The organism is Serratia sp. ME47 (assembly GCF_903970925.1).
In the GTDB taxonomy this organism is placed as follows: Bacteria; Pseudomonadota; Gammaproteobacteria; order Enterobacterales; family Enterobacteriaceae; genus Serratia; species Serratia ureilytica.
The window spans coordinates 1-45,896 of record NZ_CAJCKE010000032.1 but is presented as its reverse complement, the minus strand read 5'-3'; the positions used below and the strand labels follow the sequence as shown (position 1 = coordinate 45,896).

The window sequence follows — 45,896 nt, the reverse complement described above, 5'->3', positions numbered from 1 at the left end:
AAAGCAAAAAGCCCGCTTAAGTTTCCTTAAGCGGGCTTCTCTAAATATGGCTCCTCTGACTGGACTCGAACCAGTGACATACGGATTAACAGTCCGCCGTTCTACCGACTGAACTACAGAGGAATCGTTGGAACGGGGCGAATAATAGCGGGGCATCCGGGGTTTGTCAAAGCGCTAAACTGCAAAAAAAGCGCGTTTGCTGAGGGAATGAGCACCTTGCGCTGTTTTTCGGCATTTTCCATCGCTATGCGTTGATTTTTGCATCCCAAATCGTTTTGACGCCGCTTGCACACGCCTTTGCACGGCGATGGTGCAGGGCCGTTCTCCCACCCATACTTCCACTCGCGCTAACCGTATTGGCCAGACCCTGGTTAACGCCGCCACACGCCGCGCCGCAACTGATATGTAGGATGAATAAGCAAACAATATGTATTCGTCGTCACAATGGCTGGTTTTTTGCTTACCCATTTTTGGGGAATGCGACTGCGCTCTCAAGAAAATTATTTTCCCCGTCTACACATAAAGTGACTGATCCGCGCCCCAGGGCGTTTCGCTACAACAGTGCTGAGGAAGATAACAATGTCATCGAAATTGATAAAAAGTCCGCTCGCTGCTTTGCTCATCGGTTGTTTAGGTACGGCGTTTTCCGCGCAGGCCGATATCGTCATCGGCGTCGCCGGGCCGTTCTCCGGGCCGAACGCCACCTATGGCGATCAGTATTGGCGCGGGGCTTCGCAGGCGGCGGCGGACATCAACGCCGCCGGCGGGATCAAAGGGGAAAAAATCAAACTGGTGCAGGGGGATGACGCCTGCGAACCGAAACAGGCGGTCGCGGTCGCCAACCGGCTGGTGGATCAGGACAAGGTGTCGGCGGTGGTCGGCCACTTCTGTTCCTCATCCACCATGCCCGCCTCCGAGGTGTATGACGAGGCCGGCATCATCGCCATTACTCCCGGTTCCACCAACCCGCAGATCACCGAGCGCGGCATGAAGACCATGTTCCGCATGTGCGGGCGCGACGATCAGCAGGGCGTCATCGCCACCAACTACATGCTGGATACCCTGAAGGCCAAACGCATCGCGGTGATCCACGATAAAGACACCTACGGCCAGGGGCTGGCGGACGCCGCCAAGGCGGCAATGAACAAGCGCGGGGTTAAAGAGGTGCTGTATGAGGGGCTGTCGCGCGGCGAGAAAGACTTCAACGCCCTGGTGACCAAGATCGCCTCGGTCAAGCCGGACGTGGTCTACTTCGGCGGTTGCCATCCCGAAGCCGGGCCGCTGGTGCGCCAGATGCGCGAGCAGGGCGTGACCGCCAAGTTCTTCTCCGGCGACTGCGTGGTGACCGAAGAGCTGGTGACCGCCGCCGGCGGGCCGCAGTACACCAACGGCGTGCTGATGACCTTCGGCAACGATCCGCGCCAGATCGCGGAAGGCAAGGCAGTGATCGCCAAGTTCCGCGCCAGCGGCTTTGAGCCGGAAGGGTACACCCTTTACTCCTACGCTTCGATCCAGGCGATCGCCGCCGCCTTCAACGCCACCGGCGGCAAAGACAGCGCCAAGGCCGCCGAATGGCTGAAGTCGCACGATGTTGACACCGTGATGGGTAAAAAAGCCTGGGATCAGAAGGGCGATCTGAAGGTCTCGGATTACGTGGTCTATCAATGGGATGACAAGGGCAAATATCACCAACTGTAAACGGCCGAACATTGAGGGTGTGACCCTATGACCGACGGGCCGCCGCCTTGGCGCGCCCGTTCCGCGACTACCTTTGGGCCGCGTCGGACTGCGTTGGCGGCCTTACCAGGCGAGACTGCTCATTATGGATGTATTCTTTCTGCAACAGCTGATCAACGGCCTGACCCTCGGCGCGGTGTATGGCCTGATCGCCATCGGCTACACCATGGTTTACGGCATCATCGGCATGATCAACTTCGCCCACGGCGAGGTGTACATGATCTCCGCCTACCTGTGCGCCATCGGTCTGGCGCTGCTGTCGTTCTTCGGGCTGCAATCGTTCCCGCTGCTGATCCTCGGCACGCTGGTATTCACCATCGTCATCACCGGGGTGTACGGCTGGGTGATCGAGCGTATCGCCTACAGGCCGCTGCGCAACTCCACCCGCCTGGCGCCGCTGATCTCCGCCATCGGCATGTCGTTAATCCTGCAAAACTATGCGCAGATAAGCCAGGGGCCGCGCCAGCAGGGCATCCCGACGCTGCTGAGCGGCGTGTTCCGCCTGGAATTCGACGGCGGCGTGGTGCAGATCACTTATACCAAGGTGTTCATTCTGGTGGCGTCGCTGCTCGGCATGGCGATCCTCACCTACATCATTCAGCGCACCCGGCTGGGGCGCATCTGCCGCGCCACCCAGCAGGATCGCAAAATGGCCTCGATTCTCGGCATCAATACCGATCGGGTGATCTCGCTGGTGTTCGTGATCGGCGCCGCCATGGCCGGGCTGGCCGGGGTACTGATCACCATGAACTATGGCACCTTCGATTTTTACGTCGGCTTTATCATCGGCATCAAGGCCTTCACCGCCGCGGTGTTGGGCGGCATCGGCTCGCTGCCGGGCGCGATGCTGGGCGGGCTGCTGCTCGGCGTGGCGGAGGCGCAGTTCGCCGGCATGGTGAATTCGGATTACAAGGACGTGTTCTCCTTCGGGTTGCTGGTGGCGATCCTGATCTTCCGCCCGCAGGGCCTGCTCGGCAGGCCGCTGGTCGCCAAGGTTTAAGGAGAACGCCATGTCGCAATCCGCAATCAACGGCGGGCTGAACGTCAAACGCAGCCTGCTGGATGCCGTTTTGGCCGGGCTGATCGCCCTGATCGTGTTCGGGCCGATCGTCGGCATCGTGCTGAACGGCTACAGCTTTAACTTCGAGCCGCACCGGCTGGTGTGGATCATCGTCGCGGTGATGGCCGGGCGGCTGCTGCTGAGCCTGTTCCTGCAAACCGCGCCGGGCCGCAAGGTGCTGGCGCGCTTCGACGGCGGCAACGACGGCGTGTACGTGCGTCCGCTGGGGTATAAATCCAATCTGCGCTGGTTCCTGCCGCTGATGGCGGCGATCGCGCTGCTGTTCCCGTTCGTCGCCACCAAATACCTGCTGACGGTGGCGATCCTCGGCCTGATCTACGTGCTGCTCGGACTGGGGCTGAACATTGTGGTCGGGTTGGCGGGGCTGCTCGATCTGGGGTACGTGGCGTTTTACGCCATCGGCGCCTACGGGCTGGCGTTGGGCTACCAGTATCTCGGGCTCGGTTTTTGGGCGATGCTGCCGCTCGGGGCGCTGATGGCGGCGTTGGCGGGCGCGCTGCTGGGCTTTCCGGTGCTGCGGATGCACGGCGACTATCTTGCCATCGTCACGCTCGGGTTCGGCGAGATCATCCGGCTGGTGCTGAACAACTGGATGTCGCTCACCGGCGGGCCGAACGGCATTTCGGTGCCGGCGCCGACGGTGTTCGGCCTGGAGTTCGGCCGGCGCGCTAAAGACGGCGGGGTGCCGATCCACGAGTTTCTCGGCATCGATTACAATCCCAATCTCAAGTTCATCTTCATCTACGCGATGCTGTTTTTGGTGGTGCTGCTGGTGCTGTACATCAAGCACCGGCTGACGCGCATGCCGATCGGCCGCGCCTGGGAGGCGCTGCGCGAGGACGAGATCGCCTGCCGCTCCCTCGGGCTGAACCACGTGCTGGTGAAGCTGTCGGCGTTTATGCTGGGCGCTTCCACCGCCGGGCTGGCGGGGGTGTTTTTCGCCACTTACCAGGGGTTCGTCAACCCGACCTCGTTCACCTTTTTCGAGTCGGCCCTGATTCTGGCGATCGTGGTGTTGGGCGGCATGGGCTCCACCCTCGGCGTGGTGCTGGCGGCCTTTGTGCTGACGGTGGCACCGGAGCTGCTGCGCAGCTTCGCCGAATACCGGGTGCTGCTGTTTGGCGTGCTGATGGTGGCGATGATGATCTGGCGGCCGCGCGGGCTGGTGCGCATCAGCCGCGCCAGCTTTGCGGAACGCAAGGGGGTGGCGCCATGAGCGACGCCATTTTGCGGGTGGAACACCTGATGATGCGCTTTGGCGGCATCAAGGCGCTGAACGACGTCAATCTGGAGGTGGAGCGCGGTTCCATCACCGCCCTGATCGGCCCCAACGGCGCCGGCAAGACCACGGTGTTCAATTGCCTGACCGGTTTCTATCGCGCCACCGGCGGCGCGATCCTGCTCAATACCCACAAGCGGCCGACCGACGTGATCCAGGTGCTGGGGCAGAAGTTCCGCGCCGGCGACTGGATACGCCCGAAGCGGCTCGGTTCACGCCTCTATTACAAGATGTTCGGCGGCACTCACCTGGTCAACCGCGCCGGGCTGGCGCGCACCTTCCAGAATATCCGCCTGTTCCGCGAAATGTCGGTGGTGGAGAACCTGCTGGTGGCGCAGCACATGCAGAGCAACCGCAATCTGATCGCTGGGGTGCTGAATACGCCGGGCTACCGCCGGGCGGAAAGCGCCGCGCTCGATCACGCCTTCTACTGGCTGGAGGTGGTGGATCTGGCGGACTGCGCCAACCGGCTGGCGGGGGAGATGTCCTACGGCCAGCAGCGGCGGCTGGAGATCGCGCGCGCCATGTGCACCGCGCCGGAGATGATCTGCCTCGACGAACCGGCCGCCGGGCTGAACCCGGTGGAGACGGCCGCGCTGAGCCGCATCATCCGCTTCCTGCGCCGGGATCACGGCATCACGGTGCTGCTGATCGAGCATGACATGGGCATGGTAATGGAGATCTCCGATCGGGTGATCGTGCTCGATCACGGCGATGTGATCGCCCGCGGCACGCCGCAGGAGATTCAGCACAACGAGGCGGTGATCGCCGCTTACCTGGGCGCGGACGAAGAGGAGCTGGCGGGATGAGCGAAACGATGTTGGAATTTCGCGAGGTCGATGTGTTTTACGGGCCGATCCAGGCGCTGCGCCAGGTGTCGCTGCAGGTGAACGCCGGGGAGACGGTGGCGCTGATCGGCGCCAACGGCGCGGGCAAGTCCACGCTGTTGATGTCGATCTTCGGTCAGCCGCGTATCGCCGGCGGGCAGATCCTGTTTCGCGGCGAGGACATCAGCCGCCGCTCCACGCACTTTGTTGCCAGCAGCGGCATCGCGCAGGCGCCGGAGGGGCGGCGCATCTTTCCGGACATGAGCGTGGAGGAGAACCTGCTGATGGGCACCATCACCGTCGGCAATCGCTACCTGGAAGAGGATTTGCCGCGCATGTTCGAGCTGTTTCCGCGCCTGAAAGAGCGGCGCAACCAGCGGGCGATGACCATGTCCGGCGGCGAACAGCAGATGCTGGCGATCGCCCGCGCGCTGATGAGCCGGCCGAAGCTGTTGCTGCTGGACGAGCCGAGCCTGGGGCTGGCGCCGATCGTGGTGCGGCAGATCTTCGGGGTGCTGCGCGAACTGACCCGCAGCGGCATGACGCTGTTTCTGGTGGAGCAGAACGCCAACCATGCGCTGAAACTGTCCGATCGCGGCTATGTGATGGTCAACGGCCAGATCCGCCTCACCGGCAGCGGGGAAGAACTGTTGAACGATCCGCAGGTGAGAAAGGCGTATCTGGGCGGCGGCTGACAGCCGCCTGCGGGCAGGGAAGCCCGCGTTCATTTTTCGGCGTCGCGCTCTTGGCCATCGTAGTGCGAGCGGGCTGCCCTGAAGGCGTCGGCGGAGGAGATAATCCACGACCAGAGCGGCAGCATGTTGAGCAGCATTTCTTCCCCGGCCTCGGTGATGGTGTAAACCACGCGGGGCAGTTTTTCCTGATAATCGCAGCGCGATATCAACCCATCCCGCTCGAGATGGCGCAGCGTCCGCGTCAGCATTCTCTGCGTCACGCCCGCTAATTGGCGGCCTAGTTCGCCGTGGCGCAGCGGCCCGTGGGTGCCCAGGAGATGCAATACGCCCAGCGACCAACGGTTGCCCGCATGCGCGAGGATCTCGCGCTTCAACCCTTCATCGTCGTTGCTCAGTTCTTCACAGAACGCCTGCGAAAATTGCAGCAGCGCTTCCCGATCGCTCGTCATAGTCCTCCCCGGTATCACGCGTGTACCTAATTGAACCCGTTTTTGTCAGCTGTCAGGATGACGCAGTGTCAAGACAGGAGGCAAGCATGAAATCCACAAATCCATCCATCAATACCGTGCTCATACTCGGCGCCGGCGAACTGGGGCTGCCGGTACTGCGAGCGATGAGCCGGCAGGCTCGGTTATCTCCATCTTTAAAAATCAGCGTACTGCTCCGGCCGGAGGCCGCCCGCGCCGTGAGCGGCCCGCTCCGGGTGCGGCGGGATGAGCTGGCGCGGCTCGGGATCGCCGTGGTGGAAGGCGATCTGCAGCAAAGCGGGGTGGAGGCGCTGAGCGTGCTGCTGCGTGGCTTTGATGCGGTAATCAACTGCAGCGGCTTCGTTGGCGGGGCGGGCACGCAGATAAAGATCACCCAGGCCGTTTTGCAGGCCGGCGTGGCGCGCTACTTCCCGTGGCAGTTCGGCGTGGACTACGATGTCGTCGGTAAAGGCAGCGGGCAGCCGGTGTGGGATGAACAGCTCGAGGTGCGTCACCTGCTGCGCGCGCAGAGCGCAACGGAGTGGGTGATTGTTTCCACGGGCATTTTCACCAGCTACCTGTTTGACTCGGGTTTTGGCGTGGTGGATGCGGAACGCAAAACCGTGCGCGCGCTGGGCGATTGGCAGTATGCGGTGACGCTGACCACTCCCGAGGACATTGGCCGGCTGACGGCCGCGATTTTTTTCCATCGGCCCGCGTTTCGCAACCAGGTGGTCTATATCGCCGGGGACACGCTGACCTACCGTGAGCTTGCCGATCTTATGCAGGCGCACTGGGGCGTGGAGGTCAACAGAGTCCTGTTGGACAAAGAGAGGCTGCAGGCGGAGGTGCGGAATCATCCGCATGACGTCGGCGCGAAATACCGGTTGGCTTTCGCCCGACCCGACGGCGTGGCCTGGGATAAGGCGAACACCTTCAATGTGCGCCAGGGCATGGCCGTCACTACCGCCGGCCAGTGGCTGGCTTCTCAGGGCGGTTAATCGCCTGTGCGCCGCAGTCAAAACTGGCGCTGCATCCAGCGCACGTTCAGCCGCACCAGCGCGATGATGGCGCTGGAGAGCAGCCGCAGCCCGCCGGGCATGTCGCGGCGGCGAATATCCAGCAGCAGCACGGTGCGCACCTGCGGGCTGTCGTTCCATACCTCGTGCTCGAAGGTATCGTCCCACAGCATGAACTCCCCCTCGTGCAGCCGATATTCGCGGCCGTCCACCTTCAGCACCGCCGCCGGCGCGCCGTCGGTGCGTTTAGGCATGTCCAGCACCAGATAGCCGCGCAGAATGCCGCGGAACGGGCCGCGATGGGGCGGCACCTGTTTGCCGGGCGCCAGGAAGGAGAGCGACGCGGACAGCACGTCCGGCGAGGAGGCGATCAGCGCCGCCAGCGTCGGACAGCGCGCCAGGTTGCGGGGGATGGGCTGGCCATAGGCCTTCATGATGAACATGCGCCAGTCGCGCGCGTCGTTGGCGGAGATGGACGCCTGCTGGCTCATGATCTCGTGGAAGCGCGGGATATTGTGCAGATCGTGGGCGACCGTCAGCGCCTCTTCGCGGATCTGCCGCCATTGGGCGGTAAAGCGTTCGGCGTCGGGGAAGAGGGCCGCGCTGTCAAGCACCGGCTGGCCCTGGATGCGGCGATCGTAAACACTGCGCAGGGCAAGTACGGACCAATCATAAATCGCGGACATCATAATGACCTCGCCTCAGGAAACGCCAAAGGGACACTGCGCGGGTCTTCGGCGCGGCGCGTGGACGGCCGGGGAAGCGCGGCAGGAAAAATTGGTACGCTTCAATAGATTAGCACAGCATTTTGGCAACCGTGCGTCGGTGAGCGTGTCGATGGGCGGTGAAAAAAACCACACAATTAAAATGTGACGCGTATCGCATTTAGCGGGCCGGTTGGTTAAAATATCGCGACTTGCCCGCACCTGTCCGGATTTTTTTTACCATGGAACACGCTCCCGTTTCCCGCTCAACCGCCTGGTTGCGCGTGGTCATCCTCGCCGTCTCGGCCTTTATTTTCAACACCACCGAGTTTATTCCGGTCGGTCTGCTGAGCGATATCGCCGCCAGCTTTTCGATGCAAACCGAACAGGTCGGCTTGATCATTACCATTTACGCCTGGATCGTCGCCGCCGCCTCGCTGGCGTGCATGCTGCTGACCAGCAAGATCGAGCGCCGCAAACTGTTGATCGGCGTGTTCATGCTGTTTATCGCCAGCCACATACTGACCGCCGTGGCCTGGAACTTTACCACGCTGGTTATCTCGCGCGCCGGCGTGGCGCTGGCGCACTCGGTGTTCTGGTCGATCACCGCCTCGCTGGCGATCCGCGTGGCGCCGCCGGGCAAGAAAGCCCAGGCGCTGAGCCTGCTGGCGGGCGGCACCGCGCTAGCGATGGTGCTCGGGTTGCCGCTCGGGCGCGTGGTCGGGCAGTTGCTCGGCTGGCGCATGACCTTTATCGGCATCGCGGTGTGCGCCACCCTGGCGCTGGTGCTGCTGTGGCGCCTGTTGCCGGTGCTGAAAAGCGAGCACTCCGGTTCGCTGGCCAGCGTGCCGCTGCTGTTCAAGCGCCCGGCGCTGGTGGCGCTGTACATGCTGACCATCATTGTGGTGACGGCGCACTTCACCGCCTACAGCTACATCGAGCCGTTTATCCAGACCGTGGCCGGGCTGTCGGAGAACTTCACCACGCTGATGCTGTTGCTGTTCGGCGCCGCCGGCATCGTCGGCAGCCTGCTGTTCAGCCGCTACAGCGAGCGTTTTCCTTCCGGCTTCTTTATCGGCGCCATTACGCTGCTGGCCTTGAGCCTGCTGCTGCTGTTGCCGGCCGCCGGCAGCGAAAGCCATCTGACGGTGCTGTGCATCTTTTGGGGCATGGCGATCATGGCGATCGGCCTGTCGATGCAGGCCAGAGTCTTGAGCCTGGCGCCGGACGCCACCGACGTGGCGATGGCGATCTTCTCCGGCCTGTACAACTTCGGCATCGGCAGCGGCGCGCTGCTGGGCAACCAGGTGAGCCTGCATCTGGGCATGGGCAACATCGGCTTTGTCGCCGCGCCGCTGGCGCTGATCGCCCTCGGCTGGTGCTTGCTGAGCGCCTACCGCAGCGAACGGCTGCAGCACCACCACAGCCGTTAACCTGCCGATTCGGGATGCCGCTGCGGCATCCCGCGCTACATTTTCCTGCTATAAAACAGGCTGCTGCAGCGTTTTATGCTTAACTTTTTTTCATAGTCTGCTAATTAAAAATTTAACTCCGACGCCGCTTCGCTAGCATAGAAAGTCATCAAAAATGTTAATGCGAGGTTAATGGTGAGTGAATCTGTAGCGGCGTCGCCGATCCATGCGCGGGATTTGGCGGCCAGAATCGACGCCTTGCCCGCGTCGGCCGGCCTGTGGCGCTTTATCATTCTGCTGTCGCTGGGCGGCTTTTTCGAACTCTACGATCTGTTCCAGACCGGCTATATCAGCACTGGCCTTATCGCCGACGGCATTTTCCACACCGGTGCGCAGGGCGTTTTCGGCGTGTCGGATCAGGCGGCCTTTGCCTCCGCCACCTTTCTCGGCCTGTTCGTCGGCGCCAGCCTGCTGAGCCCGTACGCCGATCGCTTCGGCCGGCGCGCCACCTTTATGTTCGCCCTGATCTGGTATGGCGCCTTCTCGCTGCTGTTGGCGTTTCAACAGCAGGCGGAATGGGTGATCTTTCTGCGTTTTCTGGTGGGCGTCGGGCTCGGCATCGAGTTGGTGACCATCGATACCTACCTGACGGAGTGGGTGCCCGCGCACTTGCGCACCCGGGCTTTCGCCTTCGCGTTCTTCGTGCAGTTTCTGTCGGTGCCGGCGGTGGCGCTGATGTCCTGGTGGCTGGTGCCGCAGACGATTTGGGGGCTGAGCGGCTGGCGCTATGTGGTGATCGCCGGCGCGCTGGCTTCGCTGGTGATTTGGCTGGTGCGCAAGGGGCTGCCGGAGTCGCCGCGTTGGCTGGTGCAACAGCGGCGCTATGCGCAGGCCCGGCAGGTAATGCGGGACATGGAACAGCGCTGCGGCGTGGCGGCCGCGGACTTCCCGTCGCGCCCGGTGGACGATGCCGAGGGAGCGCCGCTGCGCGGCCGCTTTCGCGACATCTGGGCGCCGCAATATCGCGATCGCACGCTGATGCTGGTAGTGATGAATTTCTTTCAGGCCATCGGCTTCTTCGGCTTCGGCAACTGGCTGCCGGCGCTGCTGTCGGGCAAGGGCGCGTCGGTCACCCACAGCCTGCTGTACGCTTTCTTTATCACGCTGGCCTACCCGCTGGGCTCGCTGCTGTGCAGCTTCTACGCCGACAAGATGGAGAACAAGTGGCAGATCGTGTTGTCCTGCCTGGTGACGGTGATCTTCGGCTCGCTGTTCGCACTGCAGAACAACCCGCTGTGGCTGATCCTGTGCGGTTTCTTCATCACCTGGTCCAACGCCTGGCTGACCTACAGCTACCACTCGTATCAATCCGAGATCTTCCCGACCCATATCCGCGCCCGCGCCGTCGGTTTCTGCTACTCCTTCAGCCGGCTGTCGACGGTGTTCAGCAGCATCATCATCGGCATTATCTTGCAGTACGGCGGTTCGCTGGGGGTGATCGCGTTTATCGTCGCCAGCATGCTGATCGTGATGCTGGTGATCGGGCTATTCGGCCCAAAAACGCGCGGTATCGATCTGGAAAACATCTGACGTTTTGCGCCGGCGGCGACGCCGGCTTCTTCAGCAAAAAAACTCGCGATCATGCGAAAATTATTCCGTTATCACTGCCTTTGCGCCTGCCGTACTGTTAACCCGTCCAAAATCCAATTCGATACCGAGCGGGGAACACGTCATGAGCACTCTTACCGCGCCCGATGGCGCACGCATTTTCTATAAGGATTGGGGCCGCGGCCAGCCGATCCTGTTCTCGCACGGTTGGCCGCTGTCTGCCGACGCCTGGGACAACCAGATGCTGTTTTTCGGCCAGAGCGGATTCCGCGTGATCGCCCACGATCGCCGCGGCCACGGCCGTTCGGAGCAAACCTGGCACGGCAACGACATCAACCAATACGCTGACGATCTGGCCCTGCTGATCGAAACGCTGGATCTGCGCGATCTGATCCTGGTCGGCCATTCCACCGGCGGCGGCGAAGTGGCGCGCTACATCGGCCGTCACGGCAGCGATCGGGTGGCGAAGGTGGTGCTGGTCGGCGCCGTACCGCCGCTGATGCTGCAAACGCCGGTCAACCCTGAGGGTACGCCGATGGCGGCCTTCGACGGCATTCGCAGCGGCGTGGCGGGCAACCGCTCGCAGTTCTTCAAAGATTTGGCGGTGCCGTTCTATGGCCTCCACTGCGACGAGGTGGAGAGCAATGCGGGGCTGATCGACCACTTCTGGCTGATGGGCATGCAGGGCGGCGTGAAAGGGCAGTACGAGTGTGTGCGCGCGTTCTCCGAAGTGGATTACACCGCCGATCTGCTGGCGATCGACAAGCCGACGCTGCTGGTGCACGGCGACGCCGATCAGATCGTGCCGATCGGTGCCTCGGCGCTGAAAGCCGCTAAGCTTATGCAACAGGCGGAGCTGAATGTTTACGCCGGCGGCTCTCACGGTTTGGCGCAGGCCGATCCCGATCGCTTCAACGCCGATCTGCTGGCCTTCATCCAGAATTCGCCGTTTTAAGGGGGCGCGATGAACCTGACTGTTATCGCCGCCCGCTGCGCGCAGCGGCTGCACGCGCCTGCGGTGCGCTGGGTGCTGCTGCTCGCGATCTGCGCCGCCTATATTCAGGGCGGGCTGGTCAAGGCGCTGAACGTTGAGGGCGCCATCGCCGAGATGACCCACTTCGGCCTGCAGCCGGCGGCGCTGTTCGCCGTGCTGGTGACGCTGCTGGAACTGGCGGCGTCGGCGCTGATCCTGAGCGGTTTTTATCGCTGGCTCGGCGCGTTGGCGCTGGCCGGTTTTACCCTGATGGCGACGCTGATGGCCAATCCGTTCTGGCAGTTCGACGGGGCGGAGCGCGGCCAGATGATGAACGGATTTTTTGAACACCTCGGGCTGGCCGGCGCGCTGTTGCTGGTGGCATTTAACGATTTGAAGGAGCGAACGGATGGCTGAACAGACGGAAAACAAGGCGACGGCGGGCGGCTTCGCGCCGCTGAAAATTCCATTATTTGCGGTGCTGTGGGGCGCCACGGTGCTCGGCAACGTCGGCAGTTTTATGCGCGACGTCGCCAGCTCGTGGCTTATCACCGACCTGTCGAGCAACCCTTCGGCGGTGGCGCTGATGCAAACCGCCGCCACGCTGCCGGTGTTCCTGCTGGCCATCCCGGCCGGGGTGCTGTCGGACATTCTCGACCGGCGACGCTTTCTGATCTTCGTGCAAATTCTGCTGGCCTGCGTCAGCGGCAGCCTGTTGCTGCTGTCACAGACCGGCGCGCTGACGGTGGAATACCTGCTGGCGCTGACCTTCGTCGGCGGCATCGGCGCGGCGCTGATGGGGCCGACCTGGCAGGCGATCGTGCCGGAGCTGGTGCCACGCGCCGAGCTGAAAAACGCCGTGGCGCTGAACTCGTTGGGCATCAACATCGCCCGCTCCATCGGCCCGGCGGCCGGCGGTTTGCTGCTGGCCAGCTTCGGCGCCGGCGCGGCCTACGGCGCGGACGTGATGAGCTATGTGCTGGTGATCGCGGCGCTGCTGTGGTGGAAGCGGCCGAAGGTTGAGGACAGCGGCCTGTCGGAACACTTCTTCGGCGCCTTCCGCGCCGGGCTGCGCTATGCCCGTTCCAGCCGCGAGCTGCATGTGGTGTTGCTGCGGGCGGCGGTGTTCTTCGCCTTCTCCAGCTCGGTTTGGGCGCTGCTGCCGCTGGTGGCGCGCCGCATGCTGGGCGGCAGCGCCGGTTTTTACGGCGTCCTGCTGGGGGCGGTGGGCGCCGGGGCGATCCTTGGGGCTATTGTGCTGCCGCGTCTGCGCCAGCGGCTGAACGCCGACGGGCTGGTGTTGCTGGCGGCGGTGCTGACGGCGGCGGTAATGGCGGCCCTGTCGCTGGCGCCGCCGCAGTGGTTGGCGGTGGTGCTGCTGTTGGTGCTGGGCGCCGGCTGGATCATTGCGCTGACCACGCTCAACGGCGCGGCGCAGGGCGTGCTGCCTAACTGGGTGCGCGGCCGCGGCCTGGCCATCTATCTGATGGTGTTCAACGGCGCGATGGCGGCGGGCAGCCTGTTGTGGGGGCTGGTGGCGCAGGAGCTGGGCGTGGCCGCCACGCTGCTGGTCGGCGGCGTCGGCCTGTTGGCGGCGGGGCTGCTGTTCCACCGCCTGCGTCTGCCGACCGGCGAGGCCGATCTGCAGCCGTCGAACCATTGGCCGGAGCCGTTGGTTAACACGCCGGTCGAGAACGATCGCGGCCCGGTGATGATTCAGGTGGAGTACCGCATTCGCGAGCAGGATCGGCCGCAGTTCTTGCGTACGCTGCTGATGCTGGAGCGGGCGCGTCGCCGCGATGGCGCTTACGCCTGGGGCATCACCGAGCACACCGGCGATCCGGAATGCATCATGGAGTGGTTCCTGGTGGAGTCCTGGGCAGAGCATCTGCGGCAGCACCAGCGGGTATCGCACGCCGACGCCGATCTGCAGCAGGAGGCGCTGGGCTTCCATATCGGCCCTGAGAAACCGGTGGTGCATCACTTCCTGTCGCTCGACCGGCGTCAGGTGAAGCATTAACTGCACGGCCAGGTGGTGAGAAGGTGCTATGCTTTTGGTCGGTTCGGCGGCGCGGCCGCCGTAAGACGAATGTAGTCAGCACAGGGAGACATATTGATGACGGCACCTTCTGCTTTTGCCCGCGAGCTTGGGCTGCGCTATCCGATCGTTCAGGGGCCGATGAACGGCGCGTCGCCGCCGGCGCTGGCGGTGGCGGTGAGCAACGCCGGGGCGCTGGGATCGTGCGCGGCGGCGCTGTTTTCCCCGGCGGTGATCCTCGAGCGCGTGCAGCAGATCCGCGCGCAGACCGCCGCGCCGTTCAACATCAACCTGTTTCTGCTCGATGAGCAGCACCCGGATCTCGCCGAGCTCAAGCGCGCCCAGCATCAGCTGCGGCCGTTCCGCGAAGCGCTGGGGCTGAGTGAGCCGCCGATCCCCACCCAATTCGCCGAAAACAACCGCGACCAGATCGCGGCCCTGCTGGAGGCTGCGCCGCCGGTGGTTAGCTTCACCTTCGGCGTGCTGCCGCGCGCGACGGTCACGCAGTTCAAGAAGGCCGGCTCGCGGGTGATCGGCACCGCCACCACGGTGGCGGAAGCCCGCGCCTGGGAAGAGGCGGGCGCCGACTTCGTCTGCGTCTCGGGCGCGGAGGCGGGGGGGCATCGCCCGACCTTCCTCGGCGATATCGAACAGTCCTGCGTCGGCCTGATGGCCCTGTTGCCGCAGGTGGCGGCGGCGGTGAAGATCCCGGCGATCGCCGCAGGCGGCATCATGAACGGGCGCGGCATCGCGGCGGCACAATTGCTGGGCGCGCAGGCGGCGCAGCTGGGCACCGCGTTTCTGTGCAGCCCGGAGTCGGGCATCGCCGAAGCCTGGCGAGCGGCGCTGCGCAACGCCGGCGATGACAGCACGCGCCTGACGCGCGCCTTCAGCGGCCGCCCGGCGCGCGGCATCGTCAATGATTTCATGCGGCAGATGCGCGCGGAGGAGGCGCAGGTCCTGCCTTATCCGGTGCAGAACGCGCTCACCGGCGATATTCGCCAGGCGGCGGCCAAGGCCGGACGCGCGGAGTTTATGTCGCTGTGGGCCGGGCAGGGCGTAGGCCTGGCGCGGCCGATGCCGGCGGCGGAGCTGGTCGCCACGCTGGCGGCGGAGCTGGAAGCGGTGTAAGACAGATGAGGCGCCCTGTTCGGCGCCTTTTTTCTTGGCTTGGCGTTAAAAACTGTAGGTGCCCTGCGCCAGCACGAAGTTCATGTTTTTCAGCCCGGCATGGTGCTGCAGGCTGTTGCTGACGTCGAAGTAGACATAGGCCACCTTGAACTGGAGATCGCTTCTCGGCGTCCAGGTGGTTTCGACCTGGTACTGGTTGCCGATAAAACGCGGGCCCTGCGCGCTGCCTTTCACCGGGCGCATCGGGCCGAGGTAGAAGGCATCCTCGCGGCGTTGCCGCCATAACGCGTCCCAGCTGAAGTCGATGGACAGGGTTTGCCACGGCGTGATCGTGACCGAAGGATGGATGGCGATCAGGTTCGCCGGCGCCACCAGCCCGTTCTCGGTCAGGTAGGGCAGCTTGGGATACATGGCGTTAAAGGTATTGAGCTGTCCGTCGTGACCGTTTTTATCGCCGCTGGCGATGCCAATCTTGCCGCCGAAGCGCGGCCGCCAGCGCCAGCCGTTCGCCGTATAGCCGGCGTGCGCCGACGCCGACCAGGCGCGGATGTCGCGCTGTTCCGCGCTGCCGAACTGCCAGGCGGCCTCATTGTCCCAGTCGAAGCCCTGCGCCGCGCCGAAAATGCGCGCGCCGACGGTGTAGCGCCGCTCTTGCCCGCTGAGCTGCGCGTAGTGGGCGTCGTTATCTTCAAAGCCGAAGGTATAAAGATCGAGCGAGGAAGCCAGCGGCGTCAGCGGCGTGGTGCCGTACAGCCCCCATACCTTTTGGCTGTTGTCGGTATCGTCGTCGAAACTGCCGGTTTTGAGCGTAATGGGGTGGCCGATAAAGGCGTCGAGGCGGTTTTTGTCCTTGACCCAACTGGCGCGGATAGCGTCGAAGGAGCGGCGCACGTTGGGGCCGTCGCGGGTGCCCAGCAGGTGCAGCGAGCCCAGCGCAATCTCCTGGCGTCCGATCCGCAGGGTGCCGAGGCCGTAGGCGGTGGGCAGTTTCATATCCACATAGCCCTGGCCGAGGTAGGCATGATCTTCGTCGGTCGGCTTGCGCCCGAGGTCGCGCGGCGTGGCCAGCGACGATCCCACCTGCACATAGGCGCCGACATAGTCGCCGTAGTCGAGGCGCGCGCCAACCAGCAAGCGCTGCATGAAGGTGTCGTCGCGTCCGCCGTTCAGATCCCGCTGATCCGTCCATTCATAGCGCTCGCGCAGTGAACCGTCGAAAGACAACGTGGCCGCATCGCCCAACGGGATGTTTTTCCAGGGGGAAGCGGCGGGCTCCGCCGCCAGCGCGGGGAGCGTGGAGAACAGCAACAGTGCGGGTAGCGTGCGTTTCATCATGGATATCCGAAGAAAAAAGCGCGCCGCAGCGCGCCTTGGGTTTATTTAGCCGTCTGGTGAATTTCGGCGATATAGCCGCCGGGGAAACTCACCAGCGCCGAGGCGCGGCGTTCCGCCGCCGTCGAACGCCACAGCACCTGCGCGCCGCTGGCCGTCGCTTTGGCCAACGTGGCCGACAGATCGTCGACGCCATAGCCGGTGCGCTCATGGCCGAACGGATAAGGCAGATGCCCGTCGGTGACGAAAATGCGCGTTTTGCCGAAGCGGGAGTCCAGTTCGATCTGGCGGATCTTGCCGTTGCCGTTACGGCCGATCGCCGCATCGCTGACTTGCGCGTCGCTCGCCACCTTGGCGTGCGAGAATGCCCGATAGCTGTTCAGGAAGTCGTCGACGCGATAGGCGGAGAGGTACAGGCGGTTTTCCGGCACGCTCAGCAGCGGCTTGTAGTTGGGCGCTTTGGTGTGCCAATAAAGCTGCATGTTGACGCCGCCGGGCCACTGGATCACCGCGTCGCGGCCAATCGGATCGTCGAAGGGTTCGACCTGCACATCGGCGCCGGCGGCCTTGGCTTGCCGAATGGCGGCGTCCATATCCCTGACCAGAAAACCGTTGCGCTCAGCGCCAAACGGATGCGGGATCGGCGTTTTGAAATCGAACACCGAGAAGCTGCCGGCCGGCGTCAGTATCAGCTGGGAGTAGGTTTCGCTGGGCGTGGGCGTGACGTTGACCAGCACGCGTTCGGTGCTGGTGCCGCCGAAGGTTTTCAGGATGCTGTCGACAAAGGCATCCATCTTGCCGCGTTCGACGTAGACATGGGTGGTGTCATACTGCGGCCCCACGGCGACAGACGCCGTATCGGCCGCCCATGACATCGCCGGGAGCAGCAGCGCAAGGGCCGATATCCTCAGCCGACGAGAAGAAATGCCGATAATATGTTGCATGTTGACCTCCAGGTAGCGGTTATTTTCCTGAGTGAAGCGTAATTTCCCATGAGCTTTCCCGTCGGCTGAAAAATAAAAACGAAAAGCGCAATGCGCGCCGTGAAACATTAACGAAGGGCGAACGTCAGGCGCCCAGGCGAATATCGCGCAGGTGCATAACATCTATTTTTATGGCGTAAAACGATGGGGCGCCTTTGCCGGCCAAACCCGCTGCCGCTAAGGGACGGCGATGATGAGACCCGCCTCGCCGCGTGTTGAGGTGTATCGAGGATAATCCATAACGGTCATCTCCTTGATGGGATATATCGCATTAACGATGTGAGTTTACGCTCTTCATTGCCCTCTAAATATAAATACAGCATTAAAAGAATTGCCGCCCATCAAATTTTTATATGACTTGTTGAGTAAATACGAATAAGCGGGAAAAGAGAATATCGCGGCGCCTGACAGGGCTCGCCGAAGCAGGCCGTTGAGGGGGCTTACGCCAGGTTTGGGCGATCGTCGTAAGGGTTGTTGAGGTTCTTTGCGGGAAGGAACAGCGCGAAGATCAGCATCACATAGGGTGTGAAGCAGAACCAGGTCAGGCACCAACCACCGGAGTAACCCGCATCGTGCAAACGGCGCACATTGGCCGCTAGCATAGGCAGCAAAAACGCTGCAAGCGCGAAAATGGAAATCTCATTCATCTTGCTGGCGATAACAGCGAGATAAAGCAGAAACCAAACGTGCTGGCACAAAAGCAGCATTGAGTAAGGCCCACGGCTTTCGCGGCCTGAGTAGGTGAAGGTCTTTTTGTAACAGTTGAGTAGACTATTCAGGATTCTCGGTTGTTTAGACATTGCGTGCTGATTGTCCTGACTTGTTGACGAGCCATAGCGACGAACAGGTTAAAACCAGAGAAATAAGCGCTGGGCCAGCAAGGTTAAACTGTTCAATAGCAATTGCATCCATCGGGATTTTGTTGAGAGGTTCCAGGAACTTGCTCTTAAGTATCAAGATGACGAGAAGGTAGACGAAGTGGATACCCACCCAAGTGCTATAGATCACGGCATATCGTCTAACGGATTTTGATTTTTTTGTCAGTACGATCTGCGTCAGGATGATGACACCGCACAAAATGAAAATCCCGGCGGCCTTAAACTGGGTAACGACCGTTGCTGCAACGTCAGAAACAAACAATGTTTTCCCGGCAAAGTAGAGCTTTGCCATTGGGAGGTGCAGAAAATAACCAATAAAACCATAAATGACTATCAGACTAATGAACAGCATCGTTTTCTTCATTTTTTTAGCTCCTTGGCGCTGCTCAAGGATAACATCAAATTTTTCATTTCTAGTTCAGTACGAATCATTATCAGATTCTTGGTCGTCTTGTTGTATTTTGCCATTGCAGTAGGGGCTGATTGTCCACCGTTGCTCATAATGAATGAGACGTCTTTCCTGCCATAGAGCTTCATCTCTGGGATAGGATCTTGGCCATAAATGTAAGGTGTGGGTACGTTAATCTTATAGGACTTTCCTAAAAATTCGGGGAGGGGTGCTTTTGCTCCATCCAGAGGTGTTATTCTTGTTTCAAATCCGGCGAACTCCAGTGAATAGAGCGTGCTGCCCCCTTGTTTGTCTCTACTGACCAAGTCGTTGCCCATCAGTATCTTAAATTTTTCCCAAATGCCGAGCTGTGTATAGTCGATCTTTCGCCCCTCCCATAAAACCTCTTGTTCCTTACGCAATTGGTAGACGTAGCGCTGGATTTGTACAGCAGAAGGAGAGAAGTGTCCTATGGACGGGAGTCCATTTTTGCTGAAAATTTGTTCTTTAATGATAAATATTCCTGTTTCTCCGTAAACATTAACATCGTCCATGATTACTCCTATTTTATTGATTTTTAATATTTTTAAATTGTCTTTGTATACATTTAATCGCCTAACCTATCATGGGGTTATAAATTTTATCAATCAGTTAGTCATTTTTATGTGTTGTGTCGTCGGTTTTTACCCTCAAATAAAAAAGCCCGCCGACTTACCGTGGCGGGCTTTGTGCTGTCGCTAAGTTACGCCAGATCGAAACGATCGAGGTTCATCACTTTGTTCCAGGCGGCGACGAAGTCGTGGGCGAACTTCTCTTGCCCGTCGGCGCTGCCGTAGACTTCGGCCAGCGCGCGCAACTGCGCGTGCGAACCGAACACCAGATCGACGCGGGTGCCGGTCCATTTGACCGCGCCGCTGCGGCGATCGCGGCCTTCGAACAGGCCGTCCTCACTCGCCGGATGCCAGGTGGTGCCCATGTCGAGCAGGTTGACGAAGAAGTCGTTGGTCAGCGCCTGCGGGCGATGGGTGAACACGCCGTGCTGCGTGCCGCCGACGTTGGCGCCGAGCACGCGCAGCCCGCCGACCAGCACCGTCATTTCCGGCGCGGTCAGGGTCAACAGCTGTGCCTTGTCGACCAGCAGCGTTTCGGCCGGCACGCGGTATTTGCCCTTCAGGAAGTTGCGGAAACCGTCGGCGAGCGGCTCCATCGCCTCGAAGGAGTCCACGTCGGTCTGTTCCTGCGAAGCGTCCATGCGGCCCGGGGCGAACGGCACCGTCAGGGTGAAACCGGCGTTCTTCGCCGCCTGTTCCACGCCCGCCGCGCCGGCCAGCACGATCAGATCCGCCAGCGAGACGCGCTTGCCGCCGGTCTGCGCATCGTTGAAGGCGCGTTGGATGCTCTCCAGCTTGGCCAGCGTCGCGGCAAGCTGCGCAGGTTGGTTGACCGCCCAGTCCTTTTGCGGCGCCAGGCGAATGCGCGCGCCGTTGGCGCCGCCGCGCTTGTCTGAGCCGCGGAAGCTGGACGCGGAAGCCCAGGCGGTGGAGACCAGCGCCGACACCGACAGGCCAGAAGCCAGCACGGCGTTTTTCAGCGCGGCGACGTCCTGCTCATCGATCAGCGGATGATCGACCGCCGGGATCGGATCTTGCCAAATCAGTTCTTCCTGCGGCACTTCCGGGCCGAGGTAGCGCGCGCGCGGCCCCATGTCGCGGTGGGTCAGCTTGAACCAGGCGCGGGCGAAGGCGTCAGCCAGCTCCTCCGGGTGCTCATAGAAGCGGCGCGAAATCTTCTCGTAGGCCGGATCGAAGCGCAGCGACAGGTCGGTGGTCAGCATGGTTGGGCGGCGTTTTTTGTTGGGATCGAAGGCGTCGGGAATGGTTTCACCGATGTCTTTCGCCACCCACTGGTGCGCGCCGGCCGGGCTTTGGCTCAGCTCCCATTCGTATTCGAACAGGTGGCGGAAGAAGTCGTGGTTCCACTGGGTCGGGGTGGTGGTCCAGGTGACTTCCAGGCCGCTGGTGATGGCGTCTTTGCCGACGCCGGTGCCGAAGGTGCTGTGCCAGCCGAGGCCTTGCTGTTCCAGCCCGGCGGCTTCCGGATCGGCGCCGACGTGAGACGCTGGGCCGGCGCCGTGGGTCTTGCCGAAGGTGTGGCCGCCGGCGATCAGCGCCACGGTTTCTTCGTCGTTCATCGCCATGCGGGCGAAGGTTTCACGGATGTCGCGCGCGGCGGCCACCGGATCGGGATTGCCGTCCGGGCCTTCCGGGTTGACGTAAATCAGGCCCATCTGCACCGCCGCCAGCGGGTTTTCCAGATCGCGGTCGCCCGAGTAGCGGCTGTTCGGCCCGCCGCTCAGTTCCAGCCAGATCTTCTCAGAGCCCCAGTAGACGTCGTCCGGCTCCCAGGTGTCGGCACGGCCGCCGGCGTAGCCGAAGGTTTTGAAGCCCATCGATTCCAGCGCCACGTTGCCGGTCAGGATAATCAGGTCGGCCCAGGAGATGTTGCGGCCGTATTTCTGCTTGATAGGCCACAGCAAACGGCGCGCCTTGTCGAGGCTGACGTTGTCCGGCCAGCTGTTGAGCGGGGCGAAGCGCTGCTGGCCTTCGCCTGCGCCGCCGCGGCCGTCGCCGATGCGGTAGGTGCCGGCGCTGTGCCAGGCCATGCGGATGAACAGGCCGCCGTAGTGGCCGAAGTCCGCCGGCCACCATTCCTGCGAGTCGGTCATCAGGGCGTGCAGATCCTGTTTGACCGCCGCCAGATCGAGGCTGTTGAAGGCATCGGCGTAGTTGAAGTCTTTATCCATCGGATCGGACAGGGGGGAGTGCTGGTGCAGCGGTTTCAGGCTGAGCTGATTAGGCCACCAATCCTGATTGGTGGGGCCGTTCTGCGGTGCGGGCTGCTTGCCGCCCGAAAACGGGCATTTGCTTTCAGTTGTCATAATGCGCTCTCTGCTTCCGTAAAGATGCTCCAGCCGCCGGGCGTGGAGCGGTTAACAAGGCATGTGGGTAAGGCTTGCGTCGGGTGTTGCGCTAAATAACTGAACTCAATCGATTTACGTCACCCCCGCCGCCAACGGGCAAAGGGGGACATAGGGCTAAGCTTAGTCAGCGGCGGCGGAGAGATAAAATAGGAATGAGTGAATATTGTGATAGCTTGCGGCGATTTATGGGTGTGCTATTGATAGTCAACGCGCCGCGTTATCGGCGCCGCAACATGAACGCGAGCACCGCGTCCGCCAGCTTGCCGAACGGCGCGCGCAGCAGGTCGGTAAAGCGCCAGCGGCTCTGGATGAAAACGCCTTTGGCGTGGCTCAGCGCCCGAAATCCTTCGATGCCGTGACAGGCTCCCATGCCGCTAGGGCCGATGCCGCCGAACGGCAGATCGTCCTGGGCGAAGTGCAGCAGGGTGGCGTTGATGCTGACGTTGCCGGAGGCGGTGCGCGCCAGCAGCCGGTCCCGATCCTCGCCCGGCGGGCCGAAGTAGTAGAGCGCGAGCGGGCGGGGCGCGGCGTTGATAACGTCGATCGTTTCATCAAAGGCGGCGTAGGTGCGCACCGGCAGCAGCGGCCCGAAGATCTCTTCTTGCATGATCGCGCTGTCATCGGGGGCGCCGACGATAAGCGTAGGGGCCAGCGTGTTCGGCCGTTCAGACGCCGAGTCCGGGCGGTGGCCGACCGGATAGAGTTGCGCGCCGCGCGCCTGTGCGTCGGCAAGCAGCGCTTGCAAGCGGTGGTAGTGCCTGTCGTTGATGATGGCGCCGTAGTCGTCGCCGGTTGGCCCGTCGGGATAAAAGCTTTTAACCGCCGCGTCATAGAGCGCCATGAAGCTTGCCAGATCGTCCTGATGAACCAGCAGGTAATCGGGCGCGATACAGGTTTGGCCCGCGTTCGACAGCTTGCCGAACGCCACGCTCTTGACGTTTCTGGCGTTAACCGCGCCGCGCGCCATAACGGCAGGGCTTTTGCCGCCCAGTTCGAGCGTTAACGGCACCAGATGTTTGCCGGCCGCCTGCATGACCTGACGGCCGATCGCCGTGCTGCCGGTGAACACCAGATGGTCGAACGCCAGCTCGCTGAATCTGGCCCCGACGTCCGGCCCGCCGGTCACGACGGCGACCTCATCGGCGGGAAACAGCGCCGCCAGCATCGTTTCGATCAGGCGGCTGGTATGCGGCGTGAGCTCCGAAGGTTTCAGCATCACGCGGTTGCCGGCGGCCAGGGCGGTGGCCAGCGGGATGAAGGTCAACGAAAACGGGTAGTTCCACGGCGCCATGATGCCAATCACGCCCTTGGGCTGATATTGCACATAGGCGCGTGCGGCCTGATACGGCAGGGCGACGTGGCGGCGCTCCGGCTTCATGAAGCGTTTCAGGTTGCGTAGCAGGTAATCGATCGCCTGAACGGTGACCAGAATCTCCAGAATGTCGGTTTCGTAAGGCGAACGGTGGCCGAAGTCCGCGCTGACGGCCGCCGCCAGCGCGGCGCGCTGGGCCAGAATGGCGCTCCGCAAGCGGCGCAGGGCGGCCTTGCGCTGTTGCATCGTCGGCGCGCCGTCGCGCAGGAAGGCGTGGCGCTGGGCGGCAAGCCGCGGCTCCATCGTCATGAGGATGTCATCTCCCTGCACTTGAATTCTCCTGATGCCGAGTGAAAGCGGGAATGCGGTTTGCCGAATGGGGTTTGACCTTAAAGTGAACTTTAAACCTATACTCGTTAAACGATCAACGCAAGATCGTCGGCCAACCGGGATGAGGGAGCCAGAGATCCCGGTGCCGTGCGCAGTATAAACCTTCTTTTTTAACCAGAGTGTAAATGGGAGAAACGACATGGGTTATGTAACGACCAGCGATGGCGTCGAGATTTTCTACAAGGATTGGGGCCCAAAAAACGGCAAGGTTATCTACTTCCACCACGGCTGGCCGCTGTCCAGCGATGACTGGGATGCCCAGATGCTGTTCTTCGTGAACAAAGGGTTCCGCGTGGTTGCGCACGATCGCCGCGGCCACGGCCGCTCCAGCCAGGTGTGGGAAGGGCACGACATGGATCACTACGCCGATGATGTCGCCGCGGTGGTAAAACACCTCGGCGTACAGGGCGCCATGCACGTGGGCCACTCGACCGGCGGCGGTGAGGTGGTGCGCTACATCGTGCGCCACGGCGAGGACAAGGTGTCCAAAGCGGTGCTGATCAGCGCAGTGCCGCCGCTGATGGTGAAAACGGACAGTAACCCGCAGGGCACCCCAAAATCGGTATTCGATGATTTCCAGGCGCAGCTGGCCGCCAACCGGGCGCAATTCTATTACGACGTGCCCGCCGGCCCGTTCTACGGCTATAACCGTCCGGGCGCCAAACCGTCGGAGGCCATTATCTGGAACTGGTGGCGACAGGGCATGATGGGCGGCGCCAAGGCGCACTATGACGGCATCGTCGCCTTCTCGCAGACCGATTTCACCGAAGATCTCAAGAAGATTGCCATTCCGGTGCTGGTGATCCACGGCGACGACGACCAGGTGGTGCCTTATCAGGATTCCGGCGCGCTGTCGGCCAAGCTGGTGCAAAACGGCACGCTCCATACCTATAAGGGCGCGCCGCACGGCATACCGACCACCCATGCCGATCAGGTCAACGCCGATCTGCTGGCGTTCGTGAACAGTTAAGCGCGAACAAGCACTTTTGCTCCGCCCTGAGTGGGCGGAGTTTTTTTCATTGCGATGAGGAACGCCAATGCAAACGATCCTGGGCGCCAGTGGCCAGATCGCCCAAGAGCTGGCGCGTGAACTGAAGCGCGCGTACACCGATGATTTAAGATTGGTCAGCCGCAACCCGAGGAAGGTCAACGACAGCGATACGCTGGTCGCGGCCGACCTGCTCGATGCACAGCAGACCCTGGCGGCGGTGAAGGGCAGCGACGTGGTGTATTTCGCCGCCGGCCTGCCGCCGGATTCGGCGCTGTGGGAGCGGCAATTTCCGACCATGCTGCAGAATGCGTTGGACGCCAGCCGTACCGCGGGCGTGCCCTTTGTTTATTTCGACAATACCTATATGTATCCGCAGAACGGCGAGCCGCAGACGGAATCGACGCCGTTCGCGCCTCGGGGGCGCAAGGGACGGGTGCGCGCCCTGATGACCGAGAAGGTGCTCGACGAGATGGAGCGCAAGCAGATCCCCGTGCTGATCGGCCGTGCGCCCGAGTTTTATGGGCCGGGAAAAACGCAGAGCTTCACCAATGCGCTGATCGTCGACAGGCTGAAAGCGGGGGAAAAACCGCGCGTGCCGGTTCGCGACGACAGGCTGCGCACGCTGATCTGGACGCCCGACGCCAGCCGTGGGTTAGCCCGGCTCGGCAATACGCCCGACGCGTTCGGCCAGACGTGGCATCTCCCGTGCTGCGACGAGCGGCTCACCTATGCGCAGTTCGCCGCGTTGGCCTGCGAGGTGTTTGGGAAGGACATTTCATATTCCGTTATCGGCAAATGGGCGTTGATCGCCGCGGGGTTGGTTTCGTCCGGGGCGCGAGAGATGCGCGAGCTGCTGCCGCGCTACGAGCACGATAACCTGTTCGACTCGACCAAGTTCAAACAGCGTTTTCCCGACTTCGCCGTCACGACGTATCGCGCCGGGCTGGAAACGATTTGGCGGGAGTGGAAAAACGCGCAAGCGCCGCGCTGAGGCGTCCGTCGCGCCATGAGCAGGCGCATTCGGCACCCTGTCATCACTCTGCCCTCATGATCCTCTCGCACCGTCTCGATCGGCGCGAGCGAGCCTCGCCCTTCACCGGGCGGGGCTTTTTATTGGCTGCGGCAGCGCGTCACCAGTGATAGCTGATGCCCATATCGAGTTTGTCCGACGCATCGACGCCGGGGGCGTGCCGAGAAAGGTTATTGAATTCATAGTTAATAAACACCTGCATGTTGCTATTGAGCAACCAGGTCACGCCCAACTCCTCGTAGTTCAATAAGTCGGTGTTGCGGCCTGCCCGGGCCTGTATCAAACGGGTATAGCCGATGTTGGGCTGAATATGGTCCGTCAGCCGGTATTTGGCGAGCGCTTCATAACTGGACGCCGAGCCGCGGTTAGCGGTTTGTTGCGGGCTGATGGCGTTGTCGCTTTGGGTGAACACGGCCGCGAGATAGATTTTTTTCGACGCATAGAGAACCCCCTCGGCCAGCGTATCGATGCGCCGACGATAGCCGGCGGCGCGTTGCTGCCGCTGCGTGGTTTGAGACGCCGAAGCGGCGGCGATGAGGCTGAGCGTCGGCGTCAGCGCATAGCGGAAGGAGGCGCCGAACCCGTTGCCGTTTTGTTTGCCCAGCGCCTGTCGATCGTCGCCGTCTTTGAACTGATACTGCAGCGCGAGGGCGGCGTGCCGCTGAAACAGGCTGAAAGGTTTGCGGTAAGTGAGCAGGTTGTGCGCCCGGCCGCGCATAAAGTTGTCGATGTAGTTGTAGGCCATTTCTCTGAACAGCGGGGAGCGATCGGTCAGGGCGGTCACATCATAGAGCACGCCCCAGTTGCGGCCGATATCGAGGCTGCCCAGAGCGGCGTTCTGCACGCCGAGGTAGGCGAGCCGGGTGCTGTTTCGGGTGGCGTCGGCGAAGCTGACGGTATATTCCCAATGGGCGTAGGCCCGCCAGCGCGGCGCGATCTTTTTTTTGCCGATCAGGCCGAAATAGAGATAGCTGCGGTCGCCGTCGTCGCGTTCGCTTTGGCCGCTGTAGCGTCTGGCGATAATCGTGCCGTAGAAATTCAGGCTGCTGTGTTGCGATACCGTCAGCGGCACGGCGAAGGCGCTGCGCGGCAACAGGGCCAGCAGCGGGAGCCACAGGCTCGCCGAAAAAGCGCGAGGATTGCATTTTATCATGATGACGCCGTCCCTGTGCGCGGCAAGCCGGCCGGCTTGCCGTCCTGGTGAAGCTTAAGCGTGCGTGACGTGTTTAAAGTAGCTGACGATCCCCTGCGTGATGGCGGTGGCGATTTTATTTCGGAATGCAGGGGTGCCCAGCAGCCTTTCTTCCTCGGGGTTGGTGATGAACGAGGTTTCCACCAATACCGAAGGAATGTACGGGGATTTCAACACCACGAAGGCCGCCTGTTCGGTATTTTTGGCATGCAAATGATGGATGGGCGCAATATGTTGGATCAGGTGCGAGCCCAGCGTCAGGCTTTCTTTGATGGTTTCCGTTTGTTCCAAATCAAACAGTATCTTCTGCAAATAGCGATCTTTCTTGATGACGTGGGGGCCGGCGAGATCGTCCGCCGCGTTTTCACTGTTCGATAAGTATTTCGCCATCGCGCTGCTGGCGCCCTTAGTGGAAAGCGCAAAGACCGAAGCGCCGCAGGCGCTGGGGCAGGTAAAGCCGTCGGCGTGAATCGACATGAAAAGATCCGCGCCGTGCCGGTGCGCGATCTCCACTCGATCGTACAGCGGAATAAAAACGTCGCTGTCGCGCGTCAGGCGGGCATCGATGCCGTGTCGATCGAGCTGCGCCCGCACGTTTCTGGCGATCGCCAGAACGACATGTTTTTCCAGCGAACCGGTGTGGCCAATGGCGCCGGAGTCGATGCCGCCATGGCCGGGATCCAACATGACCAGGAATCGTTTTCGCGCACCCTGAGGGCCCGCCTGTTTTTTGGGGCGTGGCAAGCCGTGGGCGCTAGCCAGCGGAGAAACGGCGCTATTGAGCGCCAGAGCCGCCAGCCCGGCCAGCATCATTCTGCGGCGGGACAAGCGCGTGTTCAAAAGGTCCTTCTTAGCCATAAGGTTAACCCGCATAAAGGGAAGGTTGATTTGTTATAACATAACAATTTATGCCGGCATCATCGTTGTCTGTTAGCGCCTGTTACTTTTAATGTCATTCTATAAATAAACCGGTTTTTTATACCGAGTATGGCTATTTAATTGGGTATTTATATTGTGATTTATTTGTATTGTATTTGTTAATTCTTATTTTGAAACACTATGCAATCCAATATTTCAAATGAGATTTATTACCATCCAGTAATGATATGTTATAACGTAATTACAAAAATTGATAAAAACGGCGTCTTTGCCGCCGGCATGCCGGCATAAAGACACCCACGTTTTTGGAGCGTTAACATGACTTTTAAACACCAGGAAAAAGAGACGCTAAATCTATTCGCGGTTCTCGCCGTCTCGTTAAGCACGGTCATCGCCATGCTCGACAGCACCATCGCCAACGTAGCGCTGCCGGTGATCGCGAAAGATTTCGCCGTTTCCGAATCGGCTTCCATCATGATTATCAATGCCTACCAGTTTGCCGTCGTCGCGTCGTTGATGCCCTTTGCGGCGCTGGGCAGAGCGGTGGGCAATAAAAAAATCTTTATGGCCGGGGTGGTGCTGTTTGCTTTCTCCTCGTTGGGTTGCGCGCTTTCCGACACGCTGGCGATGCTGACGGCGTTCCGAGTGATACAGGGCTTCGGCGCGGCGGCGGTGCTCAGCGTCAATGCGGCGCTGATCAAGGAGATCTACCCGGCAAGGCTGCTGGGGCGCGGCCTGGGGATTAACGTGATGGTGGTGTCGGTTTCCGCCGCCGCCGGGCCGTCCATCGCCTCGGCGATACTTTCTCAAACGAGCTGGAACTGGCTGTTCACCATCAATGTTCCCATCGCCTGCCTGTCGCTGCTGCTGAGCATGATATTTCTGGGCTCCCGCGAGCGGCGCAGCGTTGGCTTCGACAGCGGGGGCGCCCTGTTGGTGTTTGTGCTGTTTATCGCTTTCTCGCTCAGCACGATGAGCATGACCACCCGCCATCTGCCGGCGGCGGCGCTGAGCTTTGCGGTATTCGCCGGACTGGCCGGGTGGCTGTACATCAATCAGAAAAGAAAGGCCAACGCCGCGCTGATCCCGGTCGCGATGCTGCATAACCCGACGCTGTCATTGTCTTTGCTGATGTCGATGCTGTCTTACAGCACCCAGCTTTTGGCTTTTGTATCGCTGCCTTTTTATTTCCACAATGTCCTGCAAAGAAACGTGGTGGAAATCGGTCTGCTGCTGACCGCCTGGCCGCTGGCCACCATGGTGTCGTCGTTGATTTCCGGCGATTTGACCAAGAAATACGATCCCAATCTCGTCGCCCTGTCAGGCCTCGCCTGCTTGTTGGCCGGCATGCTGCTGATGGCCAACCTGCCGGCCGATCCGTCGAATGGGGCGATCGTATGGCGTGTGGCGCTGTGCGGCATCGGTTTCGGCCTGTTTCAATCACCGAACAACCTGCTGATCATGACCTCGGTCTCTCATGAAAACAGCAGCATCGCCAGCGGTCTGTTGGGCAGTTCCCGGTTGATCGGGCAAATCGTCGGTTCGGCGTTAGTGGCGATTTTCTTCAATATGCGCGGCGCGCAAGCGACGACTATCAGCTTAATGGCGGGGGCGGCGTTCTCGTTTCTCTCTCTGGCCGTGAGCTATATGCGCTTCAAGTCCGCCGTTACGTTAAAAACCAGCAAATAAGCACGTTCGAGGTTTCCCATGCGATTCATCCACCTGGTGCCGCTCATTATCGGGATGGCGGCGTTTTCCCTCAGCGGCTGCTCGACCTACCACGACGTGGCGCTGCAACAAAAAGAGGCGGGGCTCAATAGCCCGTATTATCTGTTGCAGCCGCCGGTGTATGTCGGCGATCGGCTGAAATACGGCCTGAAGGACGGCAGCAGCGGCGAGCTGACGGTTGCGAAGGTTGAACCGAAAGACATCGTTGCCGACAGCGGAAAAATCATTCCCCTGTCGCAACTCTCTTTCCTGCAGCGAAAAGAGATTTCCGAAGGAAAAACCGCCGCGTTGGTCGGCGGCGGCGCGGTCGCCACCGCGGCGATCGTTTTCGTTGCCGGGATCACCATCATGGCCGCCGGCATCGCCGCCTCGGCCTGACACCGCTCATCGACGCGCGCCATTGCGCGTGCGCGCAGGAGGCCTCATGGCCGTAAAACTGACATTCATCGCCACCGCCTTGCTGGCGATAGCCGCTTTGCCGATGCTGCCTTGCGCCGGCGCCAGCCAGCCGGAAGCGACCGCGCTGCCGCAGAGCGTGGCGGCGCAAACGCTGCCCGGCAGCTACCCGCGGATCGTCATCACCGGCAACTGCCCCTTCGGCGTGATCCTGGCCAACGAGGCGGCCTATCGGCACGTCGTCGGCGTCGGCCCCTGGGCATTCATGCATGCCGATATGCATGTGTTGAAAGACATGAAGCCTGACATCGGCAGGATCACGTCCGATTTCATCAATAAGGACTATCGGGTCAACATGGAGTCGTTAATGAATCTGCGGCCCGACATCATTTATTACTACGGCAAAAGCCAGGACGATCGGCTGGAAAGGGCGGGCGTGATGACGGTCGATCTGGACGCCGGCGGGAAGACCAAATACCAGCCGATGGTCACCCAGGTGTATTGGGAAAATACCTTCGCCGACACCCTCGGCCTGCCGCGCACGCATAAATTCAAAGACGCCTGGGAAAGGACCCTGAAGCAGATCCGCCCCTATGCCGCAGCCATCCGCGCGCAGCACGTCAGGGCGTTATATCTGGAAGAAAGCGACGGCAGGCAGCTGAAGGTGAGCGGCCCGCACACCTACGGCGACACCTATCTCAAAATGGCCGGCATGGATAACGTCGCCGGGGATTTGCCGGTGAAGGGCGATGCCGGCAGGTACATCAACGTGTCGATGGAGCAGATCATGGCCTGGGATCCGGATGTGATTTTCGTGGTGTTCGGCAGCGCAAAAGCGCTGCTGCACGGGGGGATCCCCGGCCAGGCGTGGGAGACGCTCAGGGCTGTGAAAAACGGCAAGGTTTTCTCGACGCCGGTGGGCATTCACAACTGGGGGGGCCTGTCGGCGGAAACGTCACTGTTGCCGCTGTTCATGATCAACCGATACGCGCCCGAAGACATTAGCGACAAGACGCTGCGGCAGGAGACGCGTCGTTATTATCGGACGATGTTCTCCTACGCGATCCCGGACCGGTTGCTGGATGAGGTGCTGGCGCAACGCTAGCGCCACGGTTGAATAGCGTTAATCCATTGGAGGAGCTTGGGGATGCCGGGCAGAGGAAAATATGCGGCGATCATGGCGGGATTGTTCATTTCGCTGTGTGCAGTCGCCTTCGCATCGCTGTTTGCCGGCCGCTACGCCTTGTCGGCCCATGATGTGGCGCAGATTTTATGGCAGGGGAACATGCCGGGGGAAAACCAGGCCCGCTATTCGGTGATTTTTAACCTGCGCGCGCCGCGGGTAGTGGCGGTGATGCTGGTGGGCGGCGGGTTGGCGGTCGCCGGCGCGACCTTTCAGGCGGTGCTGAAAAACGCATTGGCCAGCCCGGACGTGCTGGGCACGTCTTCCGCCTCCGCCTTTGGCGCTGCGCTGGGCATTCTATTGAGTTTGCCTTTTGCCCTGAGTTCGCTGCTGTCGTTTCTTTTCGGCGTGGTGAGCCTGTTGCTGGTGCTCGGCATCTGCCGCCTCAAACGCCGGCAGGATGCGCTCACCACGCTTTTGTCCGGCATGATTATCGCGTCGCTGTTTATCGCGTTTGTCTCGGTCATAAAATATGTCGCCGATCCGCAGGATACCTTGCCGGCGATCGTCTTCTGGCTGATGGGCAGCTTCGCTTCGGTAGCGAAAGCGCAAGTTTATTGGCTGATCCCGCTGTTTGCGGCGTGTTACCTGACTATCTACCGGCTCAGGTGGAATATGAACATTCTCTCGCTGGGAGACGACGAGGCGCGCATCGCCGGTCTGAATCCGCCCCGGCTGAAGATCCTGTTGCTGATCGCCGCCTCTCTGCTGGTTTCCGCCTCGGTGAGCTTGGCCGGCGTGGTGGGGTGGGTCGGCTTGGTGATCCCGCATTTGGTGCGAAGCGTATTGGGGTATAACCACGGTCGCCTGATCCCGGCTTCGGCGCTGAGCGGGGCGCTGTTTTTGCTGGTGATCGACAATATCGCCAGAGGCGCCACCTACGCTGAAATCCCGATCGGCATCCTGACCGCGCTGATCGGCGCGCCGCTTTTCGCCCTCCTTTTTATTATGAGCAGCAAACATGATCACCGTTAGCCAGTTGACCCTGGGGTTCAAAGGGTGTGAGCCCATTCTCGACAACGTCAGTTTTCATCTGAAACGCGGTGAGATCCTCAGCGTGCTCGGGCCGAACGGCGCCGGTAAAACCACGCTGCTGAGACATGTCGCGGGCCTGTGCCGGCCCTTGTCAGGCGTGTGCCAGATCGGCCATATCGACAATCGGCCCGCCCGACTGGCCTATGTGCCGCAGGCGAAAACGCCGCATTTCGCGTATGGCGTGCTCGATTTTGTCACTTTCGGCTGCGCTCGCCAGGCGGGGTGGTTCGCCGGGCCGCGGCGGCAAGATTTCGCCAAGGCGCAGGCGGTGTTGCACGCGCTGGAGATCGCGCCGCTGGCGCAGAAAAACATCAATCAGATCAGCGGCGGGGAACTACAGATGTGTTATTTCGCCAAGGCGCTGGCGGCGGACCCCGACGTCATGATCCTCGACGAACCGGAGTCGAACCTGGATTTTTACAATCAGGCAAAAATGATCGAGATGCTCTGGCGTCTCGCCAAAGAGCGGCAGATGACGATCGTGCTGAATACGCATTTTCTGCATTACGCCGATCGCATCTCCGACAAGTGCCTGCTGATGAATAAGCGACAGTGCGTGTTTGGCGATAAAAACGCCTTGCTGCAAGAGGATATCCTGGAGCGCTACTTCCAGGTGCCGGTGAGAAAGTGCCGGTACGAATATGCCGGCGTCAGCGAAGAAACGTTCATTGTCGCGCTACGGCACCCCGCTTGAGCGCCGCCAGTGCGAGGGCGATTGAGGGATATCCCTCATTGCGGCCCCGCCGGCGGTTATTTAAGCTGAAAGAGAAATGCAACGGTGAATATGGAGATAATCATGACTGATTCAGTATCCAACGATCGTAATCCCACCCCGGATGTGGCGGAAGACAACGCGTTCTTCCCATCACCTTACTCCCTCAGCCAGTACACCTCGTCCAAAACCGACTTCACGGGCGCCAGCTACCCGAACGCCTATCGCGGCGGCAAGTGGAAGGTGCTGATGATCGCCTCGCAGGAGCGCTACCTGCTGATGCAAAACGGCAAGTTCTTCTCCACCGGCAACCATCCGGTCGAGATGCTGCTGCCGATGTATCACCTGGATCTGGCCGGTTTCGAGATCGACATCGCCACGCCGTCCGGCGATCCGGTGAAGCTGGAGATGTGGGCGTTCCCGCATGAAGACCCAGCGGTCAAGGCCACCTATGAGAAGTACCGCAGCCAACTCAAGCAGCCGAAAAAGCTGACGGAAGTCGTGAAGGATCTGGATGGCGGCAACTACCTCGGCGTTTTCATTCCCGGCGGCCACGGCGTGCTCAATGATATCCCGTTCAGTGAAGAGGTGAAAAAGACGCTGCACTGGGCCCATGACAACGATCGCTACGTGATCTCGCTGTGCCACGGGCCGGCCGGTTTGCTGGCGGCGGGCATCGGTGAGAGCAAAGACGATTTCCTCTATCGCGGCTATGAGATGTGCGTGTTCCCGGATGCTCTCGATACCGGCGCCAACATCGACATCGGCTATATCCCCGGCCCGATGCCCTGGCTGGTGGGCGAACGCCTGCGTGAGCTGGGCGTGAAGATCGTCAATGCCGACATCACCGGCAAGGTGCATAAAGATCGGCGCCTGCTGACCGGCGACAGCCCGCTGGCTTCCAACAACCTCGGCAAACTGGCGGCGGAGACGCTGCTGGCCGACGTCGCCGCGCGATGAGCGACGAGATCGCGCAGCGCGCTTTCCAGACGGCGTTGGCGATGGACCACGAGCGAACCCTGTCCGCCATTCAGGGGCGGGTTCGCGCCTTCGCCGCGCCGTTCGGCTTCGATCGCTTTGTACTGTTTTCCGCTTCCGCCACGGCGGAGGCGGGGATCGAGCATATCTATTGGGTCGAAGGCGACTGGTTCGGCGAGGGGGAGGCGGTCGATGCGCTGACCTACGTGCGGCACTGCCCGGTGACTCGCCACATGCTGCGGGCCAGCGAGCCGTTCTTCTGGACCAAGACCCGGGCGCAGCAGGGAGAGCGCTACCGGATTGTGCGCACGCCGCGCGGCGCGGGCCTGCACGGCGTGCAAATCCCGGTGTTCGGCCCCGCCGGCCTGGAGGGCGCCGTCAGCCTGGGAGGCGAGCGCATCGACGCCTCGCCGCCGGTGCGGTTGGCGCTGTCGCTGGTGGGCACGGCGGCCTTTTTGGCGGCGCGGCGGCTGTTTGAACCGGCGGCCGGCAAAGAAGAAGGCCGGCTGTCGGCGCGCGAGCGTGAGGTGCTGAGCTGGACCGCCATCGGCCGACGACAGGCGGATATCGCCGCGATGCTCGGCCTGTCTGAACGCACGGTGGAAAACCACCTGCGCCGCATTCGCCGGCGCCTTGGCGCCGCCACCACCGCGCAGGCGATCAGCGTGGCGATCCGCCTGGGCGAAATTGCCCCCGAGAGCCGTTAGCCTGCCGCCATTTGCCGCAGCAGCCACTCGCGCAGCGCAATGATATCGGGGCGCTGCGCGGTCTCTTCGGTGGCCACCAGATAGTAGTTGGCGCCGGGTAACGCCATCTCGAACGGCGCGGCCAGCACGCCGCGCTGCAACAAATCGCGCGCCAGCAGCCGGCTGGCGATCACCACCCCCTGGCCGGCCACCGCCGCCTGCAGCGCATGGGTTTCGTCGCTGAAGGTCAGCCCGGCTTCCACGTTCAACCCTTCCGGCCCGTAGCGCCGCCGCCAGTTCTCCCAGGTCGGCGAGTCGGCGGGCACCTGCCGATGCGCCACGTGAAACAACGTCACCCGCTGCAAATCCTCGATGCGCGCCAGCGCCAGCGCCGGGCTGGCGACCACGATAAAGCGATCCTCATGCAGCAGGGTGCAGTGCAGATCGCTTTCCGGCGTTTCGCGGTAGCGGATGGCGACGTCCACGGTGCGCTGGCTGAGATCCACCCGTTCGACGCTGGTGTGCAGGCGCAGATCGATGGCGGGAAACTCCGCCTTGAAATCCGCCAGGCGCGGCACCAGCCAGTGGGTGAGAAAATTGGAGGTGGTGGTGACGGTCAGCGCCGGCGGCTGCCGGGCGCGAGTGATTTGGGCGACGGACTGTTCCAGCGCGGCAAAGGCGCGCTGGGTGCCGGCATACAGGATCTCGCCGGTCTCGGTCAGGCTGACGCCCTGCGCGCTGCGCTCGCACACCCGGCATTCCAGCACCGATTCCAGCAGTTTGATCTGGTGGCTGACCGCCGTCGCGCTCACGCCCAGCGCCTCGGCGGCCAGTTTGAAGCTGCGGCAGCCGGCCACGGCGTGGAAAGCGCGCAGCGCGCCCAGCGGCGGCAAACGGGGTTTTCTCATGGCTGAGTTATTCTCATCTAAGGCTGAAAACTATGAGTTTGTCTGACCGATTATACAAGAGATAGGCTACTGATATGTGAACAGGGAAATGAATTTATTTCATCATTTCCACCCTATCGGGAGTGAGCGATGAGCCTTTCTATCAACAACGGCGCCCTGGGCGCCATGACACACACGGGAACGGCGGCGAGCGCCCTGGCGCTCAGCGTGCCGGTCGCGGCGGGCGCTTTGCTGCTGGAGGCGGAGAGCCTGCAGGGCATCGGCGCGACCCTGATGCTGCTGACGGCATTGGCGCTGGCGTTTCTCGGCGGCGCCGCACTGGCCCGCTGGCAGCCGCTGCGGAACCGGCCTGCGCTGGCGATTCTCCGCCACGGCTTTTTGCTGGCGGCGGTGGGATGGCTATTCACATTGCTGATGCTGTTCGGCGGCCATGACTGGCCGGCTCTGCTGGCGGGCCTCGCCCTCGGCGGCCTGGGGCAGGGCGTTGCCTACCGCACGGCGGTGGAGGTGAAAGCGGCGTTCACCGTGGCGTGCAGGTTGACGACGGTGGTGACTATCGTGGCCGTAGTGATTGCCGCTTCGCTGGTGCAAGCCTACGCCGCGCCGGGCGTGAGGGGGAGCTGTTTCGCGCTGGCGTTGCTGGTCGACCTGGCGTTGCTGGGGGCGTTGCTGGCGCGGGTGGCGGAACGGGATGGGGCCTGAGCCGTCGCGCCGCAGGTAAACAACCCGCCGGTAAACCGGCGGGCTTCGCTTAGGCGGCCGCCAGTTCTTGCGGCGTAACGGTTTGCAAACCGACAAGCTGAATGGCCGGCTGCTCCAGATTGATGCCAAAGTATCCTTGATCCCAATTGTAGATATTGACGACGTGCTGATTGAGCGCGCTTTCGCCCTGCATGAATATCGACAGATCCTGCGTATGGGTTTGCGCATTGTAGTTCAGTGAGAAGCTGCTGTTTGATCCTTCGGCGCCGAAGGCCAGCAGGTGGTTGTCGATAGACAGGGAGGAGGCCTGTAAAAAGCCCAGCTCGAAGCTGTCGTCGATGTAGATATTGTGGGTCTGCTTCACGGGAATATTCAGCAGGCTGTTGGGGAAAGGCACATCGTTGGACAGCATGCTCAGGTTCACGCCGAGATAATCCTGCGGCGCGCTCCCTCCCGGCGCAGTGGTATAACCGTGCTCGAAACGAATCTCGCTGGAGCCTTTGCCCAGGCTGACCTCCAGGCCGTTGGCCGGCGTCAGCACCCGATCGTTAAAGGTGACGTTGTCCTTAAAGTCGGTCAGTTTCACCGCTTCGATGTTGTACAGCCCGTCCTTAAAGCCATACAGCCCGATGCCGTTTTTCTCGATCACCCCGCGTCCGCCGTAGCTGCCCTGGGCGTCAAACTTCAGGTTTACCCCGTGCGACAGGCTGGAATAATCGACCGTATCGTGGCCGCTGCCGCCGTCGATCACCGTCCAGCCATAGTTGCCGGCGTTGTTTTGCCAGCCGCGCGGCACGCTGATGGTGTCGTCGCCGCTGCCGGTGTTAACGGCGATATTGCCGAACGCCAGCGTGAAATCGTCGTCATGCAGCGTACCGACGCGGTACAGATTCGGCGTGGACAGCACGTCGGCAATGTCGTTGAAAATCGCCGAGCCGATATCCAGCTTGCCGGGAATGAGGCTGCCGCCGCCGGTCACGCTGCTGCCGTAGGATTCGGTGTAGAAATCACGCGCTGCTTCGGCGGCGAGGCGGATGGTCTCGTGGCCAATGCCGAGGGTGGTCAAATAGGTGGGCACTTCGCCCGCCAGCAGCGTTTCAACCACGTAACTGAGGTTTTTCATCTGCATGGAGACCTGCGCCGCCGCAATCAAATCGTAGGTGCCGCTTTCGACCTTAAAAGGCGAGGTATCGTTGGTGGCCACCCATTCGGTAAAGAACGAGGTATCGCCTAAATAAGAGAACAGCGTGGTGCCTGCCCAGGGGGAATAGTTGGGGGCGCCGGTCGAGGAAGCATCGGTGAACACCTCGGACGCCGCCGCGCCGGCGTCGATCAGGCCGACCTCGTGAATGTCCGGCACTTTGGCGCTGGTGGGCGGGGCATCCGGCAGCGGCGCGTTGGGATCGCTGCTCAGATCGACGCCAAACAGCGTTTTGGCGAAGTTTTTGGCGATGTTGTCGGAGGCATTCTGAATGCGCGCCTCCCAGTCATCGGGCACATGCCCGGTGCGCAGCTCATACTGCAGCTTGGTTTGGTCGCGAATGTAATGGGCAAACGCCCCCTGATTCGAGTTCACGCCATAGGCGCCTTTGATCCAGGTATAGACCGCGATATCCACGCCTTGAATAGGTTGGTTGGCATGGTTGGGATCGGTGAGCGCATCGACGGATGCGGCATATACCGCTGGCCAGTCGCCGGCTTTGGCGGCCTCCCAAATCGCTTGCAGTTTTTCTCTGTCGGTAATGACGTAAGCCATATAAACACTCCTTGTTGCTGAGAGATTGCTGTGAAATTCAACATGATGAATGGAAGCGCGCGATGGAATAAAACCGAAACCCGAACAGCCAGAAACGCGCATGCCGCGATCTGCAGCGAACGATGGGCGGCAGGCGCCCATAGCGAAAGGATAGACGCAACTTGCTGAGCGAGAGAGATTGGCTTATCGATTGTTTTTACAGAATTATTGTTGTAAATCGGCGGGTAAATCCGCGTATTGGCGTCAGGAAGGCATTTCCGTCAGCTCGGTTAGGAATCTTCTTAGATAAAAGAGTGGGTTTCGCTAGGGGGAGCGTTGGCGTTATGAAGGCAAAACACCCGTCATGACTCACTGGCGGTGGTCTCTAAACGTGAGGCAAGTCAGGGTGTTTGAGTGATAGAGTAAGCCGTTTTCACTTTATCCTATCCACGCAGTTCGTAGTATATTGAGATTCTTCTTTGTTATTGGGTGTTCTGTATGTCTTACTCCATTGGCGAATTTGCGCGGCTTTGTGGAATAACCGCGACGACATTGCGCGCCTGGCAGCGTCGTTATGGGCTTCTCAAGCCGCAGCGTACGGATGGCGGGCACCGGCTGTATAACGATGACGATATCCAACAGGCGCTTAAAATTCTCGACTGGGTCAAAAAAGGCGTCCCGGTTAGCCAGGTAAAACCGTTGCTGGCCCGTCCTGGCGCACGGCGAACGAATAACTGGTTCACCCTGCAAGAGAACATGCTGCAGCGCCTGAAAGAAGGAAAAATTGAATCCCTGCGCCAGCTGGTATACGACGCGGGGCGCGAGTATCCCCGTCCCGAGTTGGTTAGCGAAGTATTGCGTCCATTGCGCAGTAAAGTCTCGGCCAATGTGCCGGCTATGATGACGCTGCGTGAAATCCTCGACGGTATTATCATCTCCTACACCTCGTTCTGTCTGGAAGGGGATAAGCGTGCGCCGGGCGATAATTACCTGATTACCGGCTGGCATCTCACAGATCCTTGCGAGATTTGGCTTGAAGCGCTTTGTCGCACTGGGCAGGGGCATCGTATTGATGTGCTTCCCTTACCGCCCGCAACCCTGGCCCCCAACATCTTTCCCGATCGTAAATGGTTGTTGGTCACTTCCGGCAAGCTCACCGTGGCCCGCAAAAAACAGATAGAGCTCTGGCAGCAGCAGGTCAGCTCCCTCGATGTGATCTCACTTTAATCCTTCTGTCATTCCCCTTCATGCGGGTGCGGACTGACCACTTTTTCAGTGGTTAGGAATTATGCTTCCCCAAAAAACACTTCAACCAATTGAATTAAAAAAAGTTTAAAATATTTTTTCGCAAAACTTGGACAAATTAAAGTGATTGTGTAAGTTTTAATTATGTTCCACGTGATGGGGTTCACCCTCAAGGCAGAATTTATGCGCGCGCAGCCGTTCGTCATCGACAGATTTGTTGATTATTACGCCGGTTTGGATCGCCAGACCGTCATGGCGCTTGCTGGGTTGTACGACGTGCACGCCGTCCTGGTCGATCCCTTCGGGGAACACAATGGGCTGTTGGCCATCAAGCGCTATTTCACGCATCTGCTGGCGAATGTGAACACCTGCCGATTCGCCATTGATCCTCCTCTGCGTGGAGCCGGGCAATTTGCCGTGACGTGGAACATGCATTGGTCGCATCCGCGTATCGCCGGCGGTGAAATGCGTTCATTGCCGGGATGCTCGATGGTGGAGTTCCAGGGGGAGAAGATTGTTCGCCAGCGCGATTACTACGACGCGGGCGAGATGCTTTATGAGCATCTGCCGCTTTTGGGTTGGGTCGTTCGCGGAGTGAAACGGAGGGTGTGCGCATGATGACTGTTCTCATTACCGGCGCAAGCTCCGGGATCGGCGCCGGGCTCGCAAAGTCATGGGCTGATGACGGTTGCCACGTGATTGCCTGCGGTCGCGACCCTATACGGCTGGAACAGCTGCGCCAATCTCATCCCAACCTCACAATACGTCTGTTCGATATGACAGACAGAGATGCCTGTTGCCTGGCGTTGGCGGACTGCACGCCCGATCTTGTCATTCTCTGCGCCGGTACCTGTGAATATCTCGACCACGGCTGGGTAGACGCAGAACGGATCGAACGCGTCATGGCAACAAATTACCTGGGCCCCATCAATTGCCTGGCCGCGCTTCAATCACAGTTAACCTCCGGTAATCGTGTGGTATTGGTCAGTTCGATGGCGCACTGGCTGCCGTTCCCCCGGGCTGAAGCCTACGGCGCTTCTAAAGCCGCGTTAACCTGGTTTGCCAACAGTCTGCGTCTGGAGTGGGAGCCGAAAGGCATTGCCGTGACCGTCGTATCGCCGGGATTTGTCGATACACCGCTTACCCGTAAAAACGATTTTCCTATGCCGTTTCAGGTCAGCGTGGAGTATGCGGTGAAAGCGATTCGCCGTGGCCTGGCGAAAGGAAAAAACAATATTGTTTTTCCTGCCGGCTTTGGCCTGCTGCTGCGTCTGCTGGCCGGACTGCCTGAGGGGCTCCAGCGCGCTCTGCTGCGCAGGATGGTGCGTTCATGAAAATTGCTATCATTGGCAGCGGCATTGCCGGATTAACCTGCGCGTGGCGTCTTGCAGGGCACCACCAGGTGACGCTTTTTGAAGCGGCGCCGACCCCTGGCGGCCATACCGCCACGGTGGATGTGGCTACCCCGCAGGGGAGTTTCGCGATTGATAGCGGGTTTATTGTCTATAACGACCGAACCTATCCGCGTTTTATGGGCTTGCTGAGCGAACTGGGCATCCAGGGACAAAAAACGCAGATGAGCTTTTCGGTGCATAATCCGCAAAGCGGCCTGGAGTACAGCGGCCATACGCTGGCTTCCCTTTTCGCCCAGCGTGAAAACCTGGTCAATCCTGCATTTTTGACCATGTTGAAGGAGATTGTCCGTTTTAATCGTCTGGCGAAGCAGGCATTAAATGAGGTTGATGCGAACGCGACCCTACAGACATTCCTCGACCGGCATCACTTCAGCGCGTTTTTTGCCCGCCATTACATTCTGCCCATGGGCGCGGCCATCTGGTCATCTTCGCTTCAGGAGATGCGCCGCTTTCCACTGCCGCTGTTCTTACGCTTCTTTGAGCATCATGGCCTGCTGGATATCCGGCATCGCCCGCAGTGGTACGTGGTTCCGGGAGGCTCGCGGGAGTACGTTCGCGAGATGCTGACGCAGTTGAGCGAACGTCTGACGCTGTATCTCAATACGCCTGTGCAACAGGTGATTCGTTCCGACAGCGAAATCAGAATCCAGCTGGTGGCCTCTACCCATACCTTCGATCAGGTGATCTTTGCCTGTCATTCTTCGCAGGCGTTGCGCCTGCTTAAGGATGCGAGCCCCGCAGAACACAATGTGCTGGGGGGCATTGGCTGGCAGCGTAACGAGGTGGTTCTGCACGGCGATCGGCGCTGGTTGCCGGTTCGCGAGCGCGCGTGGGCAAGCTGGAATTATCGCCTTAGTGGGCAGGAACAAGCGAGCGCTTGCGTTACCTATAACATGAATATTCTCCAGGGATTACCTGAAGGAAGCCCACTGTTCTGCGTGACCCTTAATCCGGACAGCTCGATTGAAGAGCGATTCGTCTGGCGACGTTTCGTCTATGAGCATCCGCTGTTTAATCCCCAAAGCTGGCGGGCGCAGGCTCGTCGGGCAGAGATTAACGGCCAGCGTCGAAGCTGGTTCTGCGGGGCTTACTGGTACAACGGCTTTCACGAGGATGGCGTGCGCAGCGCGCTGGATGTGGTGCACGGTATTGCTGCAGGAGCGGGGGGCTAAATGAACAGTTGCTTGTACCACGGCGTATTGCGGCACCAGCGCCTCCAGCCGACAACGCACCGGTTTAGCTATCGGGTGTTTATGGCGTGGATCGATCTCGATGAGCTGGCGCAACTTCCGAGCGTGGGCGTGCGGCGTAATCGCTTCGCCGCAGCGGCTTTTCATGATGCGGATTACCCACTGGGAACCCCGTTAAAAGACAACGCGCTGAATCAGCTTGCCGCCCTGACGGGCGAGCGTCCCGAGGGGCGCGTGATGCTTCTGACGCAGCTGCGTTATTTCGGTTTTCATTTTAACCCGGTCAATTTTTACTACTGTTATGACCGCGCGAACCTCCTGCGCTGGGTGCTGGCGGAGGTTCGCAATACGCCCTGGAATGAGCGCCATTACTACGCCGTCGACGCGCAGAAAAAGCGCCCGTTGGCAAAAGCCTTTCACGTATCGCCGTTTAACCCGATGGAGATGGTCTATCACTGGCGATTTAATACGCCGGGCAAAACGCTGCATATGCATATCGAGAACCATCAGGCCTCGAAGATTTTTGATGCCACCCTGATGCTTAAACGCGAGCCGTTGACGCAGGCGAGTCTGCGTTCACTGTTGTTGCGCCTGCCGTTCATGACGCTGAAAACGGTGTTTGCAATTTACTGGCAGGCGTTGCGGCTGTGGCTCAAGCGAGTCCCTCTTTACAACCACCCTGCAAGCAGGAGTGAGCGATCATGATCGAACCCGCCTTTGCGCTTGAACCTGATATTCCGCGCAATCTGCGCTTTGCGCGTTGGCTCCTTTTTCGTGTGCTGAGCGGCCTTCGCAAAGGTTCACTCACGGTGCGGGAAGGGGCGCAGACCTTTCATTTTGGCGATGCCTCGGCAGAATTGCGCGCTGACCTGCAGATTCTATCGCCCGCGGTGTACTGGCGGGTGTTGACAGGCGGCAGTCTTGCGGCGGCAGAAGCCTGGATGGACGGTGAATGGGAAACACAGCAGCTAACGTCATTACTCCAGATATTCGCACTCAACAGCGCCTTGTTGGGGCGGCTGGAAAGCGGTTTTCGTGTGCTGGGCAGGCCCGTAGAGCGCTTGCGTCACTGGACGCGTCGTAACCATCGGCAACAAGCGAGGGAAAACATCGCCGCGCATTACGATCTTGGCAATACGTTTTACGCGCACTTTCTTGATGAGGATTTACTCTATTCCTGCGCATTGTTCACCTGCCCGGAACAGTCGTTAGCGCAGGCTCAACAGGCCAAGATGGCCCGACTGTGCGAACAGTTGGCGCTGACTGAGGATGATCATCTGCTGGAGATAGGCACCGGTTGGGGGGCGATGGCGGAATATGCCGCGCGTCATTACGGATGCCGCGTGACCACCACGACACTGTCTCAGGAACAGTTTGCCTGGGCGACCGCGCGTATTACCCGCGCAGGTTTACAAGAGAGAGTCAAAGTGCTGCTGTGCGACTACCGCGATCTGACTGGGGAATTCGACAAACTGGTGTCGGTTGAAATGATCGAGGCGGTCGGGCAGCGCTTTCTGCCTACGTTTTTCCGTACCTGTCAGGCGCGCCTGCGCCCTGGAGGCAAAATGGCGATTCAGGCCATTACCATTCAGGATCAGCGCTATCTCGATTACTGCAAAAACGTCGATTTTATTCAGCGCTATATCTTTCCGGGGGGCTTTTTACCCAGTATCACCGCGATGAGCGGTTTGATGACAAAGCATACCGACTTTGTGGTTCGCAATCTGTTCGATATGGGACCCGACTATGCCCGGACGCTGGCCCACTGGCGGCAACGATTTGTTCATGCCTGGCAGGAGATTGAAAAACTGGGTTTTGATGAGCATTTTCGCCGCATGTGGCTGTACTACTTCGGCTACTGTGAAGCCGGTTTTAACGCCCGAACCATCAGCGTGGTACAGCTGACGGCGGAGCGAGTATGAGTCGCCATCTGAAGGCCTTTATCCTCGCCGTCGGCTTCGACCTTTACTGGCTCATGGTGGTGTTATTTCGCGAGCGGGGCGTGGTGTTGTGGCTTGCGCTGGCGATGTTAGCCTGCTTCTTGCTCCCGCCAACGCAGCGCGTGCATGCGCTGGCGCTGGCGGCGGCGGGCAGTGGGCTCGACGCGCTGTGGGCGCTGGCGGGGCTGGTTGATTTTCACGGAGAGGCGCTGCTGCCGCTATGGATGGTTGCGCTCTGGCTGATGTTCGCCGCCCTGTGGACGCACCTGGTCTGCTCGACCGCCTTGCCGGGTTGGCAGCTGGCGCTGATGGCTACTGGCGGAGGGCCGGCTGCCTACCTGTTGGGGGAACGTCTGGGCGCGATTGCCTTTCTGAAACCGACCGCTGTCGTCGTTGGTTTGTTGGCGGCGGGCTGGCTGGCGCTGATACTGTTTTTCCATATTCTCATGAGGCCACGACAATGAAACCTGCCTTACTGATGCTGCTGGGATTCATGGCGATTGCGCCGTTTGCGGGCGCGGCAGACTGGTTAAGTTGGCAAAAAGTCGGCGACGCGACGCTCACCTGGGGGCCGTTTACGATTTATACCTCGCAATTGCGCACGCCGGAGGGGCGATATCGTGGGTTGGGGGAAGATCAAGCGCTGATTATCTCCTATCAGCACACGATTGAACGTCAGGAACTGGTGGATGCCACGCGTGAACAGTGGCGGGCGCAGGGCATTCTGGCGCGTGAAGCGCTGAGTGAGTCATGGCTGCGTATGTTGGGAAACATATGGCCAGACGTCGTGCCGGGAATGCAGTTGGCGTTTGTGCAAAAAGCAAGGCGGGGGCAGTTCTGGTATCGCATGTCTGCAACACAAAGGCATTTTATCCCGCTAGGCCCACCACAATCGGCGGCGTTCAGTGAAAACTTTCTCGCGATCTGGCTGGGTCCCCGCACCCAATATCCCGAGTTGCGGCAGCAGCTCACCGGAGGTGATGAATGAAACGTTTATTGATCCTAATCCTGCCCTTGTTGATGCAGCTCACCGGCTGTAGCGCTGAAATTGCAGACTATCGCCGGCAGCAGCCGACGCTGGATATCTTTCAGTATTTTCAGGGGGAGACGCAGGCGTGGGGGATGGTCCAGGACCGCAACGGCACACAGCTTCGTCGCTTCCATGTCGATATAAACGGTGATGTCGTAGGGGACACGCTGACCCTCAACGAGCGATTTGTGTATGACGATGGCGAGAAACAGCAGAGGGTATGGCATATCCGAAAAGTTAGCGCCGATCGTTACGAGGGCACGGCCGGCGACATTCAAGGCGTCGCGAAGGGACAGGCAGCGGGCAACGCGTTCAACTGGCATTACAGCATGAATGTGACATCCAGAGGCAGAACCTGGCTGCTCAATTTTGATGACTGGATGTATCTGCAGGACGGTCATCATCTGTTCAATAAAACCGAGATGAAGAAATTTGGCTTCTCCGTTGGCACGGTGACGCTCTTCTTCTCCCGTAAAGCACAATAGCGAGGAGAATGTCATGAAAACGCAACCCGTCATTGGGATCAGCGGCTGTTTAACGGGGGCTGCCGTCCGCTTTGATGGCGGGCATAAGCGGACGGAGTTTGTCATGGATAGACTGGCTCAGTGGGTGACGTTTCGGCCCGTCTGCCCGGAGATGGCGATCGGCCTGCCGGTGCCCCGACCGGCGCTGCGTTTGGTGCAAACCTCCGTTGGACAGATTCGCATGCGCCTTAGCCATGCGCCCCACGAAGATGTGACCGTTAAAATGGCCGATTTTTGCGAGGAATATCTGACCGGGTTGGGTGAACTGTCTGGTTTTATCGTCTGCGCGAAATCACCCAGCTGTGGCATGGAGCGCGTGCGCCTCTATGACGAGAAAGGGAATCGTGGGCGCAAGGAGGGGGTGGGGCTGTTTACCGCCGCGCTGATGGAAAAATATCCGTGGCTGCCGGTGGAGGAGGATGGTCGGTTGCACGATCCGGTTCTGCGCGAAAACTTTGTCGAACGAGTTTTTGCGTTGCATGCGCTTAATACCTTGCGCAAAACGGGCCTAACGCGGCGGGCGATACTGGATTTTCATAGCCGCTATAAACTGCAGCTGTTGGCGCACCATCAGGCAGGGTATCGGGAGATTGGTCCGTTCGTTGCGACGCTGCATGAGTGGGAGGATTTGGATGCCTTCTTTGCGGTCTACCGCAATAAGTTAATGACGATCCTGAAGAAACCTGCCTCGCGTAAAAACCACACTAACGTGCTGATGCACATCCAGGGGTACTTCCGTAACCAGCTAACGATGCGCCAGCGCGGAGAGCTGCGAGAGGTAATCCTCAATTATCGTGCAGGGTTGTTGCCCATATTGGCCCCGATGACGCTTCTGAAACATTATCTGGCGGAATATCAGGATGCCTATTTGCTGACGCAGAATTACTTTGATCCATACCCGCAAGCTTTAGCGTTACGGCTGACAATTCAGTGATCGTGCCTGCTACCGGGAACCCGGTGGCGTGATGGTTGATGTCGCGATCGCTCTTTTAACGTTCACGTTTCGCTCATTGCTTATTTCATGCAACTGGCAGCTTAAAAGCAAAAAGCCCGCTTAAGTTTCCTTAAGCGGGCTTCTCTAAATATGGCTCCTCTGACTGGACTCGAACCAGTGACATACGGATTAACAGTCCGCCGTTCTACCGACTGAACTACAGAGGAAT

Annotated in this window: 45 protein-coding genes and 2 tRNA genes; 32 read left to right on the top strand and 15 right to left on the bottom strand. The window is 60.5% G+C overall.

What is annotated here, in order from left to right:
- Positions 1-47 precede the first annotated feature (47 nt).
- A tRNA-Asn gene (locus H7A77_RS22530) sits at positions 48-123 on the bottom strand.
- A 456-nt stretch (positions 124-579) separates the two neighbouring features.
- Between H7A77_RS22530 and H7A77_RS22525 the strand changes: the two genes are divergently transcribed.
- The 5 genes from H7A77_RS22525 (at position 580) to H7A77_RS22505 (ending at position 5,619) form a co-directional block, all read left to right on the top strand.
- Positions 580-1,698: a branched-chain amino acid ABC transporter substrate-binding protein gene (locus H7A77_RS22525; protein WP_016927040.1), complete on the top strand. Its 1,119-nt coding sequence runs from the start codon at positions 580-582 to the stop codon at positions 1,696-1,698.
- A gap of 124 nt (positions 1,699-1,822) precedes the next feature.
- On the top strand, positions 1,823-2,737 hold the full coding sequence (locus H7A77_RS22520; RefSeq protein WP_033643752.1) for a branched-chain amino acid ABC transporter permease: 915 nt from the start codon (positions 1,823-1,825) through the stop codon (positions 2,735-2,737).
- A gap of 10 nt (positions 2,738-2,747) precedes the next feature.
- Complete coding sequence (livM, locus tag H7A77_RS22515; RefSeq protein ID WP_042785016.1) at positions 2,748-4,034, top strand: high-affinity branched-chain amino acid ABC transporter permease LivM; 1,287 nt, start codon at positions 2,748-2,750, stop codon at positions 4,032-4,034.
- On the top strand, positions 4,031-4,906 hold the full coding sequence (locus H7A77_RS22510; protein ID WP_033651873.1) for an ABC transporter ATP-binding protein: 876 nt from the start codon (positions 4,031-4,033) through the stop codon (positions 4,904-4,906). The genes livM and H7A77_RS22510 overlap by 4 nt, the downstream gene beginning before the upstream one ends.
- Positions 4,903-5,619, top strand: a complete 717-nt coding sequence (locus H7A77_RS22505; protein ID WP_033643749.1) for an ABC transporter ATP-binding protein — start codon at positions 4,903-4,905, stop codon at positions 5,617-5,619. Before H7A77_RS22510 ends, H7A77_RS22505 begins: the two co-directional genes overlap by 4 nt.
- 29 nt (positions 5,620-5,648) lie before the next feature.
- On the opposite strand, the gene H7A77_RS22500 is transcribed toward H7A77_RS22505, so the two are convergent.
- Positions 5,649-6,068, bottom strand: coding sequence for a helix-turn-helix domain-containing protein (locus H7A77_RS22500; protein WP_164106609.1), 420 nt, complete (start codon positions 6,066-6,068; stop codon positions 5,649-5,651).
- A gap of 86 nt (positions 6,069-6,154) precedes the next feature.
- On the opposite strand from H7A77_RS22500, the gene H7A77_RS22495 reads away from it, so the two are divergent.
- Positions 6,155-7,087 (top strand): aromatic alcohol reductase, encoded by a 933-nt coding sequence (locus H7A77_RS22495; RefSeq protein WP_147879950.1) that lies wholly within the window; start codon positions 6,155-6,157, stop codon positions 7,085-7,087.
- 17 nt (positions 7,088-7,104) lie between these two features.
- On the opposite strand, the gene H7A77_RS22490 is transcribed toward H7A77_RS22495, so the two are convergent.
- The gene (locus H7A77_RS22490) at positions 7,105-7,791 is read right to left on the bottom strand and encodes an aspartyl/asparaginyl beta-hydroxylase domain-containing protein (RefSeq protein ID WP_182074679.1); all 687 of its coding nucleotides are present in this window, start codon (positions 7,789-7,791) and stop codon (positions 7,105-7,107) included.
- Between the two features lie 260 nt (positions 7,792-8,051).
- On the opposite strand from H7A77_RS22490, the gene H7A77_RS22485 reads away from it, so the two are divergent.
- The 6 genes from H7A77_RS22485 (at position 8,052) to H7A77_RS22460 (ending at position 14,971) form a co-directional block, all read left to right on the top strand.
- Complete coding sequence (locus tag H7A77_RS22485) at positions 8,052-9,242, top strand: sugar transporter (protein WP_042785012.1); 1,191 nt, start codon at positions 8,052-8,054, stop codon at positions 9,240-9,242.
- 171 nt (positions 9,243-9,413) lie between these two features.
- On the top strand, positions 9,414-10,811 hold the full coding sequence (locus tag H7A77_RS22480; protein ID WP_089192009.1) for an MFS transporter: 1,398 nt from the start codon (positions 9,414-9,416) through the stop codon (positions 10,809-10,811).
- Positions 10,812-10,953: 142 nt separating this feature from the next.
- Positions 10,954-11,784 carry an alpha/beta fold hydrolase gene (locus H7A77_RS22475; RefSeq protein WP_089192008.1) on the top strand — a complete coding sequence of 277 codons (831 nt, stop codon included), beginning with the start codon at positions 10,954-10,956 and terminating at the stop codon, positions 11,782-11,784.
- Positions 11,785-11,793: 9 nt separating this feature from the next.
- A complete protein-coding gene (locus H7A77_RS22470) occupies positions 11,794-12,219 on the top strand; it encodes a DoxX family protein (RefSeq protein WP_033651867.1) in 426 nt (141 codons plus the stop codon).
- Complete coding sequence (locus H7A77_RS22465; RefSeq protein WP_089192007.1) at positions 12,212-13,822, top strand: MFS transporter; 1,611 nt, start codon at positions 12,212-12,214, stop codon at positions 13,820-13,822. Before H7A77_RS22470 ends, H7A77_RS22465 begins: the two co-directional genes overlap by 8 nt.
- A 96-nt stretch (positions 13,823-13,918) precedes the next feature.
- A complete protein-coding gene (locus H7A77_RS22460; protein ID WP_089192006.1) occupies positions 13,919-14,971 on the top strand; it encodes a nitronate monooxygenase family protein in 1,053 nt (350 codons plus the stop codon).
- A gap of 45 nt (positions 14,972-15,016) precedes the next feature.
- On the opposite strand, the gene H7A77_RS22455 is transcribed toward H7A77_RS22460, so the two are convergent.
- From H7A77_RS22455 to H7A77_RS22425, 7 genes are all read right to left on the bottom strand, one after another.
- A complete protein-coding gene (locus H7A77_RS22455; RefSeq protein ID WP_255443900.1) occupies positions 15,017-16,303 on the bottom strand; it encodes an alginate export family protein in 1,287 nt (428 codons plus the stop codon).
- Between the two features lie 44 nt (positions 16,304-16,347).
- Positions 16,348-17,247: a VOC family protein gene (locus H7A77_RS22450; RefSeq protein WP_033651863.1), complete on the bottom strand. Its 900-nt coding sequence runs from the start codon at positions 17,245-17,247 to the stop codon at positions 16,348-16,350.
- A gap of 479 nt (positions 17,248-17,726) precedes the next feature.
- Entirely contained in the window at positions 17,727-18,086 is a 360-nt protein-coding gene (locus tag H7A77_RS22445) for a DUF805 domain-containing protein (RefSeq protein ID WP_046896410.1), read from the bottom strand.
- Complete coding sequence (locus tag H7A77_RS22440; RefSeq protein ID WP_108681446.1) at positions 18,079-18,528, bottom strand: hypothetical protein; 450 nt, start codon at positions 18,526-18,528, stop codon at positions 18,079-18,081. The genes H7A77_RS22445 and H7A77_RS22440 overlap by 8 nt, the downstream gene beginning before the upstream one ends.
- Positions 18,525-19,106, bottom strand: a complete 582-nt coding sequence (locus H7A77_RS22435; RefSeq protein WP_182074677.1) for a hypothetical protein — start codon at positions 19,104-19,106, stop codon at positions 18,525-18,527. Before H7A77_RS22435 ends, H7A77_RS22440 begins: the two co-directional genes overlap by 4 nt.
- Before the next feature lie 188 nt (positions 19,107-19,294).
- The gene (gene katG / locus H7A77_RS22430; protein WP_182074676.1) at positions 19,295-21,490 is read right to left on the bottom strand and encodes a catalase/peroxidase HPI; all 2,196 of its coding nucleotides are present in this window, start codon (positions 21,488-21,490) and stop codon (positions 19,295-19,297) included.
- A gap of 259 nt (positions 21,491-21,749) precedes the next feature.
- Positions 21,750-23,153 (bottom strand): coniferyl aldehyde dehydrogenase, encoded by a 1,404-nt coding sequence (locus H7A77_RS22425; RefSeq protein ID WP_182074675.1) that lies wholly within the window; start codon positions 23,151-23,153, stop codon positions 21,750-21,752.
- Positions 23,154-23,373: 220 nt separating this feature from the next.
- On the opposite strand from H7A77_RS22425, the gene H7A77_RS22420 reads away from it, so the two are divergent.
- The gene (locus H7A77_RS22420) at positions 23,374-24,204 is read left to right on the top strand and encodes an alpha/beta fold hydrolase (RefSeq protein ID WP_033643735.1); all 831 of its coding nucleotides are present in this window, start codon (positions 23,374-23,376) and stop codon (positions 24,202-24,204) included.
- A gap of 67 nt (positions 24,205-24,271) precedes the next feature.
- Complete coding sequence (locus H7A77_RS22415) at positions 24,272-25,216, top strand: NAD-dependent epimerase/dehydratase family protein (RefSeq protein WP_046687430.1); 945 nt, start codon at positions 24,272-24,274, stop codon at positions 25,214-25,216.
- 139 nt (positions 25,217-25,355) lie between these two features.
- Here H7A77_RS22415 and H7A77_RS22410 read toward each other — a convergent pair whose 3' ends face one another.
- Together H7A77_RS22410 and amiA are read right to left on the bottom strand one after the other, a co-directional pair.
- Positions 25,356-26,408: a porin gene (locus H7A77_RS22410; RefSeq protein ID WP_033651859.1), complete on the bottom strand. Its 1,053-nt coding sequence runs from the start codon at positions 26,406-26,408 to the stop codon at positions 25,356-25,358.
- A 54-nt stretch (positions 26,409-26,462) separates the two neighbouring features.
- On the bottom strand, positions 26,463-27,305 hold the full coding sequence (gene amiA / locus H7A77_RS22405; RefSeq protein WP_033643732.1) for an N-acetylmuramoyl-L-alanine amidase AmiA: 843 nt from the start codon (positions 27,303-27,305) through the stop codon (positions 26,463-26,465).
- Between the two features lie 339 nt (positions 27,306-27,644).
- Here amiA and H7A77_RS22400 point away from each other — a divergent pair, with 339 nt between their 5' ends.
- The 7 genes from H7A77_RS22400 to H7A77_RS22370 all read left to right on the top strand — a co-directional run bounded on the left by H7A77_RS22400 (position 27,645) and on the right by H7A77_RS22370 (position 34,065).
- The gene (locus H7A77_RS22400) at positions 27,645-29,015 is read left to right on the top strand and encodes an MFS transporter (RefSeq protein ID WP_042785000.1); all 1,371 of its coding nucleotides are present in this window, start codon (positions 27,645-27,647) and stop codon (positions 29,013-29,015) included.
- 18 nt (positions 29,016-29,033) lie between these two features.
- Positions 29,034-29,432: a hypothetical protein gene (locus tag H7A77_RS22395; protein WP_255443899.1), complete on the top strand. Its 399-nt coding sequence runs from the start codon at positions 29,034-29,036 to the stop codon at positions 29,430-29,432.
- A 46-nt stretch (positions 29,433-29,478) separates the two neighbouring features.
- Positions 29,479-30,555, top strand: coding sequence for an ABC transporter substrate-binding protein (locus H7A77_RS22390; RefSeq protein WP_255443898.1), 1,077 nt, complete (start codon positions 29,479-29,481; stop codon positions 30,553-30,555).
- Positions 30,556-30,597: 42 nt separating this feature from the next.
- The gene (locus H7A77_RS22385; RefSeq protein ID WP_033643730.1) at positions 30,598-31,608 is read left to right on the top strand and encodes an iron ABC transporter permease; all 1,011 of its coding nucleotides are present in this window, start codon (positions 30,598-30,600) and stop codon (positions 31,606-31,608) included.
- Complete coding sequence (locus tag H7A77_RS22380; RefSeq protein WP_108681440.1) at positions 31,595-32,362, top strand: ABC transporter ATP-binding protein; 768 nt, start codon at positions 31,595-31,597, stop codon at positions 32,360-32,362. The genes H7A77_RS22385 and H7A77_RS22380 overlap by 14 nt, the downstream gene beginning before the upstream one ends.
- Before the next feature lie 102 nt (positions 32,363-32,464).
- Positions 32,465-33,340 carry a glyoxalase III HchA gene (gene hchA, locus H7A77_RS22375; protein ID WP_033643728.1) on the top strand — a complete coding sequence of 292 codons (876 nt, stop codon included), beginning with the start codon at positions 32,465-32,467 and terminating at the stop codon, positions 33,338-33,340.
- Positions 33,337-34,065 carry a PA1136 family autoinducer-binding transcriptional regulator gene (locus H7A77_RS22370; protein WP_042784996.1) on the top strand — a complete coding sequence of 243 codons (729 nt, stop codon included), beginning with the start codon at positions 33,337-33,339 and terminating at the stop codon, positions 34,063-34,065. The genes hchA and H7A77_RS22370 overlap by 4 nt, the downstream gene beginning before the upstream one ends.
- On the opposite strand, the gene H7A77_RS22365 is transcribed toward H7A77_RS22370, so the two are convergent.
- Complete coding sequence (locus H7A77_RS22365; protein WP_089191999.1) at positions 34,062-34,952, bottom strand: LysR substrate-binding domain-containing protein; 891 nt, start codon at positions 34,950-34,952, stop codon at positions 34,062-34,064. The two genes, H7A77_RS22370 and H7A77_RS22365, sit on opposite strands and share 4 nt — an antisense overlap.
- A 129-nt stretch (positions 34,953-35,081) precedes the next feature.
- On the opposite strand from H7A77_RS22365, the gene H7A77_RS22360 reads away from it, so the two are divergent.
- Positions 35,082-35,654 carry a hypothetical protein gene (locus H7A77_RS22360; RefSeq protein WP_108681436.1) on the top strand — a complete coding sequence of 191 codons (573 nt, stop codon included), beginning with the start codon at positions 35,082-35,084 and terminating at the stop codon, positions 35,652-35,654.
- A gap of 49 nt (positions 35,655-35,703) precedes the next feature.
- On the opposite strand, the gene H7A77_RS22355 is transcribed toward H7A77_RS22360, so the two are convergent.
- Complete coding sequence (locus H7A77_RS22355) at positions 35,704-37,410, bottom strand: hemolysin (RefSeq protein ID WP_147838507.1); 1,707 nt, start codon at positions 37,408-37,410, stop codon at positions 35,704-35,706.
- A gap of 477 nt (positions 37,411-37,887) precedes the next feature.
- On the opposite strand from H7A77_RS22355, the gene H7A77_RS22350 reads away from it, so the two are divergent.
- The 10 genes from H7A77_RS22350 (at position 37,888) to H7A77_RS22305 (ending at position 45,667) form a co-directional block, all read left to right on the top strand.
- Complete coding sequence (locus tag H7A77_RS22350) at positions 37,888-38,616, top strand: MerR family transcriptional regulator (RefSeq protein ID WP_046896424.1); 729 nt, start codon at positions 37,888-37,890, stop codon at positions 38,614-38,616.
- Positions 38,617-38,817: 201 nt separating this feature from the next.
- Positions 38,818-39,252, top strand: coding sequence for a nuclear transport factor 2 family protein (locus H7A77_RS22345; RefSeq protein ID WP_147838527.1), 435 nt, complete (start codon positions 38,818-38,820; stop codon positions 39,250-39,252).
- The gene (locus H7A77_RS22340; RefSeq protein WP_046896426.1) at positions 39,249-39,968 is read left to right on the top strand and encodes an SDR family NAD(P)-dependent oxidoreductase; all 720 of its coding nucleotides are present in this window, start codon (positions 39,249-39,251) and stop codon (positions 39,966-39,968) included. The genes H7A77_RS22345 and H7A77_RS22340 overlap by 4 nt, the downstream gene beginning before the upstream one ends.
- Positions 39,965-41,221, top strand: a complete 1,257-nt coding sequence (locus tag H7A77_RS22335; protein WP_147838506.1) for an NAD(P)/FAD-dependent oxidoreductase — start codon at positions 39,965-39,967, stop codon at positions 41,219-41,221. Before H7A77_RS22340 ends, H7A77_RS22335 begins: the two co-directional genes overlap by 4 nt.
- Positions 41,222-41,944: a DUF1365 domain-containing protein gene (locus H7A77_RS22330; protein WP_046896428.1), complete on the top strand. Its 723-nt coding sequence runs from the start codon at positions 41,222-41,224 to the stop codon at positions 41,942-41,944.
- Positions 41,941-43,161: a cyclopropane-fatty-acyl-phospholipid synthase family protein gene (locus H7A77_RS22325; RefSeq protein ID WP_072628484.1), complete on the top strand. Its 1,221-nt coding sequence runs from the start codon at positions 41,941-41,943 to the stop codon at positions 43,159-43,161. The genes H7A77_RS22330 and H7A77_RS22325 overlap by 4 nt, the downstream gene beginning before the upstream one ends.
- A complete protein-coding gene (locus tag H7A77_RS22320) occupies positions 43,158-43,643 on the top strand; it encodes a DUF2878 domain-containing protein (protein WP_072628485.1) in 486 nt (161 codons plus the stop codon). Before H7A77_RS22325 ends, H7A77_RS22320 begins: the two co-directional genes overlap by 4 nt.
- The gene (locus H7A77_RS22315) at positions 43,640-44,167 is read left to right on the top strand and encodes a hypothetical protein (protein ID WP_072628486.1); all 528 of its coding nucleotides are present in this window, start codon (positions 43,640-43,642) and stop codon (positions 44,165-44,167) included. Before H7A77_RS22320 ends, H7A77_RS22315 begins: the two co-directional genes overlap by 4 nt.
- Positions 44,164-44,694, top strand: coding sequence for a DUF3833 domain-containing protein (locus H7A77_RS22310; protein WP_072628487.1), 531 nt, complete (start codon positions 44,164-44,166; stop codon positions 44,692-44,694). The genes H7A77_RS22315 and H7A77_RS22310 overlap by 4 nt, the downstream gene beginning before the upstream one ends.
- 13 nt (positions 44,695-44,707) lie before the next feature.
- Positions 44,708-45,667 (top strand): DUF523 and DUF1722 domain-containing protein, encoded by a 960-nt coding sequence (locus H7A77_RS22305; protein ID WP_072628488.1) that lies wholly within the window; start codon positions 44,708-44,710, stop codon positions 45,665-45,667.
- A 151-nt stretch (positions 45,668-45,818) separates the two neighbouring features.
- On the opposite strand, the gene H7A77_RS22300 is transcribed toward H7A77_RS22305, so the two are convergent.
- Positions 45,819-45,894: transfer RNA gene (locus tag H7A77_RS22300), tRNA-Asn, on the bottom strand.
- Between the last annotated feature and the right edge of the window lie 2 nt (positions 45,895-45,896).

Coding starts and splice junctions, on each gene's coding strand:
- H7A77_RS22525 (WP_016927040.1), top strand. CDS start 580: ATGTCATCGAAATTGATAAAAAGTCCGCTCGCTGCTTTGCTCATCGGT.
- H7A77_RS22520 (WP_033643752.1), top strand. CDS start 1,823: ATGGATGTATTCTTTCTGCAACAGCTGATCAACGGCCTGACCCTCGGC.
- livM (WP_042785016.1), top strand. CDS start 2,748: ATGTCGCAATCCGCAATCAACGGCGGGCTGAACGTCAAACGCAGCCTG.
- H7A77_RS22510 (WP_033651873.1), top strand. CDS start 4,031: ATGAGCGACGCCATTTTGCGGGTGGAACACCTGATGATGCGCTTTGGC.
- H7A77_RS22505 (WP_033643749.1), top strand. CDS start 4,903: ATGAGCGAAACGATGTTGGAATTTCGCGAGGTCGATGTGTTTTACGGG.
- H7A77_RS22500 (WP_164106609.1), bottom strand. CDS start 6,068: ATGACGAGCGATCGGGAAGCGCTGCTGCAATTTTCGCAGGCGTTCTGT.
- H7A77_RS22495 (WP_147879950.1), top strand. CDS start 6,155: ATGAAATCCACAAATCCATCCATCAATACCGTGCTCATACTCGGCGCC.
- H7A77_RS22490 (WP_182074679.1), bottom strand. CDS start 7,791: ATGTCCGCGATTTATGATTGGTCCGTACTTGCCCTGCGCAGTGTTTAC.
- H7A77_RS22485 (WP_042785012.1), top strand. CDS start 8,052: ATGGAACACGCTCCCGTTTCCCGCTCAACCGCCTGGTTGCGCGTGGTC.
- H7A77_RS22480 (WP_089192009.1), top strand. CDS start 9,414: ATGGTGAGTGAATCTGTAGCGGCGTCGCCGATCCATGCGCGGGATTTG.
- H7A77_RS22475 (WP_089192008.1), top strand. CDS start 10,954: ATGAGCACTCTTACCGCGCCCGATGGCGCACGCATTTTCTATAAGGAT.
- H7A77_RS22470 (WP_033651867.1), top strand. CDS start 11,794: ATGAACCTGACTGTTATCGCCGCCCGCTGCGCGCAGCGGCTGCACGCG.
- H7A77_RS22465 (WP_089192007.1), top strand. CDS start 12,212: ATGGCTGAACAGACGGAAAACAAGGCGACGGCGGGCGGCTTCGCGCCG.
- H7A77_RS22460 (WP_089192006.1), top strand. CDS start 13,919: ATGACGGCACCTTCTGCTTTTGCCCGCGAGCTTGGGCTGCGCTATCCG.
- H7A77_RS22455 (WP_255443900.1), bottom strand. CDS start 16,303: ATGAAACGCACGCTACCCGCACTGTTGCTGTTCTCCACGCTCCCCGCG.
- H7A77_RS22450 (WP_033651863.1), bottom strand. CDS start 17,247: ATGCAACATATTATCGGCATTTCTTCTCGTCGGCTGAGGATATCGGCC.
- H7A77_RS22445 (WP_046896410.1), bottom strand. CDS start 18,086: ATGTCTAAACAACCGAGAATCCTGAATAGTCTACTCAACTGTTACAAA.
- H7A77_RS22440 (WP_108681446.1), bottom strand. CDS start 18,528: ATGAAGAAAACGATGCTGTTCATTAGTCTGATAGTCATTTATGGTTTT.
- H7A77_RS22435 (WP_182074677.1), bottom strand. CDS start 19,106: ATGGACGATGTTAATGTTTACGGAGAAACAGGAATATTTATCATTAAA.
- katG (WP_182074676.1), bottom strand. CDS start 21,490: ATGACAACTGAAAGCAAATGCCCGTTTTCGGGCGGCAAGCAGCCCGCA.
- H7A77_RS22425 (WP_182074675.1), bottom strand. CDS start 23,153: ATGACGATGGAGCCGCGGCTTGCCGCCCAGCGCCACGCCTTCCTGCGC.
- H7A77_RS22420 (WP_033643735.1), top strand. CDS start 23,374: ATGGGTTATGTAACGACCAGCGATGGCGTCGAGATTTTCTACAAGGAT.
- H7A77_RS22415 (WP_046687430.1), top strand. CDS start 24,272: ATGCAAACGATCCTGGGCGCCAGTGGCCAGATCGCCCAAGAGCTGGCG.
- H7A77_RS22410 (WP_033651859.1), bottom strand. CDS start 26,408: ATGATAAAATGCAATCCTCGCGCTTTTTCGGCGAGCCTGTGGCTCCCG.
- amiA (WP_033643732.1), bottom strand. CDS start 27,305: ATGGCTAAGAAGGACCTTTTGAACACGCGCTTGTCCCGCCGCAGAATG.
- H7A77_RS22400 (WP_042785000.1), top strand. CDS start 27,645: ATGACTTTTAAACACCAGGAAAAAGAGACGCTAAATCTATTCGCGGTT.
- H7A77_RS22395 (WP_255443899.1), top strand. CDS start 29,034: ATGCGATTCATCCACCTGGTGCCGCTCATTATCGGGATGGCGGCGTTT.
- H7A77_RS22390 (WP_255443898.1), top strand. CDS start 29,479: ATGGCCGTAAAACTGACATTCATCGCCACCGCCTTGCTGGCGATAGCC.
- H7A77_RS22385 (WP_033643730.1), top strand. CDS start 30,598: ATGCCGGGCAGAGGAAAATATGCGGCGATCATGGCGGGATTGTTCATT.
- H7A77_RS22380 (WP_108681440.1), top strand. CDS start 31,595: ATGATCACCGTTAGCCAGTTGACCCTGGGGTTCAAAGGGTGTGAGCCC.
- hchA (WP_033643728.1), top strand. CDS start 32,465: ATGACTGATTCAGTATCCAACGATCGTAATCCCACCCCGGATGTGGCG.
- H7A77_RS22370 (WP_042784996.1), top strand. CDS start 33,337: ATGAGCGACGAGATCGCGCAGCGCGCTTTCCAGACGGCGTTGGCGATG.
- H7A77_RS22365 (WP_089191999.1), bottom strand. CDS start 34,952: ATGAGAAAACCCCGTTTGCCGCCGCTGGGCGCGCTGCGCGCTTTCCAC.
- H7A77_RS22360 (WP_108681436.1), top strand. CDS start 35,082: ATGAGCCTTTCTATCAACAACGGCGCCCTGGGCGCCATGACACACACG.
- H7A77_RS22355 (WP_147838507.1), bottom strand. CDS start 37,410: ATGGCTTACGTCATTACCGACAGAGAAAAACTGCAAGCGATTTGGGAG.
- H7A77_RS22350 (WP_046896424.1), top strand. CDS start 37,888: ATGTCTTACTCCATTGGCGAATTTGCGCGGCTTTGTGGAATAACCGCG.
- H7A77_RS22345 (WP_147838527.1), top strand. CDS start 38,818: ATGCGCGCGCAGCCGTTCGTCATCGACAGATTTGTTGATTATTACGCC.
- H7A77_RS22340 (WP_046896426.1), top strand. CDS start 39,249: ATGATGACTGTTCTCATTACCGGCGCAAGCTCCGGGATCGGCGCCGGG.
- H7A77_RS22335 (WP_147838506.1), top strand. CDS start 39,965: ATGAAAATTGCTATCATTGGCAGCGGCATTGCCGGATTAACCTGCGCG.
- H7A77_RS22330 (WP_046896428.1), top strand. CDS start 41,222: ATGAACAGTTGCTTGTACCACGGCGTATTGCGGCACCAGCGCCTCCAG.
- H7A77_RS22325 (WP_072628484.1), top strand. CDS start 41,941: ATGATCGAACCCGCCTTTGCGCTTGAACCTGATATTCCGCGCAATCTG.
- H7A77_RS22320 (WP_072628485.1), top strand. CDS start 43,158: ATGAGTCGCCATCTGAAGGCCTTTATCCTCGCCGTCGGCTTCGACCTT.
- H7A77_RS22315 (WP_072628486.1), top strand. CDS start 43,640: ATGAAACCTGCCTTACTGATGCTGCTGGGATTCATGGCGATTGCGCCG.
- H7A77_RS22310 (WP_072628487.1), top strand. CDS start 44,164: ATGAAACGTTTATTGATCCTAATCCTGCCCTTGTTGATGCAGCTCACC.
- H7A77_RS22305 (WP_072628488.1), top strand. CDS start 44,708: ATGAAAACGCAACCCGTCATTGGGATCAGCGGCTGTTTAACGGGGGCT.